Raw genomic sequence first — 42001 nt, forward strand, 5'->3', positions numbered from 1 at the left:
CCGGGGTCCCGCGGCCAACCTACGAACGGGGCGTTTAACGGGTTCCGCCCGCACAGGGCGGGGCGCCTCGCGGTCGGCTCCCTCGCCCCCTGGCCGATGACGAAGGTGCTGCGGGACGTCGTCGGGGTAAGGATCAGCCGGATCACGGACACGGTGGAGGCGAGGCTCGCCGACCCGGAGACGGCCGAGCTGCTCCAGGTGCCGCTGCTGTCGCCGATCCTGCACTACACCGGGGTGACCTACGACGACGAGGGGCGGGTGGTGGATGTGGCGCGCATCCGGTACCGGGGGGACCGGTTCTCGTTCTCGGTGACCGTCGAGGCGGAGTGATTGCCGCAATGCTGCTGGACGATCTGATGCCCTGGTCCGCCGGACCGCTCAGGCTGGGCCGCGACTGGGTGGTGGCCCCGGAGGCACGGACACTGCGGGCCCGCTGGGACACGCTGACACGGGCCGGCGAGGATGAACGCCGGACGCTCTTCGGGGAGACGCGGGCGCGGACGCTGCGCAGCGGCGTCGCCGCCCTGCCCGGGCAGTCCACCGGGACCGCGCGGTTCGCCGGGGAGGACGGCCCCTGCCCCGAGCCCGTTCCGCTCATGCACGGGCCCTTCGACCAGCAGTGGGTGATCCCCGACCACCGCCTCATCGACAACGCCCGGCCGGAGCTGTGGCGGGTGGCCGACGGGCGGCAGCTGTTCCTGCAGGAAACCGGCCGGGTGCCGGGAGCCGATGGCCCCGTGCTGCTGGTGTCCGCGGCGCTGCCCGATGGCCGCTCACCGGCCGGACGGCCCGGGCGGATACGACCGCTGTACCGGCGGCCCGGTGGGGCCGAGCCCAATCTGACGGCGGGCGTGCTGGATGCACTGCGTGCGCGCTACGGACAGGAGGTCACCTCGGCGGAGGTCCTCGCCTGGATCGTCGCCGCAGGACAGCCGTCGGCCTCGGGCCGGGGGTGCGAGGTGCCGTTCACTACGGACTCCGGGGTGTGGGCGGACGGTGCACGGCTGGGCCAGCGGCTGCTGGACATCCAGCTCAGGGGCGCCCATGGCGGCGAGCGGCCCAGACTGCCCGGCGGCCAACGGCCGTATGTACGGGCGTCGCTCCCGGCACGGCCCCAGGGCATCGCCTACGACGCCGACGAGGAGGCCCTGCTGCTCGGCGAGGGGCGGATCGCCCCCGTCCCCGCGGAGGCGTGGGACTTCACGGTGGCCGGGGTGCGGGTGCTCGAAAGCTGGTTCGCACGGCGTACGACCGAGGCGGAGCCGGGGACCCTGGACGCGATCCGGCCGGGCGCCTGGCCCCAGGAACGGACATCGGAGCTGCTCGAACTCATCACCGTGCTGGCACTGCTGGCCCGGTTGGAGGCCCCGCGCAGGGCACTGGCGCAGGCCATCGCCGCCACCGGACCGGCCGACCCGGAACTGGCACCGGTGACGGACGCCGCCCGCAGGCCCGCATCAGTGCTGGACCACCACGAGGAGGGCCCGGAAGGGCAGTTCGCGCTGATCTGAGCGCCACCCCGGCGGAGCCGGGATGACAAAGACGGCCGGTAGGCGGTAGTACGGCTGACATGAGCCAGCCGCTGCCCCTCGAAGGCATCACCGTCGTCGCCGTCGAACAGGCCGTGTCGGCTCCGTTCGCCACCCGCCAGCTCGCGGACCTGGGAGCCCGGGTGATCAAGATCGAGCGGCCGGACGGCGGTGACTTCGCCCGCGGCTACGACACCGCGGCGCAGGGGCTCGCCTCGCACTTCGTCTGGTGCAACCGCGGCAAGGAGTCACTCGCGGTCGATCTGAAGGACCCGCGCGGAATCGCCGTGGTGCGCCGGCTGATCACCGGCGCCGATGTGTTCGTACAGAACCTCGCACAGGGCGCAGCGGCGCGGCTCGGCCTGGACGCGGCCGGCCTGTGCGCGGAGTTTCCCCGGCTCGTGGCGGTGGACATCTCCGGATACGGGGCCGAAGGACCGTACGCCCACAAGCGGGCCTACGACATGCTCGTGCAGTGCGAGGCGGGCCTGGTGTCCGTGACCGGGACGCCCGAGCAGCCGGTGAAGGCGGGCATCCCGGCGGCGGACGTGGCAGCGGCGATGTACGCGTTCTCGGGGGTGCTCGCCGCGCTGCTGCGCCGCGCCACGACCGGACTCGGAGGACCGGTGGAGATCTCCATGCTGGAGTCGCTCGCCGAGTGGATGGGCCATCCCCTGCACCACGGCATGCATGGGGGCACGCCCCCCGCCCGCACCGGCCTCGCGCACGCCGTGATCGCCCCGTACGACGCCTACGCGACGTCCGACGGCGGCCAGGTGCTGCTGTCCGTGCAGAACGACCGCGAGTGGCGGCGCCTCGCCGAGCAGGTGCTGGAACGCCCCGAGCTGGGCGAGGACCCCGCCTTCGCCACGAACACGGCACGCACGGCGAACCGGGCGAAGACCGATGCGGTGGTGGGCGAGGCCCTGGCCCGTCTCAGCACCGACGAGGCCGTCGCCCGCCTCGAGGCGGGCGGCATCGCCTGCGCCCGCCTCAACACCGTCACCGACCTGGCTCACCACCCCCAGCTCGCGGCCCGCTCCCGCTGGCGCGAGGTCCCTTCCCCCACGGGCCCCCTGCGTGCGCTCCTTCCTCCGATCAACCTGCCGGGCGGCCCTGATGCCCGGATGGGCCCGATCCCGGCACTCGGGGAGCACACGGATGCGGTGCTGCGGGAGGTGGGACTGGGGGCCACGGAGATCGCGGAGCTGCGGAAGGACGGAGTGGTGGGGTGAGCCACCGGCGTGCCCGCACCCCGTGCGGCGCCCCCGGGTGTACGGCCACCGCACGGGGCGCGGCACACCGCGAAACCCGTCTGCCCGCGGAATCGGGACTACCCGTTCAACAGGCCACCCGGGTGAACGCTCGATAAACTCCTCGTTTGCCATGCGCGCGGAGGTACCACGATTCGCGGCGCACTCCACACCACACGGACGGAGAGTGAGCGATGCGCAGGAACGAGAACCGCGTCATGCAGGTGGGCGAACGGCGCGCCGTATGACCGTCGTCCCGGACACGCCGGCGCTGCTCGACCCGCTCCTCGATGCGAGCGCGGCCCCCGTACCGGCGCTGTTCGTCGCGGGAGCCGCTCCAGCCGAGCGGACCCTGCTCGACATCCTGGAGGAGACCGCGGGGCGGCACCCCGGGGCGCCGGCTGTGGACGACGGCAGCGAGGCCCTCACGTATCGCGGCCTGGTGGACGAGGTCGGGAAGCTGCGTCGGCGGCTCGCCGAGCGGGGGGTCGGCAGCGGTGACCGGGTGGGCGTGCGCGTGCCGTCCGGGACCGTCGACCTGTACGTGGCCATCCTCGCGGTGCTCGCCAGCGGCGCTGCGTACGTCCCCGTGGACGCGGAGGACCCCGACGAGCGTGCCGAGCTGGTGTTCGGGGAGGCCGAGGTGGCGGCCGTGATCGGGGCCGGGCGCCGCATCGTGGTGGTCGGGAGCCCCGGTGGGGACACGGAGCGCAGGCCCGCGCCGGACGACGACGCCTGGGTCATCTTCACCTCGGGCTCCACCGGCAAGCCGAAAGGTGTCGCCGTCAGCCATCGCAGCGCGGCGGCGTTCGTCGACGCGGAGGCGCGGCTCTTCCTCACGGGCGCCGTGGACGAGCCGCTCGGCCCGGGTGACCGGGTGCTCGCCGGGCTGTCCGTCGCGTTCGACGCCTCGTGCGAGGAGATGTGGCTGGCCTGGCGGCACGGCGGCTGCCTGGTGCCGGCGCCGCGTTCGCTCGTGCGCACCGGTCTTGATCTGGGGCCCTGGCTGGTCGAACAGGGCATCACCGTGGTCTCGACGGTGCCCACGCTCGCCGCACTGTGGCCGGTGGAGGCCCTTGACGAGGTGCGGCTGCTGATCTTCGGCGGCGAGGCCTGCCCGCCGGAGCTGGCGGAGCGGATGGCCGTGCCGGGGCGCGAGGTGTGGAACACCTACGGCCCGACGGAGGCCACGGTGGTCGCCTGCGCCGCTCCGCTGACCGGTGAGGGCCCGGTGCGCATCGGGCTGCCGCTGGACGGCTGGGAGCTCGCGGTGGTGGACGAGCGGGGCGAGCCGGCGGCGATGGGCGCGACCGGTGAGCTGGTGATCGGCGGTGTCGGTCTCGCCCGGTATCTGGACCCCGGCAAGGACGCGGAGAAGTACGCCCCGCTGCCCGCGCTGGGCTGGGAGCGTGGCTACCGCAGTGGTGATCTGGTGCGCGCGGAGTCCGAGGGCCTGGTCTTCGTCGGCCGCGCGGACGAGCAGGTCAAGCTGGGCGGCCGCCGTATCGAGCTGGGTGAGATCGACGCGGCTCTCCAGGCGCTCCCCGGGGCCGCGGGCGCCGCCGCTGCGGTCCGTACCACGGCCGCGGGCCATCAGCTGCTGGTGGGGTACGTGGTGCCGGGCAGGGCCGAAGACGCGTTTGACACCGCCGATGCCGTGGCCCGGCTCCGCAAGGAGCTGCCCGCCGCGCTCGTCCCCGTGATCGCCGTCGTGGCCGACTTGCCCACGCGTACCTCCGGAAAGGTGGACCGCGACGCGCTGCCCTGGCCGCTGCCGGACGGCGGGGTCACGGACACGTCCGGGCTGAGCGAGACCGAGGCCTGGCTGGCCGGGCAGTGGGGGGAGGTGCTCGGGGCCCCGGTCGGCGGGCCCGATGCCGACTTCTTCGTGAGCGGCGGCGGCAGCCTCGCCGCCGCCCAGCTGGTCTCGCGGATCCGTGAGCACTACGGCACCGGTTCGGTCGGCGACATCTACCAGAACCCCACCCTGGGGGCCCTCGCGCGCACCCTGGAGGCGGCGTCCGGGCGCGGTGCGAGGATCCGCGCCGTGCGTGCGGTGGCGCTGCGCACGGGTGTCGCGCAGTTGCTGCTGACGCTGCCGCTGATGGGTGTCCTGGGCCTGCGCTGGGCGGTGGTCGCCGCCGCGGTGAACAACGTCATCGGGCTGCCCTGGGCGCCCACGGTGTCCTGGTGGTGGGTCGCGCTCGGCTGGCTGCTCGTGGTCAGCCCACCCGGGCGGATCGTGATCGCGGCGGGCGGGGCGCGGCTGCTGCTGCGCGGTCTGCGCCCCGGCACGTACCCCCGTGGGGGCCGCACGCATCTGCGGCTGTGGACGGCGGAGCGGCTCGCCGAGCTCAGCGGGGCGACGGGGCTCGCCGGTTCCTGGCTCACCTATTACGCGCGGGCTCTCGGTGTCCGCGTCGGGGACGATGTCGATCTGCACGCGCTGCCGCCCGTGACAGGGATGCTGCGGCTCGGCAAGGGCTGTGCCGTCGAGCCCGAGGTGGATCTGTCAGGTCACTGGCTGGACGGCGACCGGCTGCGCGTCGGCTCGGTTCGGATCGGGGCGGGGGCCACCGTCGGTGCCCGCAGCACGCTGTTCCCCGGCGCCCGGATCGGCAAGCGGGCGGAGGTCGCCCCCGGCTCGGGCGTGACCGGAGCCGTCCCCGCGAGCGAGCGCTGGGCCGGAGCCCCGGCGTGCAGACAGGGCAGGGCGGGGCGCGGCCTGCCCGGCGGCGGGCGTCCGGTGCGCAGACGTCGCTGGACCGTCGTCTACTCGGTGTCATCGCTGCTCATCGGGCTGCTGCCCGCGGTCGCCGCGCTGCCGGGTCTGCTGGTGATGGGTGACTTCCTGCAAAGTACCGGCGGTGGCGCCGGCGAGGCGCTGACTGCGGCCCTCGCGGCGGTGCCGCTGGCGACGCTGGTCGCCATGACCGCGTACGCGGTACTGATCGTGACGGGTGTGCGGCTGCTGGGCGCCGGACTGTGCGAAGGGCACCATGCGGTGCACGGCCGGGTCGCGTGGCAGGCGTGGGCGACCGAGCGGCTGATGGACATGGCGCGGGTGCATCTCTTCCCTCTGTACGCCAGCCTGTTCACACCGGTGTGGCTGAGGGCGCTCGGGATGCGGGTCGGGCGAGGGGTGGAGGCGTCGACCGTCCTTGCGCTGCCCGGTATGGCGACGGTCGGCGACGAGGCGTTCCTGGCCGACGACACCATGGTCGCCTCGTACGAGCTCGGCGGCGGCTGGCTGCGCATCGCCGAGGCCCGGGTCGGCAAGCGCGCCTTCCTCGGCAACTCCGGGATGGCCGCGGCCGGGCGCAGGGTGCCCAAGCGGGGCCTGGTGGGTGTGCTGTCGGCGGCGCCCAAGCGGGCCAAGGCGGGCTCCTCGTGGCTCGGTATGCCGCCGATGAAGCTGCCGCGGGCGGCCGAACAGGGCGACCAGAGCCGCACCTTCGCCCCACCGCTCCGGCTGAAGCTGGCGCGGGCCGCTGTGGAACTGTGCCGGCTGGTCCCGGTGATGTGCGGGGTGGCGCTGGCCGTGCTCGCGCTGGCCGCGTTCACCCTGATCGCGGGGCGCTTCGGGCCTGCGGTCGCGGTGCTGCTCGGCGGGGTGGTGATCCTCGCCTGCGGGGTGGTGGCGGCGCTGGTCGCGATCGCCGCGAAGTGGCTGCTGGTGGGCAGGTTCAGGGCGGTGGAGCAGCCGCTGTGGTCGTCGTTCGTGTGGCGCAACGAACTCGCCGACACGTTCGTGGAGGTGCTGGCCGTGCCCTGGCTGGTGGGCGCGACCGCGGGCACCCCGCTGATGAACCTGTGGCTGCGCGGCCTCGGTGCCCGTATCGGACGGGGCGCCTGGTGCGAGACGTACTGGCTGCCGGAGGCGGATCTCGTCGCGATCGGCGCCGGTGCCAGTGTCAACCGGGGCTGTGTCGTGCAGACCCATCTCTTCCACGACCGGATCATGCGCATGGACAATGTGGTTCTCGGTGCGGGTGCGACACTCGGTCCGCATGGGATCGCGCTGCCAGGCGCGATGATCGGGGACCGGGCCACGGTCGGTCCGGCGTCGCTGGTGATGCGCGGGGAGCGGGTGCCCGCCGACACGCGGTGGCTGGGCAACCCGATCGCCGCATGGCGGACGTGAGCACGGCACGGGACACAGCACACGGGCACAGGGCACGACCGAAGGACGCACCACGGTGACGGATTCGTATCTGCCGCAGCACGGCGACGGTGGCCACCGGACCACGGAGTACGACCTGGAGCTGGACTACCGTCCGCAGACGGGCCGTCTCACGGGCCGGGCGACGATCCGCGCCGTGGTGGGAACCGAACGCGCACTGCCCGAGATCGTGCTCGATCTCGGGCAGTTCCGGCTGACCAAGGTCCTGGTGAACGGCTCCCGCCCGGCGAAGTACACACACCGCGGCGACAAACTGCGGATACGGCCGGCCAAGCCGCTGCGCGCGGGTACGCCCTTCACGGTGGAGGTGCGCTACACGGGTGTCCCCCGCGCCGTGCGTACGCGCGACTGGGGCGATCTGGGCTGGGAGCTGCTGGACGAGGGCGCACTGGTGGCCTCGCAGCCGAACGGGGCCCGCTCCTGGTTCCCCTGCAACGACCGCCCGGACGACAAGGCGACCTACCGGATCACGGTGACCGCCCCGACCCCGTACACGGTGGTGGCGAACGGGACGCTCGCCTCGCGCACCATCAGCGCGTCCACCACGACCTGGGTGTACGAGCAGCCCGCGCCCATGGCGAGCTATCTGGCGAGCGTCCAGATCGGGCCGTACGAGCTGGTGGAGGTGCCGCACGCGGGTGAGGTGCCGCAGCCGGCCGCGGTGCCGGGCACCCTCCTCGGCCGTTTCGAGCGGGACTTCGCGCGGCAGCCGGAAATGATGCTGGTGTTCACGGACCTGTTCGGCCCGTATCCCTTTGACGACTACGCGGTCGTGGTGGTGGACGAGGAGCTGGACGTGCCCGTGGAGGCGCAGGGCCTGTCGGTGTTCGGCGCCAACCATGTGGACGGCCGGCGGGGCAGCGAGCGGCTGGTCGCGCACGAGCTGGCCCACCAGTGGTTCGGCAACAGTCTGACAGTGGCCGACTGGCGGCATATCTGGCTCAACGAGGGCTTCGCCAAGTACGCCGAGTGGCTGTGGTCCGAGCTGTCGGGCGGCCCTTCGACCTCGGCACTGGCGGCCAGGTCGCGCGCCAGGCTGGCCATGATGCGGCAGGACATCCGGATCGCCGATCCGGGACTGCGGCGGCTGTTCGACGACCGGGTCTACGAACGGGGTGCGCTCACCCTGCACGCGCTGCGCACCAAGATGGGGCATGCGGCGTTCGTCGGGCTGCTGCGGGAGTGGACCGCGACCCACCGGCACGGGGTGGTGACGACCGAGGGGTTCATCGCCCTCGCGCGGCGGCATTCGGCGCTACCACTGGACAGGCTGTTCGCGATGTGGCTGTACGAGGCCAAGCTGCCGGCTCTGCCGCTCTAGTGCGGCGTCCGGGCGGGGCGGTGGGTGCCGGCCGGGGCTGCCCCGGTGTGGTGCACGGCCTGGGTGGGCGGGCATCGGAGCCGGACGGGCGAGCGGGGGACGGGTGCGCGTGAAGCGGTCACGCGAGCCCGGCTCCGCCTGCCGGCCACCCAGGCCGGAAGCTGCGAGGTCTGTGTGACCTAGTGTCGGCGGCTGCCGAACAGCGAGCGCCGCAGCCGGCGCAGCGGCGCGAAGAGCGAGACCCGCTCACTCTTGCTCGCGCGAGTGTGCGCCACATCACGTGTCGTCAGCTCGCGCATCAGCGACGTCGCCTCCGCCGACTCCCGCTGCGGGACGACAGGGCCGCCCAGCACCGCGAGATGGCGGTCGAGACGCGAGCTGGTCGCGTTGCTTCCACAGGTGATCGCGGGCACTCGCGCCCTGCTGCGCACCGTTATCTGTTCCATTTCACTCCCCACCCGTACGAGGGCACCCGGCCCGGGCAGGTTAACCCTATCGTCCCGTAGTGACACTCGTGTATCCCGGTCGCAGGATTCACCACCCCTGTACGGGTGTTGACGGTTACTCAGCGAATCCAACTGATTCCAGGGCGAGTTGGACAGTTTCGAGTCCGCCGCCAATCCAATTCCGATCCACGCCAATCCATCCGGTCTCCTGCCCCGAACACCGGTCATCAGGCAGGACTGAACCAAGGTCCTCGGACAGGAACGGGATGGACGCGATGACCGCTATCAAGTGGAGCGCGCGGGGGCGCAGGAATCTTGCCGCGCTCGTCTGTGGTGCGCTGGCAGCCGGGGGGCTCGCGGCCTCGGGAGTCACCACCACGCTCGCGCCGGGGGCCGCGCACGCCTCCAGCCACCGGGAGGCCCCGCTGATATCGGGCCAGCCTCAGCTCGACAACACCGACGTCTACGCCTTCGTGAGCCCGGACCGCCCGGACACCACGACGATCGTCGCCAACTGGCTGCCCTTCGAGGAACCCGGGGGCGGGCCGAACTTCTACCGGTTCGCCAAGGACGCCCGCTACGAGATCCACGTCGACTCGGACGGCGACGCACAGGGCGATCTGCTCTACCGCTGGACCTTCCACGACCAGGTCAAGAACGGTGACACCTTCCTGTACAACACGGGACCGGTGACCAGCGTCGACGACCCGGACCTCAACATCACGCAGACCTACGACCTCGAACTGCTGAAGCTGCGCAAGCAGCATGTGATCTCCCACACGAAGATCGCCGACCATGTGCCGGTCGCCCCCTCGAACGTGGGCAAAGCGTCCATGCCGGACTACGCGCAGCTGCGCGCCCAGGCCGTGCACCGGATGGAGGACGGCTCATCGGTGTTCGCCGGCCAGGCCGACGACCCCTTCTTCCTGGACCTGCGTGTCTTCGACCTGCTGTACGGCGGCGACCTCTCCGAGGTCGGCAACGACACGCTCAAGGGCTACAACGTCAACAGCATCGCGCTCCAGGTGCCGACCGAGCACCTACGGGAGTCCGAGGGCCAGCCGGTGGTCGGCATCTGGTCGACCACGTCCCGGAAGAACGCGAGCGGCGACTGGACCCAGGTGTCGCGCCTCGGCATGCCTCTCGTCAACGAGGTCGTCGTACCGGTGAAGGCGAAGGACAAGTTCAACGCCTCGTCGCCCTGGAACGACGCGGAGTTCCTGCCGTTCGTCACCGAACCCGAGCTGCCCAAGCTCATCGAGTCCATCTACAAGATCAAGGCTCCCGCCACACCCCGCGACGATCTGGTGTCGGTGTTCCTGACCGGGGTCAAGGACCTCAACCAGCCGCCGGAGGTCAAGCCCGCCGAGGCGCTGCGTCTGAACACCTCGATCCCGCCGACCCATGACCCCAAGCGCCTCGGGGTGCTGGACGGTGACAAGGCCGGCTTCCCCAACGGGCGGCGGCTGACGGACGACGTGATCGACATCTCGCTCCAGGTGGTCGAGGGCGAACTGCTGGGACAGAAGAACGACCTGGGTGACGCGGTGGACGCGAACGACCTGGGATTCGAGAAGAAGTTCCCGTATGTGGCGCTGCCGACGTCCGGCTCCCGCGGCGAGGTGGCCAAGGGCAACGGCGCCGAGAGCCAGCTGAAGGGCGGAGCCTCCGAGCTCTCGGCGTTGACGGGTGGCGACAACAAGCTCGTGGTCACGTCGCTGGTGTCCGCGGGCGCCGGAGTGGTGCTGGTGGCCCTGGGTCTCGGCTGGTGGCGGATGCGCCGGCGCAGCAGGGGCATTCTGTGAAGCTCGGCAAGCACGCCCGTGCGGGGCGGCTCGCGGCCGGGGTGGCGGGTCTGGCGCTCGTACTGACGGCCGTGGGAGCGGTCGTCGGCGGCGAGGGCGAGGTGCCCGCCGTCCCGGCCGCCGCCACCGGGACGGCGGCCGGCCAGGGCGTACGCGCCCTCCAGGCGCACCTCAAGGAACAGCCCAAGGACGCGGGCGCCTGGGCGGCGCTCGGCTCCGCGTATGTCGAGGAAGCCAGGGTCAGCGGGGACGCGGCCCGGTATCCGCAGGCTGAGAAGGCCCTCGCACGGTCGCTGGAGCTGCGTCCCGACGACAATGCGGACGCCATCGCCGGGCGGGCCGCGCTCGCAGCCGCCCGCCATGACTTCCCCGGGGCGCTGCGCGCGGCGGACGGCGCGCTGGCGGTCAACGCGTACAGCGAGCGTGCCCTGGCGGTGCGGATCGACGCGCTGGTCGAACTCGGCCGCTATCCGGAAGCGTTGGCCGCGGCGAGGCTGGCGGACGCGCGCCGCCCCGGCATCCCGGTGTTCACGCGGTTCGCCTATGTGCGGGAGCTGCGCGGGGAAACCAAGGAGGCGCGCCGGGTGCTGGAGCTCGCTCTGGACTCGGCCGCCCGCCGCGCCGACGTCGCCTACACATCGACCGCGCTGGGCCAGCTCGCCTGGTCGCAGGGCGACTACGCGGAGGCGCTGCGTCGTTGCGGCGTCGCGCTCAAGGCCGAGCCGGGCAACCCGGAAGCAAGCGACTGCCGGGCACGGGCACTCGCCGGAAAGGGAGATCTGAAGGGCGCGATCAAGGAGTTCGAGGACCTGGTCGGGCGTTATCCGCTGCCGGGACGGCTGGTCGCGCTCGGCGAGCTGTACGAGGCGACCGGCCGGCCCGAGCGTGCCCGGGAGCAGTACGCCGTCGTCGGCACGTACACCGGTCTCGCCCGTGCGGGCGGGGTGAACCCGGATCTGGACACCGCGCTGGCCGCGGCCGACCACGGTGACAAGGCGGCGGCACTGCGCGCGGCGCGGGCCGAGTGGCAGCGGCGCCGCACGGTGCACACAGAGGACGCGCTGGCCTGGGCACTGCACCGGTCCGGCGAGTCACAAGAGGCGCTGGCACACGCCAAGCGTGCGACGGCGACCGGCTACCGCAACGCCGCGTTCCTGTTCCATCGCGGAATGATCGAGCGGGCAGTCGGTGACACGGCCGGCGCACGGGCCTCGCTCTCCCGCGCCCTGGAGCTGAACCCCGGTTTCTCACCACTCGGTTCGCGCGATGCCCGGCGCGCGCTCGACGCCCTGGAGGGGTCATGAACTTCCCGACGAGGGGCACCGGGGTGATCGCCGGGGCGGGCTGTATGTCGCCGACGTACGCGGTCGGCAGCGGCGTCCCCGCCCGGGAGCCGGGCACCGTCGGCCTGCGGCGGCCGCTCGCACGGGCGGCCGCCGTACTGGGTCTGGTGCTCGCCGCCTTGTTCACGGGTGGCACGACGCCCGCGATGGCGCATCCGCTCGGCAACTTCACGGTCAACCGATTCGACGGACTCGTCCTCCACGCGGGCGAGTTGACTGTCGACCATGTCGAGGACCTGGCGGAGATCCCCACCGCCAGGGTGCGTCCGAAGGAACTCCCCGCGTCCGGTCTCGCGGCATGGGCGACGGAGCGCTGCGCGGAGGCGGCACGGACGTCGCAGCTGCGCGTGGACGGCCGTGTGCTGCCTCTCAAGGCCGGCCCGGCCCGGGCCGAAGTGCGTCCCGGGCAAGCGGGGTTGCCCACCCTGCGCCTGGAGTGCGGGATGACCGCGCCGCTGCCCGAGCGTGCGGCGGCCGTGGTCTTCCGGGCCGCGGGTGCGGACGGTCCCGGCTGGCGCGAGATCACCGCGCGGGGCGACCGCAGGACCCTGAAGTCCTCGTCCGTGCCCCGGGACTCCGTATCGAACCGGCTGTCCAGTTACCCGGACGGGCTGCTGGACTCCCCTCCGAACCGTACGACCGCCGAGGTCACGGCGGTACCCGGAGGGCCCGCGCTGGCGGAGGACGGCACGGAGACCGCGGCTCCGGCCTCGATCCTGCCGCGCGGTGTGGACCGCTGGACGCAGCAGCTGACCGGGCTTGTCGAACACCGTGAGCTGACGCCGCCCTTCGCGGCCCTCGCCCTGGCGGTCGCTCTCGGTCTCGGTGCCCTGCACGCGCTGGCGCCCGGGCACGGGAAGACACTGATGGCCGCCGCGGCGGCGGTCGGTGGCCGCAGCTCGCTCCGGGACGTCCTGACGCTCGCGGCATCGGTGACCGTCACCCACACCCTCGGTGTCTTCGCCCTCGGCGCGCTCGTGGCCACGGGCGCGGCCGTCAGCCCGTCCGTGGTGGGCTGGCTGGGCGTGGCGAGCGGTTGCCTGGTGACGGTGGCGGGCGCACTGCTCGTACGCCGGGCATGGCAGCAGCGCGCCAGCGGGCACGGACACACCCATGTGCACTGGGTGGGCGGACGCGCGTACAGCCACAGCCACGACGACGGCCATGGCCACGCCCACAGCCGGGACCGGCACGAGGCACCCGCCGGTGGCCACGATCACGGTCACGGCACGGCACATGACCACAGCCGTGAACACGCCCACGACCACGCCCGTCCCCACGGCCACGGTCACGGTCACGCCGGTCCCCACGGCCACGGGCACGACCACCCGCACGGCCACGATCACGGCGCCCATGTGCACGCTCCCGCATCCGCGCCCTCCCAGCCACTGCGCCGGACCGTGCTCCTCGGCTTCGCCGGAGGTCTCGTGCCCAGCCCGTCCGCCGTGGTGGTGCTGGTCGGCGCCACCGCGCTGGGGCACGCCTGGTTCGGACTGCTGCTCGTCGTGGCGTATGGGGCGGGCCTCGCGCTCACCCTCACCGCGGCCGGATTCGCCGTCGTACGGCTCGGACGACGCGCGGCGGCATGGCTCGACCGGCGGCGGGCCGCGAGCCGTACGAGCGGGCGGTTCCTCGGCTTCGTCCAGCGGACCGCGCCGCTGAGTACGGCGCTCGCCGTGTTGGTCCTGGGATGCGGATTGGTGTTCAGGGGGGCCGTCGGCGCCATCAGTTGAGCTAACTTGGAAGGGTTTCCACCGTGATGGTCGCTCTGCTGCGGATGGGGGGTTCGTCATGAGTGAAGTGCCGGGCGGCGGCCGGATCGACGAGGCGCTGGTCGCAGGCCGCTACCGCCTGCTCAGCCGGCTCGGCGAAGGCGGGATGGGCGTCGTTTGGCGGGCCCGCGACGAGACGCTGGGCCGGGAGGTGGCGGTCAAGGAGGTCCGGGCGCCCGCCGCGCTCGGCGCCGCCGACATTCGGCGGTTGTACGCCCGGCTGGAACGGGAGGGCTGGGCGGCGGCCCGTATCTCCCAGCGCAATGTGGTCACGGTCTACGACGTGGCCACGCACGACGCACGCCCCTGGATCGTGATGGAACTGATCCGGGGGCTCTCGCTCTCCGACGTGCTCGACGCCGAGGGGCCGATGGCGCCGCGCCGCGCCGCGCACATCGGAGCCGAGGTGCTCGCCGCGCTCCGCGCAGCGCACGAGGCCGGGGTGCTGCACCGCGACGTGAAACCCGGCAATGTGCTGATCGCCAACGACGGGCGCGTGGTGCTCAGCGACTTCGGCATCGCCACGGTCGAGGGCACCACCAACCTGACGATGACCGGTGAACTGGTCGGCTCCCCCGAGTACCTCGCGCCGGAGCGTGCACTGGGGCGCACTCCTGGCCCGGAGTCCGATCTCTGGTCCCTCGGCGTGCTGCTCTACGCAGCGGTGGAAGGGCGGTCGCCGTTCCGTCAGGACACACCGCTGAGCACCATGCGCGCGGTGGTCGACGAGGAGCTGCCGCCACCGCGCCGGGCAGGCGCACTCGCCGGGGTCATCGAGGGGCTGCTGCGCAAGGATCCGGCCCAGCGGGTGTCCGCCGCCGATGCGGAACGCGAGCTGCGGATCGTGGGAGCGGGTGGTGCGCCGCGCACCGGCTCCACTCCCCGGGCGCACGCGGGCGTGTACGCCCCCACCGTGGCATCGTCCGCTCCGAGTCCCGCCGCCTCTGCGACAACGGCCGGGGCCGCGACACCCGTGGGGGGCTTCGGGCCGCCGACCCCGCCCACCGGAGCCACCACCCTGCGCTCCGGCAGGCCGCGACGTGCGCTGGCAGCGCTGATCGCCGGAATCGCGGTGCTTCTGCTGTCGATCGGCGGCCTGACGTACGCGCTGGTGACGAACGGCGACGCACGGGACGGCACCGACAACGGCGGTACAGGGGGCGGGGGGTCGGTGAGCAGCGGCGCGGCCGACGACGGCGGCTCCAAGAACGCGGGGGCGGCGTCCAGTGGGCCGGACGCGAGCGGCAGCGGCTCGTCCGCGCAGTCGACCGGCGCTCCGGAGGCCACGGGCGGAGCAACCGGCACAGGCGGCACGGCATCGCGTACACACCTGCCGCCGCAGACCGTTCAGGTGTACGCCCGGTCGGTGCGGGACAGCTATCACGGGGTCTGTCCGCCGCCCGAGGCGGAGGCGCCCTCGTTCAGTGCGACGATCACCGTGGGCCGCGTCCCGGCGACCGTCTCCTATCGCTGGGTGACCGAGAGCGGCCGGAGTTCCGCCTACGGCTGGCGGACACTCGCCTTCCCTTCAGGCGGGGGTGCGTCACAGGACGTCCACCACACCGAGCGGACGTACGCCGAGGACGCGACACACCACGACCGGATCCGGGTGGAGGTCCGGAGTCCGGTCGAGGCGCGGTCGAACTGGCTGGCGTTCTCGGTGACGTGCGAGCGGGAGGAGTCCCCGTCCCCTTCGGGCCGTACCGACGGTTCCGGTGATGCGGGTGGTACCGGCGATACGGGCAGTGCCGGTTCCGGTGAGTCCTCCCGGCGGACCTACCCGAGTGAGGCCGTCACACCGCCCTACTGAGGGCCGGCAGATAGCCCCCCGACTGTCCGGACGCGGTCGGGTGGTACGACTCGGTGATGTTCAGCCAGTTGACGCTGTGGAGCCAGGCGGAACCGGAGCAGATCTCGTGCCCGGTGAAGCCGGGGGCGACATCGGCGAAGGTGAAGCCGTGGTCGGCGGCGCGTTTGGCGACGGCCGCGTTGAGGTAGTCCGCACCGCCGTTGATCGCGGCGCGTTCCCCTTCGGTGAGGCCGGTGAGGCAGTTGCCCCCCAGCTTGTAGAAGCGCGGGTAGCCGAGCACGACGACATGAGCCGCCGACGCCCGGGATCTGATCGCCGAGTACACCGAGTCGAGCCGCCCCGGCAGGGTGGTGTCGACATAGCGCCTGGCTTCTGCGACGCGGGCGACGCAGGTGCTCTCGGACTGGAGGACACAGGTGGTCATGACGTCGGCGAAGCCGGCGTCGTTGCCGCCGATGGAGATGGACACGAGGTCGGTAGCGGAGGTGACGGGGCCCAGCTGATTGGCGATCACATCACTCGTACGAGCGCCTGAGCAGGCGGTGAAGGCGAACGACGAGGGTGAGTGCGCCGCGGCCCAGAGCGCGGGATAGGCGCGGTTGGTGCGCAGACAGTTGCCGCTGGAGCCGATGTACGCACCGGCTCCGACACCGGAGGAGTACGAGTCCCCGAGGGCCACGTAGTCCACTGCTGCCGCGCTCTGGGCTGCCTGTGCCTGGCCGGCGCCGGTGAGAGCGAGGACGGCACCGAGGAGGAGTGAGGAGGAGAATGCCGCGATTCGGGACAGTTTCATGGAACCTCCCTTTAGCAGGAGTTCTGTCTCAACTGTCGTAGCACGGCGCATACTTCACTGGAAGTGTTCACGTCAAGAACAATCCAGGTTTAGTGCGACCTCCCTGACGAACCGTCAACGCGATCAAGCGGCCGCTTGAAACCGGCCATCACAACCGCCTCACCGATCGCGCCAATCGCATCAATCCCCCCACTTCTCCCTTTTACCGAAATATGGAAGCAGCTTGCACATTTCCACCAGGGAGGAATAAAGAAGCGAAAAGGTGAGACCTCGTTCCAGGTCTTGTCATACAGTCCTATTCATCAATACCGTCGTACATCCACCCGCAACGGACCCTCATGCAAAGCGACTCCTGGGGAGGGGCTCGTCATCGTCGCGATGGTCCGGAGCGGAGCGCGGTAGGGGGGTGCCGTGATCGGTCGTGTGCTCACGCATGCGCCGGTCCACGGGCCGCGCGGCCAGCAATGCCAGCTCACCCGGCTTGTACGGAGTTCGACGCCGTCATGGCCGGGGTGAGAACCCCCCTTTCGAACCGGACACTCATCCGGACCGCCCGGGGGCGGGCGGTCCACCGGACGAGAGGGAAACCGACTCATGAGTTCGATCCTGCGCCCGGCGGTCCATGAGACCGGCACCGCGGCTTCTGCCGCGGCCGGGGCCACGGCCACCGCCATACTGGACGGCGATTCCGCCGAGTTCACCCAGTCCGCCAATTCCGCCGACCCCGCCCAGTACCGTCCGATCTCCTCCCATCTCGCGATCGCTCCGCCGGTCAGCGTCGTGATCCCCGCCATGAACGAGGCGGAGAACCTTCCGTACGTCTTCGACACACTCCCCGACTGGATCCATGAAGTCGTCCTCGTCGACGGCAACTCCACCGACGGCACGGTGGACGTGGCCAGACAGCTGTGGCCCGGGGTCAAGGTCGTCAAGCAGGCGGGCAAGGGCAAGGGCGACGCGCTCATCAGCGGATTCGCCGCCTGCACCGGGGACATCATCGTGATGGTGGACGCCGACGGCTCGGCCCACGGCCAGGAGATCGTCAGCTATGTCTCCGCCCTCGTCGGCGGGGCCGACTTCGCCAAGGGCTCCCGCTTCGCCAACGGCGGCGGCACCGACGACATGACCCCCATCCGCAGACTCGGCAACCGGGTCCTGTGCGCCGTGGTCAACGCCAAGTTCGGCGCCCGATACACCGACCTGTGCTACGGCTACAACGCCTTCTGGCGGCACTGCCTCGACAGGATCACCCTGGACTGCACCGGCTTCGAGATCGAGACCCTGATGAACATCAGGGTCGTCAGGGCCGGGCTGCGGGTCCAGGAGGTGCCCAGCCACGAGTACGTGCGCATCCACGGCGTGAGCAACCTCAGCGCCGTGCGCGACGGGCTGCGTGTGCTCCGGGTGATCCTGCGGGAGAAGGGGATTCCGCGCCGCACCGGGCGCAGCACCCCGCCACTCACCCTCAAGGCGCCCCAGGGAGAGCTCTCTTGAGCGACCGGACCTTCTCGGTGGTGATCTGCGCCTACACCGAGGACCGCTGGGAGGACATCCTGGCCGCGGTCGCCTCGGTGCGCGGGCAGTCGCTTCCCGCGCTGGAGACGCTGGTCGTGGTGGACCACAACCCCGTGCTGCTGGAGCGGCTGGCGGAGCGGTTCGCAGACCTTCGCGGAGAGGTTCGGGTGCTCGCCAACGCGGGCCCCCGCGGCCTCTCCGCCGGGCGCAACACCGGAATCGCCGCGGCACACGGCGAGTTCGTCGCCTTCCTCGACGACGACGCCGTGGCCGACGGCGACTGGCTGCGCCACTTCGCCGAGGGGTACGGCGACCCCCGGGTCATGGCGGTGGGCGGAAGGACCCTGCCCCTCTGGGCCTCGGGCCGGCGCCCGTACTGGTTCCCCGAGGAGTTCGACTGGGTGGTGGGCTGTACGTACCGGGGCCTGCCACCCGGCAGGGTGCGGGTGCGCAATGTCCTCGGCGGCAACGCGTCCTTCCGGCGCACGGCCTTCGACGCCTCGGGCGGCTTCGCCACCGGGATCGGACGCGACGGTGACAAACGGCCCCTGGGCTGCGAGGAGACCGAGCTGTGCATCCGGCTCAGCCGGGCCGTCCCGCACGCGGTCCTGCTGATCGACGACCGTGCCGTCATCCATCACAAGGTCCCCTCCACACGTGAGCGCTTCGGCTACTTCCGCACCCGGACCTATGCCGAAGGACTGTCCAAAGCCCTCGTCGCCCGCAGCGTGGGCAGCGGCAAGGGCCTTGAGTCCGAACGCAGGTACACCACCCGGGTGCTTCCGGCGGGCGTCGCACGCGGGCTGCGCGACGCCCTGCTGGGCAGACCCGGCGGGGCCGCGCGGGCCGGTGCCATCGTCGCGGGTGTGGTCACCGCCGCGGCCGGATACCTGCTCGCCGGTCTGCGCGCCCGCTCGGCGGTGGCGTTCTCACACGGCCCGGTGTCCGCCTACGCTCCCGCCCCGACGGAAGGCGGTGCGGCATGAACGAGGCCGTCCCGATCCTGATGTACCACGCCGTGGGTCACCGGCCGGCGCCGCCTGCCTTCGACCTCTCGGTGGCCCCGGAGGCTTTCGCCGAGCAGATGGAGCTGCTCGGCGAACGGGGCTTCACCCCGGTCACCACGGCCCGGCTCGCCCGGGCGTGGCGGCAGGGTGAGCCGCTACCGCCGCGGCCCGTGCTGATCACCTTCGACGACGGCTACGAGGGCGTGCACCGGCACGCCCTTCCCGTACTCGCCCGGCACGGCTTCGCCTCGACGCTGTTCGTGTCGACCGGCTGGCTGCGGGGCGGACACGAGACGGGCGGCGCCCTGGACACCATGCTCGACTGGCACCAGGTGCGGGAGCTCGCCGCCTCCGGTGCGGAGATCGGCGGGCACTCCCACACCCATCCGCAGCTCGACCAGCTCGACGACATCCGACTGCGCTACGAGGCCAGGCGCTGCCGGGAGATCATCACCGGCGAACTGGGCGCGGCCCCGGTCTCGTTCGCGTACCCGTACGGCTATTCCAGCAGCCGGGTGCGCCGAATCGTGCGCGCGGCGGGCTTCACACAGTCGCTCGCCGTGGGCAACGCCCTGGCCCGCCGCAGGCAGGGGCCCCATGCGCTGGAGCGGGTGACGGTACGGCGGACCACCGGCATCGAGGAGTTCGAGCGGCTGGTAGAGGGGCGCGCCCTTGTCCGTTCCTTCGCCCGGGACCGGGCCCTGACGAAGGGCTACGCCATGGTCCGCCGGTCGCGCCGCGGTGTACGTGTGCTGCGCGGCGCCGTCAGTTCCGTTGTCCTGTAGGGACGTTGGCCGTGGTGCAGGAGGCTGCCGGGTGGTGCGCTTCGGCGGCGCTCCGGGCTCATGACCCGGAGGTCGCGGGTTCGGATCCCCGCCCACGCCGCTGTTGGACCGGGCCCCGGTGCCACTGGAGAATTCCCGTGGCACCGGGGCCTCGTGTGCATCAGTCCCCGTACGCCGCCCGCAGCGCTTCCTCCACCGCGGCTGCCGCAGCGGCCCGCGGCAGCCCGAGGCGTCTGACCTCCTCCGCGTAGGTCTGCGCGGCCGAAGCCGCCCGTCGCTCGGCCGCGGCGCCGGCCGCGGCGACGAAGGTGCCGTGACGGCCGCGGGTCTCGATCACCCCGTCGCCTTCCAGTGCGCGGTAGGCCTTGGCGACGGTGTTCGGGGCCAGGCCGAGTTCCTCGGCGAGGCCCCGTACGGTGGGCAGCTTGTAGCCGACGGGCAGGGCACCCGACCGGGCGTGCTCGGAGATCTGGGCGCGGAGTTGTTCATAGGGCGCGGCGGTGGAGCCGGCTTCGATGACGATGTGCAAAGTCACCGGGCGATTGTCCCCCATCCCTGCGCCCGGGTGGCGGAAAATGGGAGGCGCACGCCCCGGCCCGCGCCTAGCGTGGCGGCCCATGACAGTAATCGTGCGTGATCTACGCCCGGATGATCCCCGGGACACCGAGGGCTTCGCCCGCGTCCGGCGAGCGGCAGTGCCGTTCATGCTGGCCACCGCCGAGTCCGTGGCCTTCGCTTGCACCCATGCGCATCCCGACGCACACTGGCGCCCGCTGGTCGCGGAGGAGGACGGCGAGATCATCGGCACGGCACAGGTGAGCGTCGACTTCGAGAGCGTCGAGCCCGGTGTGGGGCAGGCGAACGTCTATGTGCACCCGGAGCGTCGCGGGCGTGGCGCGGGTTCGCTGATCGTGGGCGCCGCCGAGCGGCATCTGGCGGACGAGGGCGTCACGACGGTGTACTCCTGGGTGTTCGACGAGCCCGCCAACCGTGATTTCGCGGAGCGACACGGCTACCGTCCCAGCCGCTCCGCCCACTTCCTCAGACTCGATCTCGCGGGCGGCACACTGCCGCCGCTTCAGCAGTCGCCGACCGGCGTGGAGATCGTCCCCGGCACGGCGTTCGAGGACGACCCCCGGCCGCTGTACGAGCTCGACGCCGAGACCTCGGCGGACGAACCGAGCGATGTGGACGTGGAGTTCTCCGACTACGACCACTGGCTGGGCCAGACCTGGGGCCATCCGCTGCTCAACCGCGAGCTGACCTCCGTGGCGGTGGCCGACGGCCGCCCCGTCGCGTTCACCGCGGCCTACACCGACGGCTCGACCCGCTACTCCACGGCGATGACGGGCACCGCCCGCGCCTACCGTGGCCGGGGCCTGGCCAAGCTCGCCAAGAACGACTCCCTGCACCGGGCCAGGGCCGCGGGGCTCACTGAGGCGTTCACCGGCAATGACACGGGCAACGGCCCGATGCTGGCGGTCAACACCTGGTTCGGTTACCGGGTCTGCGCCACGGAGGTGCGGTATGTCCGCGGTCTCGGCTGATCCGGTGGCAGCCCGAGAAGTAGAGGTCGTGCTCGTCAAGGCGGGGCGTACGAAGATCCGCTATCCGGCCCGGCTGGTTTCGGACGACGGCTCCCGGATCACGGTCCGTGCGCCCTGGGCCGGGGAGGGTGCACGGGACTTCGGCTTCGTTCGCTTTGAGCCCGGTGATGTGTTCACGGAGCACTACTGGCGCGACCGCTGGTACGCCGTGAAGGAGGTACGGGCGGGCGAGGGGGAGCTGAAGGGCTGGTACTGCGATATCACCAGGCCCGTGGTGGTGACGGAGCAAGCAGGGGCCACCGAGGTGATTTCGGAGGACCTGGATCTGGACCTCTGGGTCTCGGCCGACGGCCGTCTGACCGTCCGGCTGGATGAGGACGAGTTCGCCGCGAGCGGCCTTGCCCGGACCGACCCCGCGGCGGCCCGGGAGGCCACCGGGGCGCTGGACGCCCTTGAACGCCTCGCCCTCGATGGGCGGTTCATGTCGCTGTTCGAGTGACGGGAAGCGGCAGCGCGCGATCGGGTGTGCCCGGGTCGTATCCGATCGCGTCACCGTCTTCGTGCCAGTGGATGACGAAACGCTCACCGGCGCGGTAGGCCTCGATCCCGGCGCGGCAGTAGGCCACCACGTCGCGCGGCAGTGCGTCCAGCGGATACCAGGCCAGCTCGGAGCACTTGTGCGGCTCGCGGTTGTAGGGCTCGCCGCCGCTGCCGTACGCGGCTTCGAAGAACCAGCCGGTCCGGGGCGGACCGCCGGGCCCCCGGTGCTGCATCACGAGGGCGACCCGCAGGTCCTCCCGCCCAAGCTCCACACCGATCTCCTCGGACGTCTCGCGCACCATGGCCTCGCACACGTCCTCCCCGTCCTCGACGTGTCCCGACGGCCCGTTCCACAACCCGTCGCCGTAGCCGGTGCCCGCACGCCGTGCCAGCAGGATCTCATCGCCCTTGCGGAGAATGAGATGGACGTCGACCACCTCCTGGTGCCGCGTGGGCGGCGCCACCCGTGCCACCAGTGCGTACCGCTCGTCGTCCACGGGTCCGCCCCACAGCGCGGGCTCTCCCGACAGCCGCTCCAGCTCGACATGGACGGTGAGCGGTGCGAGGGCCTCCGTCAGTCGCCGCGCGGGCAGCCCGGTGCCGTTCCACACGCCTTCGATGATCACCAGCCGGCCGCCCGGACGCAGCAGTGCCGCCCAATCACCGAGTGCGGCCTCGGGGTCGGGCAGCGCCCACAGCACATGCCGGACCAGCACGACGTCAAAGCGCCGCTCCCCCACCGGTGGCCGCTCAGCGGACCCGGTGAGCACCTCGGCACCGGTGCCCGCGAGTTTGGCACGGGCGGCGTCGGTCATCCGGGGCGAGAGGTCCACCGCGGTCACCCGATGGCCCTGGTCGGCGGCGAGCAGGGCCAGGCTGCCCGTGCCGCAGCCGAGGTCCAGCACGTCGGACGGCTCATCGGGCAACCACCCTGCCATCCGCGCCGCCCATGCGGCACGTACGGCAGGGTCACGCAGCCCGTGGTCGGGCTCCTCGTCGAAGGTGTCGGCGGCAGCGTCCCAGTCGATCGTCGTCATGCGTCCGATGTTCGCAGCCACCACTGACACTGATACGCCGGCCGGTTCTCGGCGGCCCGCGGCTGACCGGCATTCCGGTGCCGGCGGCGGCAACTCTCCGCCACCGGCACCGGATGCCCAGGTCAGTCCGGGCAGGACACGCGGCCCGCTCAGCCGCCCAGTTCTCCAGCGGCCTTCTTGATGTCCGCGGCGAAGGTGCTCACCTCGGTGTAGACGCCGGGCTTACCGGGGCGAGCGCATCCCTCGCCCCAGCTGACGATGCCGACCTGTATCCACGCCCCGGCCTCGTCCTTGCGGAACATGGGGCCGCCCGAGTCGCCCTGGCAGGTGTCGATGCCACCGGCGTCCAGGTTTCCGGCGCAGATCTCCTCACCGGGGGTGAGCTGGTCGCCGTACGCCGACTGGCAGGTGGCGTCGTCGATGAACGGCACCTTGGCCTTGAGCAGGTAACGCTGCTGGGAGCCGCCCTCCTTGTCCGCGCCCCAGCCGGCGATGTCGAAGTCGCCGTTGGTGAGTTTGTCGTCCTCGGCGATCGGCAGCGTCGGCAGGTCGATGGGCTTGTCGAGCTTGATCAGCGCCCAGTCCTTGCCCTTGCCGTTGTATCCGGGTGCCTGGAGCACCTGCGTGGACTTCGCGCTGACCGCGCCGGAGTCCTCCAGGTCGACGACTCCGGCGGTCGCGGTGATCCCCGTGTTGGGACCGCTGCCGTCGACACAGTGAGCTGCGGTGAGCACGATGTCCTTGGCGTACAGCGCACCGCCGCACCCCATGGACAGCCGGACCATGAACGGGAACTCGCCCTGCTCGGCCGGGGTTCCACCGACGACCGCCGGGCCCAGGTCGCCGCGTGGGGTCGGCTCGGGGGCTGCGATGGCGACGTTGGACTGGAGGCTGAAGGCGGCAAGGGCGACGGCACCGATCGCGGTCGTCGTCCTGAGGTGCTTCAGGAAACTGGTCAAGGGACTTCCTCTCGTGGGGGGATGAGCGCCACGAGCCCAGACCCGCGTCCGGGAAACGGAAGTCGCCACCGTTGATGCACGGCGAAACGACGGCAGCACGGCGTAAGGCGTCCGAACCCAGTGGGGGATGAGTTCGCAGAGCGCCTAGCGATTATGTGGAACGAACACTCGATGGACAAGAGTTTGGCGCCACAACTGACCCGCCGTTGGGCCTCTTTGATTCAAAACGGCTGTTCCCGGCCAGCCTGTCACTCCTGACACTGCGGACGGCCGCTGGTGTCCGCCGACGACGCACCGTGCGTTCCTGAGCCCCTGCTTACGCCCCCCTTAAAGGAAGCATAAGGATCCCCTCCACCCGCTCCCAGCAGCGGTTTTCAGCGAAATGTGCGGCTAGCTTGCTGTCAGTCGGGGTGCCCCGCGCCCCTCCCCCACGTGCCGCCGACGAAGGAGATCCCCCGCCATGACCGCTCGCCACAGGACCGTCGCGCTCGCCGCATTCGGTGCCGTTCCGGTTGTGCTGACCGTCCTGGCCGCCGCCCCGGCCGTCGCGCACGGCTCGTTGACGGACCCGGTGAGCCGCGTGTCCTCGTGCTACGCGGAAGGACCGGAAAGCCCGGAGTCGGCGGCGTGCAGGGCCGCGGTCGCCGCCAGTGGAACGCAGGCGTTCTACGACTGGAACGAGGTCAACATCGCCAATGCGGCCGGGAACCACCGGCAGCTGGTCCCTGACGGAAAGCTGTGCAGCGCCGGGCGGGACAAGTACAAGGGCCTTGATCTGCCGCGCGCCGACTGGCCGGCGTCGAAGCTGGCCGCGGGTCGTCACACCTTCCGGTACAAGGGGACGGCACCGCACAAGGGTTCCTTCGAGCTGTACATCACCAAGGACGGGTACGACCCGTCGAAGCCGCTCACGTGGTCCGATCTGGAACAGGCGCCGTTCGCCAGAGTCACCGACCCGAAGCTGGTCAACGGTGAGTACGTCTTCGACGGGACCGTCCCGAACAAGTCCGGCCGCCACCTCGTCTACTCGATCTGGCAGCGTTCCGACTCACCGGAGGCCTTCTACACCTGCTCGGACGTGGTGTTCGGCGGGGACAACGGCGGCTCGGCACCGCCGTCCCCCGAGGTGGGCGGGGCGCCGGCGCCGACCGCGTCCGCGCCGACGGAGGACCAGACAGCGGAGGGCGGGGACAAGTCCACCGCGGACCACGCCGGCCATGGCAGCCACGGCGCTGAGGGCCAGGACGCCGCTCCGGCGGAGAGCGCCCCCCGGATGAACAGCGCTGGTGCGGACCTGGCCGAGACCGGTGGCAGCGGTGCGACACCCTATCTGGCCGTGGGCGGTGCGGCCGTGCTCGCGCTCGGGGCCGCGGCGGTCTTCGGGGCCAGGCGCCGCAGGGCCTGATGGACGAAGGGCCGGGGTTGCCCCTACGGGCGGCAACCCCGGCTGTCGTTCAGTCGAAGACCGACGCGCAGTTGGTGGGTCTGGCGTGCGCGGGGTCCAGTGCGTTGGTCACCTCGTGGTAGGCGATCCGGTCCCACAGACCGATCGCCACATGCTCCGAGAGGTCGACGGAGCACAGGTCCTGGAGCGTGATGTTCTTGACGTCGGACCCGCTGAGGAAGGCCGAGCGGTAGGGCGTGACCACCTCGTCGTACTTGGTGGCGATGACGGTGTAGCGCACGCCCGGGACCGTGTCCCCGCCCTCGTTGAGCTTGGCGAGGAAGGCGGACCCGGTTATCTGGTCGGCGAGCGCCGGGGTGGCGGCGTTCAGCAGGTCGGCTGCGCCGGGGAAGTACTTCAGCAGGCCGGTGAGCCCGCTCAGCGTGGTGCCGTGGTTGCTCGGGGCGAGGCCGATGAGGGCGTTCACCTTGTCCGCGCCGCCCAGGAACTTGAGGTAGTAGCGGGGCATCATCCCGCCCTGGGAGTGCCCGACGATGTCGACCTCGCCGGCCCCGGTCGCGGTGAGTACCCGGTCGACGTACACGTCGAGTTGCTCTGCGGACTTGTCGATGGGGCCGAGGCCGTGGAAGAGGGGGACGCCGGGCAGTTGACCGTAGTCGAGCGAGAAGACGCAGTAACCGCGGTGGACGAGGTACGGCGCGAGGGCGAGCCAGTTGTCCCAGGAGTTCCCGAGGGTTCCGTGGACGAGGACGACCGGGCGGGGGTGGGCGGTCGACGGCTTGCAGGAGTAGTCGTTCCAGCCACTGCTGGGACCAGAGGCGGCAGGGGCGGCGGTCGCGGTGGCTGCGGGGGTGAGGCCGATGACGGCGGCCAGTGCGAGTGCGGCGAATGGTCTGAGGGCACGTTTCCAGGACAGCATCGGGCGATCTCCTTGCGGCTCAAGGGAAATGGCGATGACTGGGGATGGGGATGTGGGGATTCCCTGCGGCCCGGACCACAAGTGAGAGCTGTACCACTGCCAACGTACGCACGAGTAACCAGAACTGGGAAGTTACGCGTTGGTAAAAACTGACCGCCCGTCACCGTGCGATCTGATAGCGCACACGCGAACGACCACCGGGAATGACGCCTCCCGGTGGTCGCACGGTGCGGATGTCACCGGCCCTCTGGCCGGCACAGAGCCGCTGGGGTCACTCGCCCTCGGGGTCTCCGTCCCCTGCCTCCCAGAGTTCCTCGAAGCGCTTGACGCGCCGTGCCACCCGGTCCTCCCGCAGGTCCAACGTGGTTTTGGCGTTCATTCCCTGGAGATCCGGCTCGACTTCGTAGGACAGGGAATCGTCGAACACGATGAAGTCGTTCGTGGTGTCGATCCCGGCCTCCGGCGGCAGCTGGGACAGCGCCAGCACACGTACGTGGATGCCGAGGCTCTGCTGACGTTCCACGAGCTTCTCAAGCGCGCGGTCGATCTGGTCGGGGGTGTTCACGATGAACAGCCGGCGGATCCGCACTCCTCGACTGCGGATGGCGTCACGCTGCGCTCGGAGGTAGCGCTGCCCCAGCTCACTGGGCCAGAAGTCATGGTCGACCGAGGTGCTGGTGGCATCGATGCTGCCGCTCGCACACTGGGTCAGCGAGACGATCCAGTCGTGGTCCTCGCCGTCGTAGTCCGTGTGCTGCTGGTTGAGGTTGGCCATCAGGGTGGCGAGCCGGTTGATCTCGGCCTGCGCGAAGGCCCGGATGATCGGGGGTCCGTCGGAACCCACCGAGGTGGCGTTGCGTACCAGCCGGGTCACACCGTCGGGACGCAGTGCGGACCCCTCGACAAGGCCGAACAGTTCCGTGGCCTGGTTGATCTTGGCGAATCCCTCGGCGACCAGGCCCTTCATCTCGGTGTTGTGTACGGTCAGGCTGGACTCCACGGCACCCAGCCGCCGCTCGAAGTCGATCATGTACTGAATGATCATGGCGGCCCCGCCGAGGAAGATGGAAGCCGTCAGCTTCCACACCTCGGGCTGGTCCGTGGCGTTCGTCAGGGCGTAGGTGAATCCGCCGATCACCACCGTGATCAGGGTCTTCAGCAGGAACGGTGATATGCCGCCCCCTTGCGGGCGCGCTAAGGAGTCCGATGTTCCGCGCCCTGTCGTCGATGCGTTCACTTCGGTCTACTCCCCCGGTTAGGGTCGCGCGTGCCCACACTCCCAGCAGCGTGTCAGCGTGCCGTCAAGGCCTCGCGCAGCAACGGAATGGCCTGCAGAGCCAACTGGTCCCGGATCCGCTGGACCAGCGTCTGCCACTGCCGGGTGAATCCCGGCTCCCTCTCGAGTACCTCCCAGAGCGGGCCCAGGGCCCTGTCCGTACGTGCTTTGGGCATCCACAGATGGAGCAGGTGATCGACGGCCGGCCGCAGCGCCATGACGGCGTCGTGCCCGTCCACCGACCCGAGCCGACTGCGCTCGACCATCCTGACGAGGGTCGTCAGCAGCCAGTCGTGCAGGGCGAGGTCCTCGCAGAGCCCCGCGATCGCGGCCGGCTCCATGTCCCTGGGCACTCGCAGTTCCACGGTGCGCAGCCCGTCCGTGGCCAGGGTGAAGCCCTCGATCGTCGGGGCCGGTCCGGCGGCGCCGGACGGCAGCGCCGTCCAGCGCAGCCGGGTGCGGCCCGACTTGAAGGGCGGCGACTGGTCGAGGAGGGGATGGCGCATGACGTTCCCCAGGAGCTGCTCCGCGATGGTGCCGAGGTCGAGCTCCCCCGGGCGCTGCTCCCCCGTCAGGAAGGCTTCGGCCGCGTCCTGTCCGGGGAGCCGTCCCAGCGGCTCGATCACCCCGGGCCGGACCAGATAATGGTCCCAGGGCTGCCGCTGCTCCGTGCCCGCGGCCGGGGCACGGAAGTACGCGGTGGCCTGGAGCACCCGGCCCTCGGTGAGCACGGCATGCGCGGCGACCGTGCCGACCACGCGTACCTTCGCACCGGACGCCGTGGGCAGCCGGCAGTCCACACCCGTGAGGACATCCGGTGACACCGCGTGCAGATTGGGGCGTTCGGAGACTCGGACCCGTTCGTCGGCACGCAGTCGCAGCAGTTCCAGGGCCCCGGCCGCGGGCAGCGACTGGTGGGTCCTGAGCAGGCCGGTGCGGATCTCGCCGCAGGCCAGCGCGTATGTCCTGGGCTCTTCAGGTCCGCCCATGTCACGGTCCCGGGTAGAACACGTAGCCGGCCCGGTCGGCGATGCCGTCGGGAACGGACACCCCCTCGCGGGCGGAGCGCTCGGCGATCTGACCGAGCGCGACCGCATCCACCTCGACCTGGCCCAGGATGACCCGTACCGCGTGTTCCACGGGCAGGAAGCGGGACGGCAGCACGGAGTGGGTGCGGTACGCGCAGAAGGGCGCGGCGGTCGCGTTGAGTTGGATCAGCGGGGGCAGGTCGTCCCAGCTGCGCGGGAAATCCTTGCCAGGCCACGGCTTGGGGCGCAGCACCGGTTCGCCCCGGTAACGCAGCAGCCCCATCCGGGCCAGTTGCCAGACGGCGGCGAGGAAGGGGCAGGACCAGGTGCGGCGCTGGTCGAGGTCGTCCCAGAGCTCGACGTCCATGAAGACCGAGTGGCGGCGGGCGGCGGTCTCGGTGGGCGGGCGCCACGACGGAACGTTGGCCATGGCCTCCAGGGATTCCACGCCGGGCGTGCGTTCGCCGTTGGCGAGCCACCCTATCTCCCTGGCCGGCGGGCGGGATCCGTCGCTGCCGGGAGGGGGTGACTCGACCAGCCGGTGTTCCACGACCTCGGCGATGCCGATGCCGTCGGCGACGGCGCAGCCGGACTCCCGGGCCAGGTAGTCGATGGTCAGCCCGTGCCGTTCGGCCTCGGCGAGCAGCACCGGTACGAGCTCGGCCGGGGTCGAGAAACGGGTGAAGTAGTCGTCGATGAGAAAGCAGGTGCTGACCCGGGCCCGCTTGCCGTTTGCGGCCGCCGTGCCGCGTACCGCCTCGACCCAGGGCCGCACCATCGCGAAGTGCTCCCCAAGCCGCTCGGGGCCGGCTTCGAAGTCCTCCATGTACAGGTGGCCCAGCTCCAGGGAGACATGGGAGAGCGGCACGGACTGGGTGCGGGGCTCCGCGGTGGTCTCGCGGAACACGGCATCGCTCACGGCTGCCCCCAGGACTCGTCGTCGGTGAGCTTCGCGGCCAGTTCCTCCAGCGCCTGCCAGGTCTCCATGTTGGCGATCTGGCTGGCCAGCACGTCCTCGTCGGTGATGAGCTGCTCCCGCCACTGGAGCACGGGCTCCAGTGGCACCGAGCCGAGCACCTTGGTGAATCCGATGTCGAGATCGCCCGCGAGGTCGTTGAGGTCCTGGTCGCACATGCGCATCCAGGCGGACTGTGCGGGCGGCACCTGGGACCAGAGCGGTGACTCGGGGTCGGGGACCGCGGCACGCACGAAGCGGATGGCGCCCCGCAGTTCCTCCTCGTCGTGGCCGCGGGCGACACCCCCGGAGACGATGCCGCGCTGGCCGAAGACCAGACCGGCGGCGGCGATGACATGCTGCCTGGTCCAGCGGTGGTAGACCAGCCACCGTGCCCTGACCTTGCGCATCTGGGACGTGGCGTCCAGGGCCATGTCCACGGCGTAGCTGCGCCCGGCGCTGAGGTCCACCACGACCAGGTCGTACTCGCTGTTCAGAGTGAGGAAGAGATCGATACAGCGGCGCAGGACGTCCTTGGTGACACCGAACTCGCCGCCGCTGAGGTCACCGGGCAGCAGGGTGAGGTCGCCGGAACCGGTGGGGCGGTGCCGCAGCACGTCGTGCTCGGTCTCGGCCCAGACATCGATCCGCACCGGCTCGGGGATCTTGCCCTGGAGGTAGGAGTGGAGGCCGCCGTGGTCGATTCCGCGCAGCGCACCGGGTACGTCGAAGACGGCGGCGGCGGTGGGTGAACCGAAGTCGAAGTCGAGATAGCAGACGTTGTCACCGGCGATGGCACGCCGGTAGGCGAGGTTGGCGCTGGTGACGGAGCGTCCGGTGCCCCCCTTGTCGGATGCGGCGAAGACGAGCACCGTTCACACTCCCCTGGAAGCGGTGTGCCTGGCCAGGGCCAGGGTGTCGAGCTGCCCGAGCACCTCGATGGTCAACGCATAGGCGGTGCCCGGCTGTTCGTCGATGATCTCGCGAGCCCGCCGCAGTTTGACCTCGATGCTCTTCAGCGCGATGCCCCGGGAGCCTTCGGCGACCGAGGTGGGTTCCAGCTGTTCGCTGCCGAGGAGATGGGTGGCCTCGCTGAGCAGATCGCCGGCGAGCGCGGAGAGGTCGGCGCTGCGGATCGGCGACTGGGTGTAGAGCTGGCGCGCGGCGACCATGCACTCGGTGACGCGCTCGGTGACATTCCAGGACAGCGGGCCGGTGCGCTCCGGTGAGTCGGGATAGACGGCGCGGGGGTTGTCCCACAGGCCGACGCCCTCACCGACCCTCAGTCGGCGCTGCCACACATGGTCGAAGATCCGCTCGCCCAGCCGTAGCAGCCGGTCGTGCGAGGACACGTTGCGGGACAGGGCGCACAGCTGGATGGTCCGCTTGAGCAACTGTGCGGAGAAGTCGGTCATGTTCCACTGCATGGGCGGCCCGAGTGCGTCACTGCCCTGCAAGGGCAGTTCGATGCCGGGGTTGTGGAGGGTGATGGCCCTGTCCCGCTGGGTCATCCGGCTGGTGACGCGGCCCCGTTCGGCGAGGCGTTCCATGATGGCGACGGTGCGGGTGAGGTCGTCGTCGGTGGCGCGCCGGCGTACGAGGTCGTAGACGAGGATGGCGGCCACACAGAGCGAGAAGTATTCCGATTCGAGCCGCTGTCCTGTGGTACGCCAGGGAATGTCCTCGAGTGGCCAGGCGCCGTCCCCGAAACGGGCGATGGCCGACCAGTACTGCTGGGTGATCTCCCAGCGCAGTCTCAGGGCCTCGGCGAGCCGCTGCTGTTCGGGATTGAGCAGGCCGAGGGTGAGGGTGCGGTCGGAGAAGAGGTCCTGGATGCCGTCGAGGGCGACCACGGTGAAGTAGAGGTACGGGACGGGCTTGGCGATGCCCGAGGGCTGCGGCCCGATCGGCTCGCTGGTCTCCACGACGGGGGCATCCTGCACCAGGCCCCAGGCCCAGCCGCATTCGAAGAGCTGGTTCTCGTCGTTGAGGCCGTCGGCGACGTCGACACCGAGGACGAACTGGTCGCGCAGGACCGCACGCAGGGACTTGAAGCGGCGCTGGAACTGCTGGACGACGATCCGGTCCGAGATCTGGTCCTGGCCGATGAGCCGGCAGAGCGTGCGGCCCTGGGGGGCGTCGGCGTCGAAGACGTTGATGGTGAAGGAGCGCAGCAGGCTGACCATCGCGGCGGTGAGCCGTGCCTCGGTTGCCGCTCTGAGTTCGTCGGCGAGGGCCCGCACTTCGGCGCGCCGGGGCTTGCTGAGATAGACCTTGAGAAAGCCGAGTGTGGCGAGGGACAGTGTGATCGACATGGAGAAGGAGTCAACAACTCCCAACTCCCTTTGTTCTTTGGTGAGTTCACGCTCCGCGTCGCCGGACACGAAGTAGTGGCCACCCGCGAAACTGGGCTGCTTGTCACCCGCGGTGTGGGTGCGCATGAATTCGGCGAGCACCGTCAGGAGCTTCCCGGGGATCTCCAACCGGCCACCGACGCCCTTGAGGGTGTCCTGTACGTCGCGGTCCGTCGTGTCCGGATCGTCCAGGCGGAACGCCGGGATCTCGGTGGCGGGGTACATGAGGCAGAGCAGGCGCTCGGCGTCCGCGACGCTGCTTCGCCCACCCCATTCACCCCAGTCCCATTCACCGTCCTTGAACGAGTGGCGTGCAATGGCCCGCCAGATGTCCAGCAATTGCTGGCGCGGCTTGATCTGCATCCCCCATACCCCTCGTACTGCTGCCCGGCAGCGTGAAGTGAATGAATCGACCGTTCTTGTTGAGTGACGCGAAGTGGCTTGACGCTATGCGGAATTCCGCTTGCCGCAGGCCACGATCATTCCGTCGTAGCCAACCCGGAGCGGATCCTCTGGAATTCCGATGGACGAAACCTGAACCTCCCCTTCCGTAAAGGGCGCCAGGCTGTCCCGTACGTCGGTCGCGTCGACACTGCACGCAGGGAAGAATTCATCGCCCACCGAGTAGCCCTTCGAGCCCTCCATGAAGGCGGCGGCATAGGGAGCCCCCGGGGTCAGGCACTCCGCGAAGCGCCGTACGCCCTCACGGAACTCCTCGATCGAGGTGGACATCGACTCGGCGACGAAGAACATCGTGCCGATGCCCCAGCGCCGCTCGGGCAGGTGGAAGAGGTTGCCCTGCTTGACATGGGCGGCCAGGCGCAGCGCCGGGCGCGGGTTCTCGACCGCCGCGTACGGCTTCACCTCGGACAGCACGTCCCAGAACGCGTCCCAGTTGGCGTCGTAGCCGGGGACCTGGCGCTCCAGCCACTGGACGTTGGTCCCGGCCCGTTCGAAGAGGGTCATCCCCGTGCACCAGGGAAGCAGGGTGAGGGCGGGATAGAGATTGGCACCTGAACCGACGTCAATGCCCGAATCAGGGCGTCCCGGGTTCCGCTGGAAGTGATCACAGAAGTAATCACGGACGATGCGAATGATCTGCTCGTCATCGGGACGCAGCTCGCGATAGTTGTGATCAACATACGCGTCGGAGTCGAACGAGTTCCAGTCAGCCTCGTCGTTGAGCTCCGGTTTCCCGGACTCGCGGATCTCCGGACGGCCAGTCGGTTTCAGAACCATCTTCCAATGGTAATGGAGAAACACCGTCAGGTCCTGCACTACGCAAGACTTCCGAAGCACGGGGGGCGCGTGGGTGCGTGGAGCCGTCGACGGCCCGTTCCCACCTTGAAGGTCCTGCTGGGGCGGGCAATGCTTGATCCGACCACCTCCGCCCGCGGTCCGGCGGGCACGGCACCGGGTCACCCGGCCCGTATCACTCGTGTGGGTGATACGCATCGCCTCCGACCCCTTCGTGAGGGAGTGGCATGACTCCTCCGCCCGGAGATCGTCCCCCGTCGCGCCCCGCCGCGGTGTCCTTGGCCGCCCGGGGCCGGCCACCGCGGGTGAGACCGGTCACCGACGAGGACCTCAGTCCGCTGGCGAGGCTCGACCAGGAGGTCTTCGCCGAACACGCCTACCCCTTCTTTGTGTTGCGCCAGCTCTACGACGTCTACGGGGACCAGCTGCTGGTGGTCGATGACGGCGGAGAGCTGCTCGGATACGTGCTGATGGGCACCGCGCCCGACAGGTCCCGCAGCTGGATCCTGGGGCTGGCCATCGACCGCCGCTCGCGGGGCCGGGGGTTCGGCCGCTGGCTGATGGCGGAGGCGCTGAAACGATTACGCGCGCAGGAGGTGGGCGAGGTCCGGCTGACCGTGGAACCGGCCAACGCCGCCGCCATCGAGCTGTACGAGTCGCTGGGCTTCGACAAGGTCGACCACTATCCGGATTACTTCGGCCCCGGAGACGACCGGTTGGTCATGGTCTTGAGGCTTTGACTTCCGCTCCCCCGGGCCAAAGCCCGGCGCTCTGCGACCAGACCCGACAGCAGGAGCGATCGGGTGGGGGCACGCCCGCTCACGCGGCGAGCGAGCCCGGCATGACCGCCCGGGGTCCGAATCTGGCGCGGGCCCGGTCAGCCGCCGCCTCGATCCGGCGGGCCTTCTCGTCGGCGGGATCGAAGGTGAGCTGCCGCGTCGCCCGCTCGGCCGGGAGCAGTCCCTCGGCGCGCAGGGCGATGCCGCGGACGCGGGCGCGCTGCAGGCCGAGGGTGTCGAGCAGTCCGTACGCGGTGCCGGTGAGGGACGCGGAGTGGGCGGTCGGCTCGGGCAGGGCACGCGACCTGGTGGTCGTGGTGCGGTCGGCATAGCGGACGGTGAGGCTCAGGGACCGGCAGACCTGGCTCTTCGCACGCATCCGGGCGCCGAGTTCCTCACCCAGCGAGACCAGGGCGCGGCGGTGTCCGGCCGGGTCCAGCTCGTCCCGGGGGAAGGCTCGTTCGGCGCCGGTGGAGCGGGCCGCGGCGTTCGGGACGACCCGGGTGCGGTCGGTGCCATGGGCCTTCTCGTAGACCTCGCGCCCGGTGCGTGCGCCGAGGATGCGCTGGAGCACGGCCGGCGGTGCGGCGGCGACCCGGTCGACGGTGTCGAGTCCGTATCCGCACAGGACACGGGCGGTCGCCGGGCCGACCCCGTGCAGTGCGGCGACCGGGCGTCCGGTGAGGAACTCCGCCGCGTCGCCCACGGCCAGGGTGGTACCGGGTCCGGCCTCGCGTGCCGCCATCCGGGCCAGCAGCGGGTTGGGGCCGGCGCCGATGACGCAGTCGGCCCCGTACAGGGCGAGTGCCCGTACCCGTATCACCGCGGCCAGTCCGGCCGCGTCCCGGCCGAAGTACCGCAGCGCGCCCCGTACGTCGGCGAGCGCTCCGTCCGGTGGCAGGGCCTCCACCACGGGGGTGAACGCGCCGAGCAGCCCGAGCAGTCCCGCGTAGGCGGCCTCGTCCGGAGGGTGCTTGCCCCCGGCCACGCGGAACCGCAGGCACAGGATCGATGGTTCCGCCGTCATCCCGCGCTCCCCGGACTCTGATGCCACAGCTTCCTGGTGGACGCGGTGCCTTCACCGGCCGGGCGGAGGTCGGCCCAGGCGTTCATCTCGTAGCCGGTGGACATACGGATGCTGCGGCCGGTGGACGGAGTACCGGTGGACGGACCGCCCGCGGCCAGCCGCCGCGCCACCGCGTCGAGTCCCCCCTCGCGGCGGATCTCGATCAGGTCCGCGAGGTTCCAGGCAGCGGAGCCGACCACACTGAGGCTGCGCGGGCCGCGGCGCTGGACCACTCCGCGCACCAGCAGCAGCCAGGAGTGGAAGACGGTGTGGGCGCAGGCCTCGTGGCTGTCGTCGAAGAAGGCGAGGTCGACCAGGCCCGTACCGTCGTCCAGGGTGGTGAAGATGACCCGGCGGCCGGAGCGGATCGGCGGGGTCTGAGTGGCCGCCTTGGCCCCCGCGACCAGCACGGTGGCGCCGTGTTCGGCCTCGCGCAGCCGCTTCGCGGGGATCGCGCCGAGTTCGTCGAGGAAGACATGGTGGTCCGCCATCAGATGCCGGGAAGTGTCCATGCCGAGGATGTTCAGCTCGGCGCTGAGCCGCTCGGCTTCGTTGAGGTCGGGCAGTCCGACGGACGCGGTCCTGCGACCGCCGCCCAGCGGAAGCTGGCCGCCGCGTCCGTGGGAGGCCGGCCCCTGCCGGGTGCGGTGGAGTTCGGCGATGTGCAGCAGCAGGTCGCGGCGGTTGGCGCCGAACGCGTCGAGCGCACCCACCTGCGCGAGCCGTTCCGCCACGGGACGCTCGGGGTGCGCCCGCTCCCAGAAGTCCAGCAGGGACGCGTATGGCTGCTCCGCCTCGATCCGGGCTGCCTCCGACTCGCTGATGCCGTGCACATCGGCGAACGCCAGCCGCAGGCCCCACACCCCACCACCATTGTCATCGGACACCAGTTCGATGTGATGAGCGACCGCCGACCGGTTCACATCCAGCGGCAGCACCGGCACCCCGCGTCGCCGCGCGTCCGCCAGCAGCAGCCGCTTCGGGTACATCCCGGGGTCATGGGTGAGCAGCCCCGCGTAGAAGGCAGCCGGATGGTGGGCCTTGAGCCACGCCGACTGGTACGTCGGCACGGCGAAGGCCACCGCGTGCGCCTTGCAGAATCCGTATGAACCGAACGCCTCGATGATCTCCCAGGCCCGTGCGATCACTTCAGCCGTATATCCCCTGCGCTCCGCCTGTTGTGCGAACCACGCCCTGATCCGCCCCTGCGACTCGGGATCGGAGAGCCCCCGGCGCACCCGGTCGGCCTCGTCCCGCCCGCATCCCGTCAGGATGTTCACCATTTCGATGATCTGCTCGTGGAACACGACGACCCCGTAGGTCTCCCCGAGCGGTCCGGCCAGGTCCGGGTGCGGATAGCGGACCGGCGCCCGCCCGTGCCGGGCCTCGATGAACGGCCGCACCATGTCGGCGGCGACCGGCCCCGGCCGGAACAGCGAGATGTCGACCACGAGGTCGTGGAAGTCCGCGGGCTGCAGCCTGCCGATGAGGTCGCGCTGGCCCGGGGACTCGATCTGGAAGCAGCCCAGTGTCTCGGCGGAGCGGATCAGCCGGTAGGTCGCCGGATCGTCCGGCACCACCTGCTCCGGGTCGTCCAGGTCGATCCGGCGCCCCGTCGCCCGCTCGACCTCGGCGACGGCATGGGCCATCGCCGACTGCATCCGCACGCCCAGCACATCGAGCTTGAGCAGCCCGAGGTCCTCGACGTCGTCCTTGTCGAACTGCGACATCGGAAAGGGGGTGCCCGGCTCGCCCGGAAGGCCCTGCGGGACCAGACCGCTGGTCGGCACCACGGGCGTACGCCGGAGCAGCGAGGCGTCCGAGATCAGCACCCCGCACGGGTGCATGGCCACTCCGCGCGGCAGCGCGTCCAGCCCTTCGACCAGCTCCCAGAGCCTGCCGTACCTGCCTCCGTCCGGCCGGTACTCCCTTGCCACCTCGCGCAGTTCGGGCAGCTCCGCCAGCGCGGCACGGGCATCGCGGGCGCGGATGTGCGGAAACGCCTTGGCGAGCCGGTCGATCTCGGCCGGGTCCATGCTCAGCGCGGCGCCCACATCCCGGATCGCGTGCCGCACCCGGTAGGTCTCGGGCATGGCGACGGCGGCGACCCGCTCTCCGCCGAAGCGGTCGATGATCGCGCGGTAGACCTCCAGGCGGCGCGCGGACTCGACGTCGATGTCGATGTCGGGCAGCACGAACCGGCGCTTGGACAGGAAGCGTTCCATCAGCAGGTGGTGCTCGACCGGGTCGGCGTGGGCGATGCCGAGCAGGTGGTTCACCAGGGAGCCCGCCCCGGAGCCGCGTGCGGCCACCCTGATGCCCATCTTTCTCACGTCATCGACTACTTGAGCGACCGTCAGGAAATAGGTGGCGTTGCCGTGGGCGGCGATGACGTCCAGCTCGGAGTGCATACGCTCCCAGTAGGCGCGGGCGCCGGGGATCCGGTCGTATCCCCGCAGCACCATTCCCGCCGCGGCCCGGGAGGCGAGCACCCGCTGCGCGGTGCGCCGGTCGGCACCGACGAGATGCGGCTCCGGGTAGTAGGCGTATCCCATGCCCAGGTCGTCCTCGGGGTCCACGAGGCACTCGGCGGCGGTCTCCTCCGTGGCGGCGAGCAGCCGGTGCGCCGCGTCGCGTCGCCATCCGGCGGCCTCGGCGATCCGCTCGGCCGTGCGGTGCATCTCGTCCGGCCCCTTGAGCCAGCGCTCCCCGCTGTCCAGGCCTCTGGACGGGTCCACCGGGACGAGCCTGCGGGCCGCGTCCAGTACGTCCGCGACCGGACCCTGGCCCGGGTCGGCGTACCGCACGGCATTGCTCAGCACCGCCCGGACGCCCTGTTCGGCCGCGAAGCCGACGGTACGGGCGGCGAGCCGCAGCGAACCCGGCCCGGTCCCCGTGGTCCCGTGGTGGACGGCTTCGAGCCGCAGGGCGTCGCCGTAACGCTCCCGCCAGGGGGCGAGCAGTCGGGCGGCCCGGTCGGGGCGGCCCGCGGCCAGCGCCCCGCCGACCCCGGAACCGGGGCCGAGCAGCACGGTGACCCCGTCGGCGGCCTCGCCCAGGGCGTCCCACTCGAGGGCGGGCAGGCCGTCGGTGGCGGTGGCATGCGCGACGGTGATCAGCCGGCAGAGCTCCGCCCAGCCGGCCGCGCCGGCACGGGCGAGGAAGGTGGCCCGGGGAGTCGACTCATCGATGAAGGCGCCGCCACGCACCGGGGTGCGCCGGCGGGCGGCACGCCCGCCCGGCGCACCGTGCTGCCCGGGGCTCTCCCCGTGCCGCTCGCCGCCCCGTACGGCGAGCCCGGCGCCGAACAGCGGGCGCACCCCCGCCTTGGCGCAGGCCTTGGCGAACCGGACGGCCCCCGCGACGGTGTCGCGGTCGGTCAGGGCCAGCGCGTCCATGCCCCGCTCGGCGGCGCGCGCGGCCAGCAGCTCCGGGTGTGAGGCCCCGTACCGCATGGAGAACCCGGACGCGCTGTGCAGATGCGTGAAACCGGGCATCCGCACCTCCTGGCTCAATCCGCTCTCACCTCCCCCTCACCTCCACCATAGACCAAGTTTCGAACGTCCGTGCGAATCAGAGGTGGGGGCATCCCACCGGGACGCACAGACGTGCGGGGTGCCATCGGGGGAATGTCGGAGCGGAGGCGTTGGACCGCCCCCACCGGGTGGTACGAGTCCGGGCGTACCGGGAGGTGGTGACGGCAGATGCCGAGGCGAACCGCCGCACGGCACGGCAGCGGCCGGCACCGGCCGTCGCGCACTGCGCGCCGTCCCGTACGCCCGGCGCGCCCCGTCCCAGGCGGCGAACCCGCGGTCACACCCGCCCTGCGCACGGCAGCCGCCTACTGCTGGCGGCTGCTGGCCGTGGGCATCGTCGTCTATGCGGTCTTCTCGGTGCTCGGGCGCTTCCACGAGCTCACCGTGGCCGTCTTCCTGGGACTCGTCGGCACGGCGATGCTGCGGCCGGTGGCCGATCTGCTGGCCCGGACGCTGCCACGGCCGCTCGCCGTCGCCATCACGCTGATCGGCAGCATCATCGTCGCCTTCGGCATCCTGGCACTGGTCGGGGAGACGGTCGCCAGGGAATGGGACACGCTTCAGCGGGAGCTCGGCGCCGGGATCGGCAGGATCCAGCGCTGGCTGGAGCAGTCGCCGCTCGGGCTGGACCCGGGGGCCCTCACGGATATTCAGTCACGCATCGGGCGTTTTCTGTCCGAGCATCGCTCCACACTGGCCAGCAGGGTCCTCAGCGGGGCCGGACGACTGGTGGAGGTGCTGACGACACTCGCGCTCGGGCTGTTCTGCGCGGTGTTCTTCCTGCACTCCGGTGACCGGCAGTGGGCCTGGTTCTGCGCCCAGTTGCCGCTGACCGCCCGGGACCGGGTGGCGGTGGCGGGCCGCGCCGCATGGCGCACCTTCACCGGATACACCCACGGCATCGTGCTGGTGGCGGCGACCAACGCGGTACTCGTCGGCGTGGCGCTCTACCTCATCGGCGTGCCGCTCGCCCTGCCCCTGGCGCTGCTCGAGTTCTTCGCCGCCTTCATCCCGCTGATCGGCTCCCCCATCGCGCTCGCCGTGGCGGCGGTGGTGGCCCTGGCGGCCAAGGGCCCGGTCATCGCGGCCGTCGTCATCGCGCTGATCGTGGTGATCGGGCAGATCGAGGGGCATGTGCTGCACCCGATCGTGATGAGCTGGGCCGTCCGACTGCACCCGGTGGTGGTCGCCCTCACGGTCGTCGGCGGGGCCATCGCCGCAGGGGTGATCGGTGCGATCGTGGCCGTACCCCTGGTGTCGGTGCTCTGGGCCGTACGCCAGGCCCTGCGCAGGACGAACACACCGGAGCAGACGGACGTACCGAGCCCGGACCACCCCTCAGGGTGACCCGGGCTCGGGATCGCGCTCGGTCCTCAGCAGGTCCGTCCGGGCTTCGGCCCTGTCCGGTCCTAGCCGATCTCCGCGCCGAGGACCTGGAGCGCCTCGGTGACCGGCTGGAAGAAGGTCTCGCCGCCGGCGGTGCAGTCACCGCTGCCGCCCGAGGTCAGACCGACCGCGGAGTCGTCCGAGAAGAGGGCGCCGCCGCTGTCGCCGGGCTCGGCACAGACGTTGGTCTGGATGAGGCCGTTGACGACCTGGCCGTCACCGTAGTTCACGGTGGCGTCGAGGCCGGTGACCTCGCCGTCGTGCACCTGGGTGGTGGAGCCGCTGCGCTTCACCTTCATGCCGACGGTCGCCTCGGCCGCCTTGGTGATCTTCTGGGTGGTGCCGTCGTAGAGGTTCACCTCGCTCGGGTGCTCGGCGTCACCGCTGTACTTGACGAGGGCGAAGTCGTTCTCGGGGAACTGGGACTCGACCATGGAGCCGATGGCCGGCCCGTCCGCGGACTCGGACCACTCGCTGCCGGACTCGCCGCAGTGACCGGCCGTGATGAAGTGCGGCGCGCCGTCCTTGACGACGTTGAAGCCGAGCGAGCAGCGGCCGCCGCCGCTGTGGATGGCGTCACCGGCAGCGATGTACTTCTTGAACTCGCCGGCCGACTTCTTGAGCTCCGCCTTGCCGCCGAGGCCCTCCACGACCGCCTGGAGCTTGGTCCAGGTGTCGCCCTTGACCGTGCGGTCGGCGGTGACGACCACCTTGTTGGTCACCGGGTCGGTGGCCCACGACGTACCAGGGATGGTGGCGCGGTCGGTCAGGGTCTTCCGGGCCGACTTCAGCTCGGCCAGGGTGTTCTGGACGACTCTGGCCTTGCCGCCCGCCTCGCGCACGGCTTCGGCCGCTTCCTCGTCGACCACGTTCATCACCAGGGCCTTGGCCTCGGCGTCGTAGTACGCGCCGACCGCGTCGCCGCCGAGATCCTTGACCAGGGTGGAGGCGAGGTTTCCGGCCGCCGTGGCCGTCAGGGTCTTGAGGGTGGGCTTCGGGGCTTCCTCACTGGCGTTCGCAGTCTGGAAGGTGACTCCGGCGGCGGCGAGCGCCACGACGGCGCCGCCCGCTATCGTCGCGCGCTTCCGGGATATGCGGCGGTGCTTCAACATCAACCTCCTGTGGGGGACCGTGCGCGGCCAAGTGGGGTGGCCGAGTACGGAGGATGAGCCGTCCACTATTCCGAGACCGGCCGGTAACACACAAGGTCGACTTCAGGACGCACACACGACCGACCGAACGTGCCCCTTGTTCGTTCACAACCGTCGAACATCACCCACCAGTTCCTTTTGCGAACACCCGTTGCAATCGGACGGTGGGCGGCCCGTAAGGACTAGTCCTGTCCTGATTTCGACGCTGTCGGGCCCACTGTTTCCGGTCGGTTGATGGGTAATCATCACGACGGAGGGGAATGCCAGGACAGTATGGCTGCACACAGCACATACGGCCCGATACACGGACCGACGGGCTCATAGCGTGAAGGAGGCGGGGGTTGCGACGTCGCGTGCGCGCCTCGGACGGGCGGCGGCACCTGATGGTGGAGCGACTCGGGGATCCCCGTGGCAGGCCCGTCTTCCTGCTGCACGGCACCCCGGGCAGTCGGCTGGGCCCGGCACCACGGGGCATGGTGCTGTACCAGCGCGGAATGCAGCTGATCGCGTACGACCGTCCTGGTTATGGGGGTTCGGACCGATTGCCGGGCCGCAGTGTGGCCGATGTCGCGGAGGACGTGCGGGCGATCGCCGACGCCCTCGGACTGGACCGCTTCGCCGTGGTGGGCCGCTCAGGCGGCGCACCGCATGCTCTGGCCTGTGCCGCGCTGATGCCCGACCGGGTGACCAGGGCAGCCGCACTGGTCACGCTGGCCCCGCGGGACGCTGAGGGTCTCGACTGGTTCGAGGGCATGGCCGCGTCCAATGTCCTCGAGTACTCGACGGCCACCACGGACCCGGACCGGCTGACGGAGCGCTTCATCATGCGCTCCGACGAGATCCGCAGGGATCCGGTCAAGCTCCTCGACGATCTGCGCAGAGAGCTCACCGACTCCGACCGCATGGTGGTCGCGGACGCCGGTGTCCGGACGATGCTGCTGCGCAACTACCAGGAAGCACTGCGCACTTCGGCGTACGGCTGGATCGACGACGCCCTCGCCTTCTGTAGCCCGTGGGGTTTCGACCCTGCCGAGATCAAGCCACCGGTGCTGCTCTGGCACGGCGAGAAGGACGTCTTCTCACCGGTCGGCCACTCGCGCTGGCTCGCCCAGCGCATCCCGGGTGCGACGGCCGTACTGGAACCGGCCGCCGCCCACTTCGACGCGCTGCACGCCCTGCCGGGGATCCTCACCTGGCTGCTGGAGCCGGATCGCTGAGACCCCCGTCGCCTCGTGGTGCGGGAC

The 42001-nt window shown here is 71.0% G+C and carries 32 protein-coding genes and 1 pseudogene; 18 read left to right on the forward strand and 15 right to left on the reverse strand.

Annotated features, from left to right (window positions below):
- The 5 genes from ACFV6V_RS14810 to ACFV6V_RS14830 all read left to right on the forward strand — a co-directional run.
- Positions 1-330: UTRA domain-containing protein (locus tag ACFV6V_RS14810; RefSeq protein WP_385564171.1), on the forward strand; the 330-nt coding region annotated here is incomplete at its 5' end.
- Between the two features lie 8 nt (positions 331-338).
- Positions 339-1511, forward strand: a complete 1173-nt coding sequence (locus ACFV6V_RS14815; protein ID WP_385564174.1) for a type ISP restriction/modification enzyme — start codon at positions 339-341, stop codon at positions 1509-1511.
- Positions 1512-1570: 59 nt separating this feature from the next.
- On the forward strand, positions 1571-2764 hold the full coding sequence (locus ACFV6V_RS14820) for a CaiB/BaiF CoA transferase family protein (RefSeq protein ID WP_385564177.1): 1194 nt from the start codon (positions 1571-1573) through the stop codon (positions 2762-2764).
- Between the two features lie 262 nt (positions 2765-3026).
- Positions 3027-6926, forward strand: coding sequence for a Pls/PosA family non-ribosomal peptide synthetase (locus tag ACFV6V_RS14825; protein ID WP_385564180.1), 3900 nt, complete (start codon positions 3027-3029; stop codon positions 6924-6926).
- A gap of 55 nt (positions 6927-6981) precedes the next feature.
- The gene (locus ACFV6V_RS14830; protein ID WP_385564183.1) at positions 6982-8286 is read left to right on the forward strand and encodes a M1 family metallopeptidase; all 1305 of its coding nucleotides are present in this window, start codon (positions 6982-6984) and stop codon (positions 8284-8286) included.
- A gap of 179 nt (positions 8287-8465) precedes the next feature.
- Here ACFV6V_RS14830 and ACFV6V_RS14835 read toward each other — a convergent pair whose 3' ends face one another.
- Complete coding sequence (locus ACFV6V_RS14835; RefSeq protein WP_361286966.1) at positions 8466-8732, reverse strand: hypothetical protein; 267 nt, start codon at positions 8730-8732, stop codon at positions 8466-8468.
- Positions 8733-9007: 275 nt separating this feature from the next.
- Between ACFV6V_RS14835 and ACFV6V_RS14840 the strand changes: the two genes are divergently transcribed.
- From ACFV6V_RS14840 to ACFV6V_RS14855, 4 genes are read left to right on the forward strand one after another with little or no spacing between them, the layout of a single operon-like run.
- Positions 9008-10537: a DUF4331 domain-containing protein gene (locus ACFV6V_RS14840; RefSeq protein ID WP_385564187.1), complete on the forward strand. Its 1530-nt coding sequence runs from the start codon at positions 9008-9010 to the stop codon at positions 10535-10537.
- Positions 10534-11841 (forward strand): tetratricopeptide repeat protein, encoded by a 1308-nt coding sequence (locus tag ACFV6V_RS14845; RefSeq protein ID WP_385564190.1) that lies wholly within the window; start codon positions 10534-10536, stop codon positions 11839-11841. The genes ACFV6V_RS14840 and ACFV6V_RS14845 overlap by 4 nt, the downstream gene beginning before the upstream one ends.
- On the forward strand, positions 11838-13613 hold the full coding sequence (locus ACFV6V_RS14850; protein WP_385564193.1) for a nickel/cobalt transporter: 1776 nt from the start codon (positions 11838-11840) through the stop codon (positions 13611-13613). The genes ACFV6V_RS14845 and ACFV6V_RS14850 overlap by 4 nt, the downstream gene beginning before the upstream one ends.
- A gap of 58 nt (positions 13614-13671) precedes the next feature.
- Positions 13672-15462, forward strand: coding sequence for a serine/threonine-protein kinase (locus ACFV6V_RS14855; protein ID WP_385564195.1), 1791 nt, complete (start codon positions 13672-13674; stop codon positions 15460-15462).
- Here ACFV6V_RS14855 and ACFV6V_RS14860 read toward each other — a convergent pair.
- A complete protein-coding gene (locus tag ACFV6V_RS14860; RefSeq protein WP_385564197.1) occupies positions 15446-16255 on the reverse strand; it encodes an SGNH/GDSL hydrolase family protein in 810 nt (269 codons plus the stop codon). The two genes, ACFV6V_RS14855 and ACFV6V_RS14860, sit on opposite strands and share 17 nt — an antisense overlap.
- 594 nt (positions 16256-16849) lie before the next feature.
- On the opposite strand from ACFV6V_RS14860, the gene ACFV6V_RS14865 reads away from it, so the two are divergent.
- From ACFV6V_RS14865 to ACFV6V_RS14875, 3 genes are read left to right on the forward strand one after another with little or no spacing between them, the layout of a single operon-like run.
- A complete protein-coding gene (locus tag ACFV6V_RS14865) occupies positions 16850-17749 on the forward strand; it encodes a glycosyltransferase family 2 protein (protein WP_385564200.1) in 900 nt (299 codons plus the stop codon).
- Positions 17746-18756: a glycosyltransferase family 2 protein gene (locus tag ACFV6V_RS14870; protein WP_385564203.1), complete on the forward strand. Its 1011-nt coding sequence runs from the start codon at positions 17746-17748 to the stop codon at positions 18754-18756. The genes ACFV6V_RS14865 and ACFV6V_RS14870 overlap by 4 nt, the downstream gene beginning before the upstream one ends.
- Complete coding sequence (locus ACFV6V_RS14875; protein ID WP_385564206.1) at positions 18753-19562, forward strand: polysaccharide deacetylase family protein; 810 nt, start codon at positions 18753-18755, stop codon at positions 19560-19562. The genes ACFV6V_RS14870 and ACFV6V_RS14875 overlap by 4 nt, the downstream gene beginning before the upstream one ends.
- A 160-nt stretch (positions 19563-19722) precedes the next feature.
- On the opposite strand, the gene ACFV6V_RS14880 is transcribed toward ACFV6V_RS14875, so the two are convergent.
- Positions 19723-20115, reverse strand: a complete 393-nt coding sequence (locus ACFV6V_RS14880) for a GntR family transcriptional regulator (protein WP_385564209.1) — start codon at positions 20113-20115, stop codon at positions 19723-19725.
- 64 nt (positions 20116-20179) lie between these two features.
- On the opposite strand from ACFV6V_RS14880, the gene ACFV6V_RS14885 reads away from it, so the two are divergent.
- Together ACFV6V_RS14885 and ACFV6V_RS14890 are read left to right on the forward strand one after the other, a co-directional pair.
- The gene (locus ACFV6V_RS14885) at positions 20180-21109 is read left to right on the forward strand and encodes a GNAT family N-acetyltransferase (protein WP_385564211.1); all 930 of its coding nucleotides are present in this window, start codon (positions 20180-20182) and stop codon (positions 21107-21109) included.
- Positions 21090-21608, forward strand: coding sequence for a DUF402 domain-containing protein (locus ACFV6V_RS14890; RefSeq protein ID WP_385564214.1), 519 nt, complete (start codon positions 21090-21092; stop codon positions 21606-21608). Before ACFV6V_RS14885 ends, ACFV6V_RS14890 begins: the two co-directional genes overlap by 20 nt.
- Here ACFV6V_RS14890 and ACFV6V_RS14895 read toward each other — a convergent pair.
- Positions 21592-22686 (reverse strand): annotated as a pseudogene (locus ACFV6V_RS14895) (methyltransferase domain-containing protein); the annotation flags it as partial. The gene ACFV6V_RS14890 and the pseudogene ACFV6V_RS14895 overlap by 17 nt on opposite strands.
- 149 nt (positions 22687-22835) lie before the next feature.
- The gene (locus ACFV6V_RS14900) at positions 22836-23645 is read right to left on the reverse strand and encodes a S1 family peptidase (protein ID WP_385564217.1); all 810 of its coding nucleotides are present in this window, start codon (positions 23643-23645) and stop codon (positions 22836-22838) included.
- Positions 23646-24105: 460 nt separating this feature from the next.
- Between ACFV6V_RS14900 and ACFV6V_RS14905 the strand changes: the two genes are divergently transcribed.
- Entirely contained in the window at positions 24106-25050 is a 945-nt protein-coding gene (locus ACFV6V_RS14905) for a lytic polysaccharide monooxygenase (RefSeq protein WP_385564220.1), read from the forward strand.
- A gap of 49 nt (positions 25051-25099) precedes the next feature.
- Here the strand turns inward: ACFV6V_RS14905 and ACFV6V_RS14910 are convergent, their stop codons facing one another.
- The 7 genes from ACFV6V_RS14910 to ACFV6V_RS14940 all read right to left on the reverse strand — a co-directional run bounded on the left by ACFV6V_RS14910 (position 25100) and on the right by ACFV6V_RS14940 (position 32821).
- Complete coding sequence (locus ACFV6V_RS14910) at positions 25100-25969, reverse strand: esterase/lipase family protein (protein WP_385564222.1); 870 nt, start codon at positions 25967-25969, stop codon at positions 25100-25102.
- 271 nt (positions 25970-26240) lie between these two features.
- Positions 26241-27206, reverse strand: coding sequence for a DUF6879 family protein (locus tag ACFV6V_RS14915; protein WP_385564224.1), 966 nt, complete (start codon positions 27204-27206; stop codon positions 26241-26243).
- Positions 27207-27259: 53 nt separating this feature from the next.
- Positions 27260-28234, reverse strand: a complete 975-nt coding sequence (locus ACFV6V_RS14920; protein WP_385564227.1) for an SCO2521 family protein — start codon at positions 28232-28234, stop codon at positions 27260-27262.
- A 1-nt stretch (position 28235) separates the two neighbouring features.
- Positions 28236-29192 (reverse strand): SCO2522 family protein, encoded by a 957-nt coding sequence (locus tag ACFV6V_RS14925; protein WP_385564230.1) that lies wholly within the window; start codon positions 29190-29192, stop codon positions 28236-28238.
- On the reverse strand, positions 29189-30100 hold the full coding sequence (locus ACFV6V_RS14930; RefSeq protein WP_385564232.1) for an SCO2523 family variant P-loop protein: 912 nt from the start codon (positions 30098-30100) through the stop codon (positions 29189-29191). The genes ACFV6V_RS14925 and ACFV6V_RS14930 overlap by 4 nt, the downstream gene beginning before the upstream one ends.
- Before the next feature lie 3 nt (positions 30101-30103).
- Positions 30104-31945 (reverse strand): SCO2524 family protein, encoded by a 1842-nt coding sequence (locus ACFV6V_RS14935; protein ID WP_385564235.1) that lies wholly within the window; start codon positions 31943-31945, stop codon positions 30104-30106.
- Positions 31946-32029: 84 nt separating this feature from the next.
- Positions 32030-32821 carry an SCO2525 family SAM-dependent methyltransferase gene (locus tag ACFV6V_RS14940; protein WP_385564238.1) on the reverse strand — a complete coding sequence of 264 codons (792 nt, stop codon included), beginning with the start codon at positions 32819-32821 and terminating at the stop codon, positions 32030-32032.
- 323 nt (positions 32822-33144) lie between these two features.
- On the opposite strand from ACFV6V_RS14940, the gene ACFV6V_RS14945 reads away from it, so the two are divergent.
- Positions 33145-33579, forward strand: a complete 435-nt coding sequence (locus tag ACFV6V_RS14945) for a GNAT family N-acetyltransferase (RefSeq protein ID WP_385564241.1) — start codon at positions 33145-33147, stop codon at positions 33577-33579.
- Positions 33580-33658: 79 nt separating this feature from the next.
- On the opposite strand, the gene ACFV6V_RS14950 is transcribed toward ACFV6V_RS14945, so the two are convergent.
- Together ACFV6V_RS14950 and ACFV6V_RS14955 are read right to left on the reverse strand one after the other, a co-directional pair.
- Complete coding sequence (locus tag ACFV6V_RS14950; protein ID WP_385564244.1) at positions 33659-34645, reverse strand: hypothetical protein; 987 nt, start codon at positions 34643-34645, stop codon at positions 33659-33661.
- The gene (locus ACFV6V_RS14955; RefSeq protein WP_385564247.1) at positions 34642-38181 is read right to left on the reverse strand and encodes a DNA polymerase III subunit alpha; all 3540 of its coding nucleotides are present in this window, start codon (positions 38179-38181) and stop codon (positions 34642-34644) included. The genes ACFV6V_RS14950 and ACFV6V_RS14955 overlap by 4 nt, the downstream gene beginning before the upstream one ends.
- A 207-nt stretch (positions 38182-38388) precedes the next feature.
- Between ACFV6V_RS14955 and ACFV6V_RS14960 the strand changes: the two genes are divergently transcribed.
- On the forward strand, positions 38389-39567 hold the full coding sequence (locus tag ACFV6V_RS14960) for an AI-2E family transporter (RefSeq protein ID WP_385564250.1): 1179 nt from the start codon (positions 38389-38391) through the stop codon (positions 39565-39567).
- 62 nt (positions 39568-39629) lie between these two features.
- On the opposite strand, the gene ACFV6V_RS14965 is transcribed toward ACFV6V_RS14960, so the two are convergent.
- The gene (locus tag ACFV6V_RS14965; protein ID WP_385564269.1) at positions 39630-40715 is read right to left on the reverse strand and encodes a S1 family peptidase; all 1086 of its coding nucleotides are present in this window, start codon (positions 40713-40715) and stop codon (positions 39630-39632) included.
- Between the two features lie 383 nt (positions 40716-41098).
- On the opposite strand from ACFV6V_RS14965, the gene ACFV6V_RS14970 reads away from it, so the two are divergent.
- Positions 41099-41974, forward strand: a complete 876-nt coding sequence (locus ACFV6V_RS14970) for an alpha/beta fold hydrolase (RefSeq protein ID WP_385564253.1) — start codon at positions 41099-41101, stop codon at positions 41972-41974.
- Positions 41975-42001: the final 27 nt, after the last annotated feature.

The organism is Streptomyces sp. NPDC059828 (assembly GCF_042731955.1).
In the GTDB taxonomy this organism is placed as follows: Bacteria; Actinomycetota; Actinomycetes; order Streptomycetales; family Streptomycetaceae; genus Streptomyces.

Bases quoted from the DNA above. Each gene is read 5' to 3' on its own strand.
- ACFV6V_RS14815 (WP_385564174.1), top strand. From the start codon at position 339: ATGCTGCTGGACGATCTGATGCCCTGGTCCGCCGGACCGCTCAGGCTG.
- ACFV6V_RS14820 (WP_385564177.1), top strand. From the start codon at position 1,571: ATGAGCCAGCCGCTGCCCCTCGAAGGCATCACCGTCGTCGCCGTCGAA.
- ACFV6V_RS14825 (WP_385564180.1), top strand. From the start codon at position 3,027: ATGACCGTCGTCCCGGACACGCCGGCGCTGCTCGACCCGCTCCTCGAT.
- ACFV6V_RS14835 (WP_361286966.1), bottom strand. From the start codon at position 8,732: ATGGAACAGATAACGGTGCGCAGCAGGGCGCGAGTGCCCGCGATCACC.
- ACFV6V_RS14840 (WP_385564187.1), top strand. From the start codon at position 9,008: ATGACCGCTATCAAGTGGAGCGCGCGGGGGCGCAGGAATCTTGCCGCG.
- ACFV6V_RS14850 (WP_385564193.1), top strand. From the start codon at position 11,838: ATGAACTTCCCGACGAGGGGCACCGGGGTGATCGCCGGGGCGGGCTGT.
- ACFV6V_RS14855 (WP_385564195.1), top strand. From the start codon at position 13,672: ATGAGTGAAGTGCCGGGCGGCGGCCGGATCGACGAGGCGCTGGTCGCA.
- ACFV6V_RS14860 (WP_385564197.1), bottom strand. From the start codon at position 16,255: ATGAAACTGTCCCGAATCGCGGCATTCTCCTCCTCACTCCTCCTCGGT.
- ACFV6V_RS14865 (WP_385564200.1), top strand. From the start codon at position 16,850: ATGAGTTCGATCCTGCGCCCGGCGGTCCATGAGACCGGCACCGCGGCT.
- ACFV6V_RS14875 (WP_385564206.1), top strand. From the start codon at position 18,753: ATGAACGAGGCCGTCCCGATCCTGATGTACCACGCCGTGGGTCACCGG.
- ACFV6V_RS14880 (WP_385564209.1), bottom strand. From the start codon at position 20,115: ATGGGGGACAATCGCCCGGTGACTTTGCACATCGTCATCGAAGCCGGC.
- ACFV6V_RS14885 (WP_385564211.1), top strand. From the start codon at position 20,180: ATGACAGTAATCGTGCGTGATCTACGCCCGGATGATCCCCGGGACACC.
- ACFV6V_RS14890 (WP_385564214.1), top strand. From the start codon at position 21,090: ATGTCCGCGGTCTCGGCTGATCCGGTGGCAGCCCGAGAAGTAGAGGTC.
- ACFV6V_RS14905 (WP_385564220.1), top strand. From the start codon at position 24,106: ATGACCGCTCGCCACAGGACCGTCGCGCTCGCCGCATTCGGTGCCGTT.
- ACFV6V_RS14910 (WP_385564222.1), bottom strand. From the start codon at position 25,969: ATGCTGTCCTGGAAACGTGCCCTCAGACCATTCGCCGCACTCGCACTG.
- ACFV6V_RS14920 (WP_385564227.1), bottom strand. From the start codon at position 28,234: ATGGGCGGACCTGAAGAGCCCAGGACATACGCGCTGGCCTGCGGCGAG.
- ACFV6V_RS14935 (WP_385564235.1), bottom strand. From the start codon at position 31,945: ATGCAGATCAAGCCGCGCCAGCAATTGCTGGACATCTGGCGGGCCATT.
- ACFV6V_RS14940 (WP_385564238.1), bottom strand. From the start codon at position 32,821: ATGGTTCTGAAACCGACTGGCCGTCCGGAGATCCGCGAGTCCGGGAAA.
- ACFV6V_RS14950 (WP_385564244.1), bottom strand. From the start codon at position 34,645: ATGACGGCGGAACCATCGATCCTGTGCCTGCGGTTCCGCGTGGCCGGG.
- ACFV6V_RS14955 (WP_385564247.1), bottom strand. From the start codon at position 38,181: ATGCCCGGTTTCACGCATCTGCACAGCGCGTCCGGGTTCTCCATGCGG.
- ACFV6V_RS14960 (WP_385564250.1), top strand. From the start codon at position 38,389: ATGCCGAGGCGAACCGCCGCACGGCACGGCAGCGGCCGGCACCGGCCG.